Origin of the sequence: Saccharothrix saharensis (assembly GCF_006716745.1) — a bacterium.
Lineage (GTDB): Bacteria > Actinomycetota > Actinomycetes > Mycobacteriales > Pseudonocardiaceae > Actinosynnema > Actinosynnema saharense.
The window spans coordinates 7,541,470-7,599,140 of sequence record NZ_VFPP01000001.1 but is presented as its reverse complement, the minus strand read 5'-3'; the positions used below and the strand labels follow the sequence as shown (position 1 = coordinate 7,599,140).

The 57,671-nt window shown below is 70.2% G+C and carries 40 protein-coding genes, 4 tRNA genes and 1 pseudogene (2 of these 45 only partly in view); 32 read left to right on the top strand and 13 right to left on the bottom strand.

Annotated features, from left to right (window positions below; translation table 11 throughout):
- The 8 genes from FHX81_RS34660 to FHX81_RS34625 form a co-directional block, all read left to right on the top strand.
- Window positions 1-22 carry the end of a non-reducing end alpha-L-arabinofuranosidase family hydrolase gene (locus tag FHX81_RS34660; RefSeq protein WP_425473860.1) on the top strand. 1,403 nt of this gene lie to the left of the window's left edge, so the window shows 22 of its 1,425 coding nt (coding positions 1,404-1,425); the start codon falls outside the window, past its left edge; it ends in the stop codon at window positions 20-22.
- 155 nt (window positions 23-177) lie between these two features.
- Window positions 178-717: a pyridoxamine 5'-phosphate oxidase family protein gene (locus FHX81_RS34655; RefSeq protein ID WP_141982717.1), complete on the top strand. Its 540-nt coding sequence runs from the start codon at window positions 178-180 to the stop codon at window positions 715-717.
- 561 nt (window positions 718-1,278) lie between these two features.
- Window positions 1,279-2,187 carry an ABC transporter ATP-binding protein gene (locus tag FHX81_RS34650; protein WP_141982716.1) on the top strand — a complete coding sequence of 303 codons (909 nt, stop codon included), beginning with the start codon at window positions 1,279-1,281 and terminating at the stop codon, window positions 2,185-2,187.
- Window positions 2,188-2,197: 10 nt separating this feature from the next.
- Window positions 2,198-2,938, top strand: coding sequence for an ABC transporter permease (locus tag FHX81_RS34645; RefSeq protein WP_141982715.1), 741 nt, complete (start codon window positions 2,198-2,200; stop codon window positions 2,936-2,938).
- A 3-nt stretch (window positions 2,939-2,941) separates the two neighbouring features.
- Window positions 2,942-4,222: a sensor histidine kinase gene (locus FHX81_RS34640; RefSeq protein WP_141982714.1), complete on the top strand. Its 1,281-nt coding sequence runs from the start codon at window positions 2,942-2,944 to the stop codon at window positions 4,220-4,222.
- Window positions 4,219-4,848: a response regulator gene (locus tag FHX81_RS34635; protein ID WP_141982713.1), complete on the top strand. Its 630-nt coding sequence runs from the start codon at window positions 4,219-4,221 to the stop codon at window positions 4,846-4,848. The genes FHX81_RS34640 and FHX81_RS34635 overlap by 4 nt, the downstream gene beginning before the upstream one ends.
- 247 nt (window positions 4,849-5,095) lie before the next feature.
- Window positions 5,096-5,302, top strand: a complete 207-nt coding sequence (locus tag FHX81_RS34630; protein ID WP_141982712.1) for a hypothetical protein — start codon at window positions 5,096-5,098, stop codon at window positions 5,300-5,302.
- 411 nt (window positions 5,303-5,713) lie between these two features.
- On the top strand, window positions 5,714-6,103 hold the full coding sequence (locus tag FHX81_RS34625) for a hypothetical protein (RefSeq protein ID WP_141982711.1): 390 nt from the start codon (window positions 5,714-5,716) through the stop codon (window positions 6,101-6,103).
- 184 nt (window positions 6,104-6,287) lie between these two features.
- Here the strand turns inward: FHX81_RS34625 and FHX81_RS34620 are convergent, their stop codons facing one another.
- Window positions 6,288-6,509, bottom strand: a complete 222-nt coding sequence (locus FHX81_RS34620; protein WP_141982710.1) for a hypothetical protein — start codon at window positions 6,507-6,509, stop codon at window positions 6,288-6,290.
- A 204-nt stretch (window positions 6,510-6,713) separates the two neighbouring features.
- Here FHX81_RS34620 and FHX81_RS34615 point away from each other — a divergent pair, with 204 nt between their 5' ends.
- Together FHX81_RS34615 and FHX81_RS34610 are read left to right on the top strand one after the other, a co-directional pair.
- Entirely contained in the window at window positions 6,714-7,844 is a 1,131-nt protein-coding gene (locus FHX81_RS34615) for an epoxide hydrolase family protein (RefSeq protein WP_141982709.1), read from the top strand.
- Window positions 7,845-7,987: 143 nt separating this feature from the next.
- On the top strand, window positions 7,988-11,239 hold the full coding sequence (locus FHX81_RS34610; protein ID WP_141982708.1) for an AfsR/SARP family transcriptional regulator: 3,252 nt from the start codon (window positions 7,988-7,990) through the stop codon (window positions 11,237-11,239).
- Between the two features lie 52 nt (window positions 11,240-11,291).
- On the opposite strand, the gene FHX81_RS34605 is transcribed toward FHX81_RS34610, so the two are convergent.
- From FHX81_RS34605 to FHX81_RS43085, 3 genes and pseudogenes are all read right to left on the bottom strand, one after another.
- Complete coding sequence (locus FHX81_RS34605; protein WP_141982707.1) at window positions 11,292-17,093, bottom strand: RHS repeat-associated core domain-containing protein; 5,802 nt, start codon at window positions 17,091-17,093, stop codon at window positions 11,292-11,294.
- A gap of 51 nt (window positions 17,094-17,144) precedes the next feature.
- Window positions 17,145-21,752 (bottom strand): LamG-like jellyroll fold domain-containing protein, encoded by a 4,608-nt coding sequence (locus tag FHX81_RS34600; protein ID WP_170232281.1) that lies wholly within the window; start codon window positions 21,750-21,752, stop codon window positions 17,145-17,147.
- Window positions 21,753-22,717: 965 nt separating this feature from the next.
- A pseudogene (locus tag FHX81_RS43085) lies at window positions 22,718-24,615 on the bottom strand (CHAT domain-containing protein).
- Between the two features lie 1,505 nt (window positions 24,616-26,120).
- Here FHX81_RS43085 and FHX81_RS34590 point away from each other — a divergent pair.
- From FHX81_RS34590 to FHX81_RS42350, 4 genes are all read left to right on the top strand, one after another.
- Window positions 26,121-29,777: a CHAT domain-containing protein gene (locus tag FHX81_RS34590; protein WP_141982704.1), complete on the top strand. Its 3,657-nt coding sequence runs from the start codon at window positions 26,121-26,123 to the stop codon at window positions 29,775-29,777.
- A 25-nt stretch (window positions 29,778-29,802) separates the two neighbouring features.
- Complete coding sequence (locus FHX81_RS34585) at window positions 29,803-30,207, top strand: hypothetical protein (RefSeq protein WP_141982703.1); 405 nt, start codon at window positions 29,803-29,805, stop codon at window positions 30,205-30,207.
- Window positions 30,204-31,145 (top strand): hypothetical protein, encoded by a 942-nt coding sequence (locus tag FHX81_RS34580; protein WP_141982702.1) that lies wholly within the window; start codon window positions 30,204-30,206, stop codon window positions 31,143-31,145. The genes FHX81_RS34585 and FHX81_RS34580 overlap by 4 nt, the downstream gene beginning before the upstream one ends.
- A gap of 212 nt (window positions 31,146-31,357) precedes the next feature.
- Window positions 31,358-32,128: a hypothetical protein gene (locus FHX81_RS42350; RefSeq protein ID WP_246108120.1), complete on the top strand. Its 771-nt coding sequence runs from the start codon at window positions 31,358-31,360 to the stop codon at window positions 32,126-32,128.
- A gap of 119 nt (window positions 32,129-32,247) precedes the next feature.
- Here FHX81_RS42350 and FHX81_RS34565 read toward each other — a convergent pair whose 3' ends face one another.
- Window positions 32,248-32,763 carry a hypothetical protein gene (locus FHX81_RS34565; protein ID WP_141982701.1) on the bottom strand — a complete coding sequence of 172 codons (516 nt, stop codon included), beginning with the start codon at window positions 32,761-32,763 and terminating at the stop codon, window positions 32,248-32,250.
- 251 nt (window positions 32,764-33,014) lie between these two features.
- On the opposite strand from FHX81_RS34565, the gene FHX81_RS34560 reads away from it, so the two are divergent.
- A complete protein-coding gene (locus FHX81_RS34560) occupies window positions 33,015-33,536 on the top strand; it encodes a hypothetical protein (RefSeq protein ID WP_141982700.1) in 522 nt (173 codons plus the stop codon).
- A 626-nt stretch (window positions 33,537-34,162) separates the two neighbouring features.
- Window positions 34,163-34,690: an integrase core domain-containing protein gene (locus FHX81_RS41485; protein WP_246108119.1), complete on the top strand. Its 528-nt coding sequence runs from the start codon at window positions 34,163-34,165 to the stop codon at window positions 34,688-34,690.
- A gap of 132 nt (window positions 34,691-34,822) precedes the next feature.
- Here FHX81_RS41485 and FHX81_RS34550 read toward each other — a convergent pair whose 3' ends face one another.
- Window positions 34,823-35,272, bottom strand: coding sequence for a hypothetical protein (locus FHX81_RS34550; RefSeq protein WP_141982699.1), 450 nt, complete (start codon window positions 35,270-35,272; stop codon window positions 34,823-34,825).
- Window positions 35,273-35,666: 394 nt separating this feature from the next.
- Between FHX81_RS34550 and FHX81_RS34540 the strand changes: the two genes are divergently transcribed.
- Window positions 35,667-36,842 carry a site-specific integrase gene (locus FHX81_RS34540; RefSeq protein WP_170232280.1) on the top strand — a complete coding sequence of 392 codons (1,176 nt, stop codon included), beginning with the start codon at window positions 35,667-35,669 and terminating at the stop codon, window positions 36,840-36,842.
- 116 nt (window positions 36,843-36,958) lie between these two features.
- Here the strand turns inward: FHX81_RS34540 and FHX81_RS34535 are convergent.
- The 3 genes from FHX81_RS34535 to FHX81_RS40935 all read right to left on the bottom strand — a co-directional run bounded on the left by FHX81_RS34535 (window position 36,959) and on the right by FHX81_RS40935 (window position 38,004).
- Window positions 36,959-37,030, bottom strand: a tRNA-Val gene (locus tag FHX81_RS34535).
- 49 nt (window positions 37,031-37,079) lie between these two features.
- Entirely contained in the window at window positions 37,080-37,508 is a 429-nt protein-coding gene (locus FHX81_RS34530; protein ID WP_246108118.1) for a TIGR02611 family protein, read from the bottom strand.
- A gap of 313 nt (window positions 37,509-37,821) precedes the next feature.
- Window positions 37,822-38,004, bottom strand: a complete 183-nt coding sequence (locus FHX81_RS40935; protein ID WP_170232279.1) for a hypothetical protein — start codon at window positions 38,002-38,004, stop codon at window positions 37,822-37,824.
- 626 nt (window positions 38,005-38,630) lie between these two features.
- Between FHX81_RS40935 and FHX81_RS34520 the strand changes: the two genes are divergently transcribed.
- From FHX81_RS34520 to FHX81_RS34505, 4 genes are all read left to right on the top strand, one after another.
- Window positions 38,631-39,056 carry an SsgA family sporulation/cell division regulator gene (locus tag FHX81_RS34520; protein WP_073893954.1) on the top strand — a complete coding sequence of 142 codons (426 nt, stop codon included), beginning with the start codon at window positions 38,631-38,633 and terminating at the stop codon, window positions 39,054-39,056.
- 144 nt (window positions 39,057-39,200) lie between these two features.
- Window positions 39,201-39,273 (top strand) — tRNA-Gly (locus FHX81_RS34515).
- Between the two features lie 58 nt (window positions 39,274-39,331).
- Window positions 39,332-39,403 (top strand) — tRNA-Cys (locus tag FHX81_RS34510).
- 1 nt (window position 39,404) lies between these two features.
- Window positions 39,405-39,479, top strand: a tRNA-Val gene (locus FHX81_RS34505).
- A gap of 14 nt (window positions 39,480-39,493) precedes the next feature.
- Here the strand turns inward: FHX81_RS34505 and FHX81_RS34500 are convergent.
- From FHX81_RS34500 to FHX81_RS42340, 4 genes are all read right to left on the bottom strand, one after another.
- Window positions 39,494-40,582, bottom strand: coding sequence for a tyrosine-type recombinase/integrase (locus FHX81_RS34500; RefSeq protein WP_425473901.1), 1,089 nt, complete (start codon window positions 40,580-40,582; stop codon window positions 39,494-39,496).
- Window positions 40,579-40,848, bottom strand: coding sequence for an N-terminal phage integrase SAM-like domain-containing protein (locus FHX81_RS42345; RefSeq protein WP_246108116.1), 270 nt, complete (start codon window positions 40,846-40,848; stop codon window positions 40,579-40,581). Before FHX81_RS42345 ends, FHX81_RS34500 begins: the two co-directional genes overlap by 4 nt.
- 75 nt (window positions 40,849-40,923) lie before the next feature.
- On the bottom strand, window positions 40,924-41,244 hold the full coding sequence (locus FHX81_RS34495) for a helix-turn-helix domain-containing protein (RefSeq protein ID WP_141982696.1): 321 nt from the start codon (window positions 41,242-41,244) through the stop codon (window positions 40,924-40,926).
- A gap of 113 nt (window positions 41,245-41,357) precedes the next feature.
- On the bottom strand, window positions 41,358-41,882 hold the full coding sequence (locus tag FHX81_RS42340; protein ID WP_246108115.1) for a hypothetical protein: 525 nt from the start codon (window positions 41,880-41,882) through the stop codon (window positions 41,358-41,360).
- A 329-nt stretch (window positions 41,883-42,211) separates the two neighbouring features.
- Between FHX81_RS42340 and FHX81_RS34485 the strand changes: the two genes are divergently transcribed.
- From FHX81_RS34485 to FHX81_RS34435, 11 genes are all read left to right on the top strand, one after another.
- Entirely contained in the window at window positions 42,212-42,613 is a 402-nt protein-coding gene (locus tag FHX81_RS34485; protein ID WP_141982695.1) for a hypothetical protein, read from the top strand.
- A gap of 115 nt (window positions 42,614-42,728) precedes the next feature.
- Window positions 42,729-42,920: a hypothetical protein gene (locus FHX81_RS34480; RefSeq protein WP_141982694.1), complete on the top strand. Its 192-nt coding sequence runs from the start codon at window positions 42,729-42,731 to the stop codon at window positions 42,918-42,920.
- A gap of 75 nt (window positions 42,921-42,995) precedes the next feature.
- On the top strand, window positions 42,996-43,448 hold the full coding sequence (locus FHX81_RS34475; RefSeq protein WP_141982693.1) for a hypothetical protein: 453 nt from the start codon (window positions 42,996-42,998) through the stop codon (window positions 43,446-43,448).
- Between the two features lie 137 nt (window positions 43,449-43,585).
- On the top strand, window positions 43,586-44,272 hold the full coding sequence (locus FHX81_RS34470; protein WP_141982692.1) for a hypothetical protein: 687 nt from the start codon (window positions 43,586-43,588) through the stop codon (window positions 44,270-44,272).
- Window positions 44,273-44,402: 130 nt separating this feature from the next.
- Window positions 44,403-48,311, top strand: coding sequence for an AfsR/SARP family transcriptional regulator (locus tag FHX81_RS34465; RefSeq protein ID WP_141982691.1), 3,909 nt, complete (start codon window positions 44,403-44,405; stop codon window positions 48,309-48,311).
- Window positions 48,312-48,689: 378 nt separating this feature from the next.
- Window positions 48,690-50,324 (top strand): protein kinase domain-containing protein, encoded by a 1,635-nt coding sequence (locus FHX81_RS34460; RefSeq protein WP_141982690.1) that lies wholly within the window; start codon window positions 48,690-48,692, stop codon window positions 50,322-50,324.
- The gene (locus FHX81_RS34455) at window positions 50,317-52,134 is read left to right on the top strand and encodes an SPFH domain-containing protein (RefSeq protein ID WP_141982689.1); all 1,818 of its coding nucleotides are present in this window, start codon (window positions 50,317-50,319) and stop codon (window positions 52,132-52,134) included. Before FHX81_RS34460 ends, FHX81_RS34455 begins: the two co-directional genes overlap by 8 nt.
- Window positions 52,118-53,644, top strand: coding sequence for an Hsp70 family protein (locus tag FHX81_RS34450; RefSeq protein WP_141982688.1), 1,527 nt, complete (start codon window positions 52,118-52,120; stop codon window positions 53,642-53,644). The genes FHX81_RS34455 and FHX81_RS34450 overlap by 17 nt, the downstream gene beginning before the upstream one ends.
- 1 nt (window position 53,645) lies before the next feature.
- The gene (locus tag FHX81_RS34445) at window positions 53,646-56,195 is read left to right on the top strand and encodes a SaeA-related protein (protein WP_141982687.1); all 2,550 of its coding nucleotides are present in this window, start codon (window positions 53,646-53,648) and stop codon (window positions 56,193-56,195) included.
- Between the two features lie 179 nt (window positions 56,196-56,374).
- A complete protein-coding gene (locus FHX81_RS34440) occupies window positions 56,375-57,208 on the top strand; it encodes a hypothetical protein (RefSeq protein WP_141982686.1) in 834 nt (277 codons plus the stop codon).
- A gap of 92 nt (window positions 57,209-57,300) precedes the next feature.
- Window positions 57,301-57,671 carry the beginning of a TRAFAC clade GTPase domain-containing protein gene (locus FHX81_RS34435; protein ID WP_141982685.1) on the top strand. It continues 1,024 nt past the right edge of the window, so the window shows 371 of its 1,395 coding nt (coding positions 1-371); its start codon is at window positions 57,301-57,303; the stop codon falls past the right edge of the window.

Below are 57,671 nucleotides of genomic sequence, written 5' to 3'. Positions count from 1 at the left end.
CGTGCTGACACTGCGACGCTGACCACCCGACACCTCCTCTCCGACCGGGCCGGCAGCCCCACCCTCACCGGGTGGGGCTGCCGGCCCGCCAGGACCATGGCCCCGCTGCGGCCGCGTCGACCGGCTCCGCGTCGGCGACGAGCCGACACTGTCGGTGGGGGCTGATTAACTGGCCGAATGTTCGAGACTCCCGACGAACTCCACAGCCTCCAAGTCCTGCTCGACACGTCCCTGGCCGACTCCAGCAGCCACCTCAGATCGATCATCCGGCCAGGTGAGAGCACGTTGGACGCCGTGCAGGTCGTCCGAGTCTGCCAAGGCATGTGCACCCTGGCCATCGCCACCGTCACCCGGCGCGGTGAGCCGCGCATCAGCGGCGCCGACGGGCACCTCCTGCACGGCCGCTGGATCTTCGGCACCCACCGCCAGGCCGCCAAAGCCCGTCATCTCGCGGCACGGCCCGGCATCAGCGCGACCTTCATGCGCGGCGAGCAGCTCGGCATCTTCACGCACGGCCACGCCGTTCCGCTGAACCCCGAGGGGACGAGCGGCGACCCGACCTGGCCGGCGATCCGCGACCACCTCGTCAAGCACTACGACGGCGACAGCGACGACCCGTTCTGGGACGAGAACGTCTGGTACCGCATCGACCCAAGCTGGATGGTCGCCTACAGCACCGATCCCGCCGGGCTGCTCAACCAACGACCGTCACCCTGAAGTGAGCTCGCGCGGGTCCACTACAGGCCGTCACTCCGGGCCGGTCGCGGTTGACGTCTTCACGTGTCCGACCTGCTTGAGAGGAACGTCTGCCCGCAGGTCCGCAGGTCCGCAGGGACTGCGGCGCGGTGCCGGCACACGCGGTCCAGGAGGTCTTCGGAGCCGCGGACCTCGGGGGCGAAGCGCTGGGGTGGACAGCACCGGGTCGCACGACCTGCTCCGAGGACAAGTCCGTGTCGCAAGTGGAGGCGCGGCCACGCCGACGGCTGCCGTCCTCGACCCGCGGAGCGCAAAGACGTCCTGCGACGGTGATCGCAGCGCTCCTGCACGACGGCCCACTGGGCGATGTCCAACACAATGAGCCGCGTCCCCGCCGGCCAAGCCACCGAACCCGGCGATCGGGCGCGGGCGGCGGTCGAGCCGCCGCTACCGGTGTCCGGCCGTGCGGGCACGGCTCCCCTCCATCCTCCGATCGGAGGATGGAGGGGGTCTACCGCGTCCGCGGTGATCCCCGCCTCCGTGGTCGATCCGGCGCGCTCCCGCGGACGGCAGGCTTTCCGCATGGCGATCATCGAGGTACACGACCTCGTCAAGCGCTACGGCGACCACACCGCGTTGGACGGGGTCGGTTTCGTCGTCGAGCAAGGCGAGATCTTCGGCATCCTGGGTCCCAACGGGGCCGGCAAGACCACGACCGTCGAGTGCGTCGAGGGGTTGCGCACCCCGGACGGCGGGACCATCCGCGTCTGCGGCCTCGACCCGCGACGCGACACCGCCGAACTGCGGCAGTTGCTCGGCGCACAGCTGCAGGAGAGCGAACTGCCCGACAAGCTCAAGGTCCGCGAGGCGCTGGAGCTCTACAGCTCCTTCTACCGCCGGCCCGCCGACTGGCGCGAGCTGGTGGAGGTCCTGCACCTGGCCGACAAGCTCGACACGCAGTTCCGGCGGCTGTCCGGCGGGCAGAAGCAGCGGCTGTCGATCGCGCTCGCGCTGATCGGCGACCCGCGGGTGGCCGTGCTGGACGAGCTGACCACCGGCCTGGACCCCCAGGCCCGTCGCGACGCCTGGGACCTCATCGCGGGCGTCCGCGACCGCGGTGTGACGATCCTGCTGGTCACGCACTTCATGGAGGAGGCGGAACGGCTCTGCGACCGGCTGGCCGTGATCGACTCCGGTCGGGTCGTCGCGCTCGACTCGCCGGCCGGGCTGGTCTCGCGGATCGGTGACCGGCAGCGCATCCGCTTCCGGCCGTCCGGGCCGCTGGACCACGCCGTGCTGACGGCGCTGCCGGAGGTCGCCTCCGTCCAGCAGGCCGGTGACCGGCTGCTGGTGACCGGCACGGGGGACCTGCTGCTCGCGGTCACCGCCGTGCTGGCCCGCCACCGGATCACCGCGGCCGAGCTGCGGGTCGAGCAGACCTCGCTGGACGACGCGTTCGTCGCGCTGACCGGCCGCCCCGCCCACCCCTGAGGAGACCACCGTGCCCGCCCTGTCCCGACTCACCGCCACCGAGACCAGGCTGTTCTTCCGGGAGCCGGTGCTCGTGTTCTTCACGCTCGCCTTCCCCCCGCTGCTGCTGGTCGTCTTCGGCGCCATCCCCGCGATGCGCGAACCCTCCGACGACGCGGTCGGCCTGAGGGCGATCGACCTGTACGTCCCGATCACCGTCGCGTTGGGCCTGGCCATGTTCGCGCTCAACTCCCTGCCGCAGCTGTTCGCCACCTACCGGGAGAAGGGCGTGCTGCGGCGCATGCGGACCACACCGGTCGAGCCGAGGGCCATGCTCGGCGCGCAACTGCTGATGGCCCTGGCCCTGTCCGCGGCGACCGCGCTGGTCGTGCTCGCCATCGGCCGGATGGCGTTCGGCGTGAGCCTGCCCCGGCACCTGCCCGCCTACCTGGTGGGCTACCTGCCGACGGCGCTGGCGATGTTCACGATCGGCCTGCTCATCGCGTCCCTGGCGTCGACCGGCAAGAGCGCCGGCGCGATCGGGACACTGGTGTTCTTCCCGCTCGTGTTCTTCGCCGGCCTGTGGTTGCCGCGCGAGAGCATGCCCGACGTCCTGCGCTCGATCAGCGACTTCACCCCGCTGGGCGCGGGCGTGCAATCATTGCAGGACGCCACGGTCGGGCACTGGCCGCAGCCGCTGCACCTGGCCGTGGTGCTGGGTTGGGCGGTCCTGGCCGGGATTCCGGCCGCGCGGTACTTCCGCTGGGAGTAGGTCGTGGGCATCGAGGCCGAGTTGCGCGAGGAGTTCGACCGCTGGGAGCGCAAGGAGATCGCGGTCCTGAAGGTGCTCCCGTACCCGCTGTTGGCGGTCAGCGTCCTGTTCACCCTGGTGCAGCCGCTCTGGAACGCGCAGGTGCACCTTCCCGCGACGCTCGGCCTTGCGACCGTGCTCACCGCGTGGGTGCTGTGGTTCCACACGCTGCACCCTGAGTCGCACCGCAACGATCCGCTGATGGGCCTGTACTACACGGGGCTCGTCGCGCTGACCGCTTGCCTGGTGCTGCTCACGCCCTGGTTCGGCTTCTTCGCCTTCATCGGCTACGTGCACGCCTTCCAGTACCTGAAGGGCCGGTGGCGGTACGTCGGTGTGGCCGTCACCTCCGCGGTCGCGGCGGTCTCCTACGTGGGAGGGTCGGCCCGCATCACCGCCGAGGAGTGGTGGAAGTGGCCCGCCGTCAGCGCCATCACCATGGTGCTCGCCACGGCGGCCTTCCACGCCGACGTGATGTCCCACCGGCGCAACGACCGGCAGAAGCGGGCGCTGGTCGAGCTGCACAGGGCCAACACCGAACTGGAGAACGCGCTGGCGGAGAACGCGGGCCTGCACGCCCAGCTGCTGGTGCAGGCCCGCGAGGCCGGCGTGCTCGACGAGCGCCAGCGGATGGCACGGGAGATCCACGACACCCTGGCCCAAGGCCTGGCCGGCATCCTCACCCAGCTCCAAGCCGCTGAGCAGGCGTCGGCCGAACCGGTGACGTCGCGCCGGCACGTGGCGAACGCGATGGAGCTGGCCCGTGAGAGCCTCGCCGAAGCCCGTCGGACCGTGCACGCGGTGGGACCGTCCGCACTCGCGGAGGCCCGCTTGCCGGACGCGATCGGCGACGTGGCCAGGCGCTGGTCGGAGGTGAACCGCGTCGAAGCGGTGCTGACCACGACCGGCGACGCCCGACCGATGCACACCGACGTCGAGGTGGCGCTGCTGCGGACCGCGCAGGAGGCGCTCACCAACGTCGCCAAGCACGCACGAGCCGGTCGGGTCGCCCTCACCCTGTCGTACATGGAGGACCTGGTGACACTCGACGTGCTGGACGACGGAGTGGGTTTCGCACCCGACGCCAAACGCGCCGGCGGTTCCCCGGACGGGGGCTTCGGACTCGCCGGCATGCGCCAGCGGGTGCAGCGCCTCGCGGGGCGGCTGGACGTCGAGTCCGAGCCGGGTGGTGGCACCGCGATCACGGTGACGGTGCCGGCGATCCCCGCCGGGAGCGGGAGTTGATCTCGCTGCTGATCGTCGACGACCACCCGGTGGTGCGGGACGGGCTGCGGGGCATGTTCGGCGCCGATCCGCGCTTCGAGGTGCTCGGCGAAGCCTCTGACGGCGCGGAGGCGGTCACGGCCGGGGAGCGGCTCCGCCCCGACGTGATCCTCATGGACCTGCGCATGCCCGGCACCGACGGGGTCAACGCCATCAGGGAGTTGGCGAAGCGGGGCGTGCCGTCGCGGGTGCTGGTGCTCACCACGTACGACACGGACAGCCACGTGCTGCCGGCCATCGAAGCCGGTGCCACCGGCTACCTGCTCAAGGACGCGCCGAGGGAGGAACTCGTCCGCGCGGTGGAGGCAGCGGCACGGGGGCAGGCGGTGCTCTCCCCCACCGTCGCGACCCGGCTCCTGGGGCAGGTGCGCAGACCGGCCCCGGCGCCGCTGTCGCAGCGCGAGCTGGAGGTCTTGGAGCTGATCGCCCGCGGCTCGACGAACCGCGAGGCGGCGAAGCGGTTGTTCATCAGCGAGACGACGGTCAAGACCCACCTGCTGCACGTGTACGCCAAGCTGGGCGTCAACGACCGGGCAGCCGCCGTGGCCGCCGCGTTCTCCCGGGGCTACCTGACAGCGCAGGACTGACGGCCGACCGAGCCCGGGCAGTCCCGGGCGAACGAGGTGACCGACCGGGCCGCCAGGAAGCTGTGCGGCTCGGTCACCCGGCGCTCCCGCTCCGGGGCGGGGCCGGCGGCATGTGCGGCTGAGTGCACACCATGTCGACCGGCGACCGCGCGGTGAACGGCTGCGGGTTCGGGTACTTCCGGCGTTCGAACGCGGTGGACCGGGGGGTCGGCCGCGGCACGAGGGGTCGACGCAGTGCCGGCTCGCGGTGTCGTCGTGGTTCCGCACCGCGACCAGCACCCCGGACGGCCGCGGCACCCGGGCGATCCCGGTGAGCACCGGTCCGAACCGGGACCAGTGCGGCGCCTACCCGGCGAACACCGCGTCCACCGCCGACTTCCCGGTGCCCGCCGCGAGCGCCGCGCAGCCCTCAGTGGACGGTCTGGACCGGTGGGAGGGGCGCAGGTCCGCGTAGGCGCGTGCGACAGGGCCGAGCGCGAAGGCCCGCTCCGCGGTGCCGTGGTCACGGTGCGCCCTGCGCTCCTGCCCTTCACCCGGGGTCGGGCTCGGGCGCAGTGCGGAAGACCGGGCACCCGCACCGCGAACCGAGCGCCCACCGTGCCCGGAGAGGAACCCGACGGTGCCCGGCCGCGCAGTCCACCGCGGCCGTGACCCCACGGCACCAGGCCCGGTCCACGGGGTCGGGTCGACCAATTCGGATGCCGTTCCACCTGCCCTGATACACGATTCCGGACGGAGGTTCGGCATGCGATCACCAGGGCTACGGTGATCCTGCTCTGATCGAGTGTTCCCGGTTCCGCGCGCCCCGGGCGCGAGTGATCCTTGCTCCGACCGCGGCTCTGCGGATTCGGAAGGATGGGATTCAGTGTCGAGAACCGTTCAGCGGGTGGCAGTGGTGGTGTTCGCGGTCCTGGCGTTGGCCGGGATGGGAGTGGCGGGCGCGCAGGCATCGGTGGCGTTGGTCGAACGGGAGGTGACGACCCTGCCCGTGCCGCCCCTCCAGCCCGCCGAGGGGAAGATCCAGACTTCGTCGATCAACTGCATCTGGACGTACACCCCCGGTCGGAACTCGTCGATCTGGGTCAACTGCTACCAGATCGGTGGTGGCGCGTCCGGCTACTCGGTCTCGGTGTCGTGCAGTGACGGCAGCGTCCACGACAGCCCGGTGGTCCGGTTCGGCGGTTTCGGCTCCGCGACGGCCTACTGCCCCGGGGCGACGAGGATGGTCAGCTTCACCGTCTGGGCCCACTACTGAGCACCGCGCGACAGCGGTCCGCGCGGCCCGGTGGTCGTGCGGACCGCTGTCCGCGTCGGAGGTCGGATCGGTCGAGGGTTGTCGTCGACACACCCCGACCAGTCCTCGGCGGCCCGATCGACGAGTGCGAATCCACCGCTCCATAAGCACTGGTCAAGCCATATGGCACTTCTGGACACCCACATCACCGCTCACCGCTCACCGCGCTGCCGAGCAGCGGAAGTTGCCCCTGCACGTCGAGGATGTCGCTCTTGAGCCGCTCGTCGCGCACCGGTCGCGCCGAAGCCGGGCGTATCTTGGCCGCGTAGTAGGAGGACCGAGCGATCCGTACGCCTGCCTGGCGCAGGACACGACAGATCTGCTCGACCTCGACCTCCTGCTTGTGCCGGTCGATGTAGTCGATCACCGTTGCGCGGGGCGATCGGGCCCCGCCGCGAAGAAACTCGCCGCGGACACCAGGATCTCGTTGGCGTGCCTCACTTCCGCCAACTCGACAGCCCGCAGACCGTCAAGAAGTACGACATCGTGTCCCCCGATGTGTCCGCGGTCATGGCCACGACCTCCGTCTTTAGGAACGAGGCTTTCCTATAGGCACTCTAGCGTCTGTGCCATGACGAACACGGAGATCCGCCCCTTCCGCATCCAGGTCACGCAGGCCGAGCTGGACGACCTCACCGGTCGCCTCGACCGCACCCGCCTGCCACAACCGGCGCCGGGCGACACCTGGGAACACGGCACCCCCAACCACTACCTGCGGGAAGCCGTGACGGCATGGCGCGCGTTCGACTGGCGCGCCGCCGAGCGGCGCATCAACGCCCACCCGCACTTCGTCACCCGGATCCAGGACCAGCCGATCCACTTCATCCACGCCCGGTCACCGCACGAGGACGCGACACCGCTGCTGCTCGCGCACACCTACCCCGGCTCGTCGGTCGACTACCTCGACATGATCGGCACGCTCACCGACCCCGTCGCCCACGGCGGCCGCGCCGAGGACGCCTTCCACGTCGTCGTGCCGGACGCACCCGGCTTCGGCTTCTCCACCCCGGTCACCGAACCGGGCTGGACCACCGCCCGCGTGGCCCGCGCCTACGACACCCTCATGCGCCGCCTCGGCTACCAGCGCTACGGCGTCCACGGCTCCGACCACGGCGCGATGGTCGCCCGCGAACTCGGCGTCCTGGCCCCGCGGGGCTTCCTCGGCCTGCACGTGCTGCAACTGTTCTCCTTCCCCTCCGGCGACCCCGCCGAGTTCGAACGACTCCAACCCCACGACCACGCCGGCCTGGAGCACATGCGGTGGTTCCAGAAGGTCGGCGGCTACACCACCATGAACGCCGGCAGGCCCCAGACGATCGCGGCCGGGCTCAGCGACTCGCCGATCGGGCTGCTGGCCTACAGCGAGCTGTTCAACTCCTTCGGCAACGGCACGTCCCTGGTGCCCCTGGACACCATCCTCACCGAGGTGTCGGTCAACTGGTTCGCGAACGCCGCCGCCGGCATGGCCCGCTCCTACCACGACAACGCCGCCCCCACCGGGCAGCCCGCCCCGATCAACGCCGCCCCGACCGGCGTGGCCGTCTTCGCCGACGACTTCCAGACCATCAAGACCTTCGCGGAACGCGACAACCCGACCATCGTGCACTGGAGCCGCTTCGACAAAGGCGGCCACTTCGCCGCACTCGAAGTCCCCGAAATCCTGGCCGACGACATCCGGGCGTTCTTCACCGCACTGCGATGACCTCCCGGGAACGACCTCCACACCGTGGCAGCGGACCTCGAAGAACCCGACCGCGCGATCCCCGCACCACTCGAAATCGGTAGGCCCGCTCGGCCTGCCCTTGTACTGTCCGGCCGGCGCCGATGTGACTGGAGCTCAACTCGATGACGGCGAAGACGACGCTGCCCGCTGTCCACGTCCGCGTGCTCGGAACCGTCTCCGTCGACGTCGACGGGAAGCCCGTACCGCTCGGTGGCACGAAGCCCAAGACGCTCCTGGCGGGACTGCTGGCCAAGGTGGGCACCGCGGTCGGTACGGCCGAACTCGTCGACTTGATCTGGGGGCCCCGTCCGCCCGCCTCGGCGAGGGCGATGGTCCAGACGTACGTGTCCACGCTGCGGAGCGCGTTGCGCAAGGCCGGTGCGCCTGAGCTCGTCGTCGCGGACGCGGCCGGCTACCGGATCGTCCTCGGGGCGGCCCGCTACGACCTGCGGGAGTTGGAGGACGCCGTCCGGACCGCACGTGGTCTGCTCACCGGGGGCGAGTTCGAGCAGGCCGCCGCACTCCTGCGCGCCGCCGCCGACCTGTGGCGCGGACCTGCGTTCGGCGGGCTCGGGGACGGCTTCCTGCGCGCCGAGGCCGAACGGCTCGACGAACTGCGGCTGGCCGCGCTGGAATTGCGGATCACGGCCGAGATCGAATGCGGCCACCACGAGCAGCTCATCCCGGAGCTGCGCGGGTTGACCGCACAGCACCCGCTGCGGGAGTCGTTCTGGGCCTCGCTGCTGCTCGGGCTCGGCGGCTCGGGGCAGCAGTCCGCGGCGCTCGCGGCCTACGAGCGGATCCGCACCGCTCTGCGGGAGGAGTTCGGCGCGAGCCCCGGACCGCGGTTGCGGGAGGCGTACGAGAAGGTGCTCCGAGAGGAGCTGCGGCCCGCGGCGCGATCCGCCGCCGAAGTGCCGAGGCAACTGCCCGCCGACCTGGCGAGCTTCGCCGGCCGCACGGCGGACCTCGCCGCGCTCGACGGCCTGCTGCCCGCGCCGGGGGCGTCCGCGCCCCGCGTCATCGCACTGGTGGGGCCGGGCGGGATCGGCAAGACCGCACTCGCCGTGCACTGGGCGCACCGGGCGCGTGACCAGTTCCCGGATGGCCAGCTGTTCGTCGACCTGCGCGGTTACGACGCCGTGTCACCGGTTTCCCCGGAACAGGCGGTCACCAGGTTCCTGCGCGCGGTCGGGGTGTCGGCGCAACGCGTCCCCGCGACGCTGGACGAGCAGGTCGGCCTGTACCGCTCCCTGCTGGCAGGCAAGCGGGTGATGCTGGTGCTGGACAACGTGGCGAGCGCCGAGCAGGTTCGGCCGCTGCTGCCGACCGATCCCGGCTGTCTCGCCCTCGTGACCAGCCGCAGCGACCTCCGCGGCATGACCGTGCTGAACGACGTGCACGTCCGCTGCCTCGATGTGCTGACCGCCGGGGATTCCCGGGACCTGCTGGTCGAGCTGTGCGGTCGCGACCTCGTCGGTGCGGAGCCCGTCGCGGCCGACCGGCTCGCCGTGCTGTGCGGGCACCTGCCGCTCGCCCTGCGCATCGCCGCCGCGAACCTGCGGGGCCGCCGGTACACCCGGATCTCCGAGTACGTGGCGGCCCTGCGCGAGGACCGGCTCGCCGAGCTCGCCATCCACGACGACCCGGCGGTCGCCGTACGAGCCACGTTCCACCTGTCGTACGCAGCACTCGACCCGGAGGCGCGGCGGCTGTTCCGCCTGCTCGGCCGGGCACCGGGAGCCGATTTCACCCAGGCCGCCGCAGTGGCGCTCGCCGGCGCGGAGGCCGGTGTCCGGCGGTCACTCGACCGGCTCGTCTCGGCGAGCCTGCTCAACCGGTGCCCTGGCGGCCGGTACCAGTTCCACGACCTGATCCGCGAGTACGCGGCCTACCTCGCACGGACGGAAGACCTCCCGGAGCCGTCGCGTGCCGCCGACACCCGCTTGTTCGACCACTACTTGGCGAACGCCTCCGCCGCGTCCTCGTTCTTCTGCGTCACCGCCCAGCGCGTCCGGCGGAGGGTGAGCGCCGAACCGAACCCGTTCGAGAACGGCGGGGTCGCGATCGACTGGTTGGACGCCGAGCGGATGAACCTGGTGGCCGCGGTGGAGCACGCCGCTTCCGACCCCGCGACACGGCGCTACTGCGGCTGGTTCACCGACTCGCTGCGCGGCTACTTCGCCGCGCGGGGGCACGGAGCCGACGGGCTCGCCGTGGCCGCGGCGACGCTGGCCGCCGCGAGTGGATCCGGCGATCCCCAGGCCGAGGTCTCCGCGCACTCGCTGCGCGGCTTGATCTCCTACAACCTGAGCGACTACCACCAGGCCGCTGCCGAGCACGCGTTGGCGCTCGCGGCGAACGAGCGGCGACCGGACCCGGCCGCCGAGGTCGAGTGCCACCACAACCTCGGTCGGGTGCACGCCCAGCTCGGCAGACCCCGCGAAGCCATGCTGCACCACGAGCGCGCGTTGGCCATCGCGAAGGCCGTGGGCGACGAGGTCATCGCGGCCAGGGAGGTCAACTACATCGGTGTCGCGCACCTGTCGCTCGGCGACATCGACGAGGCGACCCGGTGCCACGCGGAGGCGCTGGACGTCAGCGAGCGCCACGGCGACGTGATCGTGCGGCTGCCCGCGCTGAACGGCCTGGGTCTCGCCCACTGGACCGCCGGACGTCTGACCGAGGCCGCCGAACGCCACCAGGAGTGCGTCGAGCTGTGCGGTCGCTGGGGTCTGTGGCACAACCTCGCCGCCTCGCTCGTGTGCCTGGCGGAGACTTGCTGCGACCTCGGTCGGTACGCCGAGGCGGCGACCCACGCCCGCGAAGCGCTGGAGCGCGGCAGGCGGATCGGCGAGCGCAGGCACGAGGCCAGCGCCCTGGAGATCATCGCCACGGTCCGCCTGCGACAGGGCGAGGTCGAGGAGAGCATCCGCGACTACCTGGACGCGCTCGCCCTCGCGTCGAAGATCGGCTTCCGCTACGCCGAGGTGTCGACCCTCATCGGGCTCGCCGCCGCCCACCGCACCGCCGGCCGCTCGGACGAAGCCGTGCTGCACGTCCGGCGCGCCCTGTCCAGGATGGATGAGACCGGCATGGAGGTGCTCCGGGGAGTGGCGCTGGTCGAACTCGCCGCCGGTGAGCTCGCCCGCGGTGACCTGGAGGAGGCGGCGGCGCGGGTCACCCGGGCGTTGGAGATCACGGTCGGGGCGGGCCAGCGGCTCAACGAGGCTCGGGCGCGCGCGGTGCTGGGCCGGGTCCGGCACGCGGAAGGGGACGTTGCCGCCGCCGCCGAGCAGTGGCGCGTGGCAGTGGAGATCTTCACCGAGATCGGCGCCCCGGAAGCCGACGAGGTCACCGCGTTGCCGGAGTGAGGCGGAAGGGCCTCCCCCGGCGAACCGGAGGAGGCCCCACTCGACCACGTGCCTACTTGAACCAGCCCATCACGCGATCGCTCGCGGCTTGGCAGTAGCGACAGAAGTTCGGCACGTCGACGATGCGGTGTGCGTTCGAGTGGTCGAACCCGCCGGATGGCAACTGCCGGTGGCCGATCCCCGGGATCTGGGCTCGAGCGTGGGCACCGCCGTACACCCCGAGCGAATGGAGCTTGCCGCCGCTCGTGCCCACCTCCACCTCACCACGACCGAAGGGGATCTCGGCGTACTCACCGGGGTGGTTCTTCTGCTTCTCGATACCGCCTCTCATGATCTTGCTACCGAGCCCGGCGCTGACGCCCATGCTGGCGTCGATACCGAGTTTGATGTCGTAGACGACGCCGATCCCCTTGTCGTCCGCGACCACGCATCCCTCCGCGGTGATCCCCACGATGGCCGAAACACCCGCCGCGCCGCATGCTCCCATGGTGGTTCCGGACGGCCGCATGCAAGACCCCAGTGCCCCGGAGATCACGCACAGGGCGACCGGCACGCTGTCGCCGAGCGCGTTCTTGATCTTCTCCCCGAAGGCTTTGTTGCTCGCCGCGGTTCGATCCTTGGCCAGGAGCTCGTCATAAGCCTCGCCGGCCGCCTCGAACCTGCCCCGCGCCACCATGCACTGGAAGGGTGCCTTGATCGGGTCGCTGTTCGGAGCGTTGCAGATGTCCATCATCGCCGCCTCGGCGAGGTTCCGCTGCGTGATCGCGATCTGGTGTGCGGGGCTCGCCCCGACGGGGATGGGCAGGCCCTGGCTCGACCGCGATCGCGCCGGCTGCGTGTCGAGCACCCACTTCGGCAGAGGTGCGCTGGGCCGTCGCGGGGTGGTGGCCGGCACGTCGCCCCTGGGGTTGGCGCACGGACCGTCGATCACGCACGGGGTCGCGAGCAGGCCGGACGGGTCGCTCTTGCTGATCGGGCTGTTGGCCGCGTAGGAGTACCCGTGGAGCTGCTGCGGGTCCGAGAAGTCGCCGATCGGGTCCACGGACAGGAACCGGCCGGTGTCCGGGTCGTACTGCCGGGCGCCCAGGGTCGTGAACCCCGCGGAGGAGTCGACGGTCCCGCCGACGAAACCCCGGTCGCCGACGAAGTTCCCCTGGGGTCCGCGCGGCCCGCCGAACGGCAACTGCCGCCTGCGTTCGGTCTTGAGCGAGCTGACCTCGACGGACGCGTTCACGGTGCCCTGGTGGTCGGTGGCGACGTAGTCGAGCCTGTCGCCGGATCGTGCGGCCACGACCCGGCCACCGTGCGAGTAGTACCGGGTCGCGGTCTTGACCGTGCCCTTCACCTGGAGTTCCTGGCCACCCAGGTACACGGTGGTGCTGCCCGGTTCACGGCGGATGAAGCGTTCTCCGGTGGCGCCGTGGACGAACTCGGTGACCTTCGTGCCCTCGGTGACCTTGGCCAGCCGGCCCTCGGCGTCCCAGTCGAGCTGCTGGGTGGCGCCTGAGGGCGTCCTGCGGCTGACCGTGTTCCCCGCGGCGTCGTAGCCGGGTTCGTCGACCCGCGCCGCGGCGAGGCCGGGTCCGGCCGTGGACACCGACTGCATCCGGTGCCCGCCGGCCTTGCCGTAGGTGCGGACGGTGTCGCCCTGCGCTTCGTGCCGGGTGTCGGTCAACCGGTTGCCCACCTTGTCGTAGGTGAACGACTGCCAGTACTGCGCCGGGCCCGCCAGGTTCCCGGTGGACGGTTCCCCCGCACACGGTTGTGCGGTCTTCGCCGGCGTCCACGCCGAGGTCAACCGCTGCAAGTGGTCGTAGGAGAAGCACTGGACGTCCGCCTGCTGCCCCAGGGTCTGGTCCACGATGGACGTCATCAGCCCTGCGGGGTTGTAGGTGTAGTTGACGTCCGCTTGCATCGGCGCCGAGGTCTGGGTGTCCACGATGGTCCGTTCCGGACGACGGGTGTCCGGCTCGTAGATCATGGTCACCCACGAGTGCTTGCCCTCGTCGCCGAACCGGAACTGCTGCGGCTCACCGTAGCTCGTGTACTGCGTGTCCGTGACGTAGTCGAACGGTCCGACGTTGCCCGGGCCGCCGGAGGTCTTGCGGATGCGGCCGAGGTCGTCGTACTCGTGCAGGACCGTCTCCGAATCGAGGAAGCCGGGCGTGCCCCGCACCCCGACCGCCGGCAACCCGGTGCTCTGCAAGCTGCCGTCCGCGTTGTACCGCGTGGTGGTGACGTACGTCCCCGCGATCTGCCGGTCCTGCTCCGAGTCCGGGATCACCACCTGGGTGGCGGCGGGCCGGCCCGCCCGGTCGTAGGACAGCACGGAGCTGGTGTACGCGGTGGTGCCCGACCAGCGCGTGGCCGTGGCGGGGAGTCCCTTCCCGTTGGCGACCGTGTCGTAGGTGGTCTCCGAGCGCTTCTCCGTCCGATCGGGGAAGACCTGCTCGGTCAGCGTCGGACGGCCGAGGTCGTCGTACGTGGCCCGCAGGACGGTGCCCAGCGCGTCCTCGGTCGTGACCAGCCGGCCGAGGTCGTCGTAGGTCTTGCGCGTGGTGCCCCGGTCCGGGTCGTGCTGGACGGTCAGCCGGCCGAGCAGGTCGTACTCGTTGCGCCAGACGTTGTTCTCCGGGTCCTTCACCTCGCTCAACCGACCGGCGGCGGTGTAGCCGTAGGTCGTGGTGTCGTGCGAGGAGTCCGGCGCGTCGGTCCGGCGTTCGAGGGTCTGCCCACGCGCGTCGAACAAGGTGGTGGTGGGTACTCCACCGGCCGGTGGGGTCACCTTGACCCAGTTGCCGCCGTAGGTCGTCGTGGTCCGCCACTTCTCGGTGGGCGCCTTGAAGATCTCGGCGGTCGGGCGGCCCGCCCCGTCGAACTCGGTGACGGTGTGAGGCGGGATCGCCTCGGAGTTCGACGCCACCCACAGCTTGTCGTCCACGTCGCCGGAGGTGAAGAACGGCGCGGTCTCTAGGAACGCTCGCCCGTGCGTGTCGTACCGGGTCTCCGTCAGCAACCGGCCGCCGTCGGTCTTGCGCTGGGTCTGCCGCGGCCGGAGCTGCCCGTCCAGGATCTGCTTCGTCTCGGGCAGGTCGACGCCCTTCGGGCCGAGCACGCGGGTGGTCACCACGTTCGGTTCGGTCCTGGAGATCTTGTAGGCGAACTTCTTGTTGCCGTTGTCCCCGTTGCGGGCCCGTCCCGGCAGCCACACCTGGGTCAGCCGGCCGAGCGGGTCGTACGCGGACTCCGTGACCCGCCCGTTGACGTCCACCGCCTTGACCGTCGCCCCCGTGGCCGGGTTCGAGGTCGTGGTGATGGCGAACCCCAGCGGGTTCGTGGACTTCTTCCGCGTGACCGGACCGCCGACCGCCGGCGTGAACTCCGCGGTGGTGACCTTCCCCAGCGCGTCCGCGACCTTGAGCGCGCGGCCGTGCTTGTCGATGTCCTCGGCCTTGACCCTCGATGTCGTGACGTGCTCGAACCGGTCGGCGGCCGGGCGTGCCTTGAGCGCCTGCGTCGAGGTCACGTTGCCGCGGTCGTCGTAGGTCGTGCGGTCGTTGGCGATCGCGTGCTGCGGGAAGGTCGCCGGAGCGCCGCAGGCGACCGCGACCACATCCACCTCGGACGGCAACGCCATCAGCCACTTGTCGGTGTTGCGGGCGTACGACGTCGTGGTGCACCGGTCGTCGTCGGCCTTGGCCACGTCACCGAAGTCGTGGACCCGCCAGACCATCGCGGTCGGGTCTTCGTCCTGGTAGTGGGCCTGGCTCTTCGTTTCCTGCTTGCGGCCGTCCGCGAGCATCGTGAACGACCTCGTGGTGCCCTCGCGGACGATCCTGGCCTCGAACACGCCGCGCTTCGCGGTCGGCGCGTTCCGCCAGTACGGCTCGCTGATGGTCTTGCCGACCACCTCGTCCGTGTCCCCGAGGTAGGTGATCGACTCGCGTTCGACGCCGTTGAGCCAGTTGTGGTCGTCCACGGACCCGTTCTCGGAGTCGGTGACCTTCACGGGCGGCTTGCCCTTGTCACCGTTCATGCCCCGGTAGAACGTCGTGGCCACCTTGGTCCGCGTCCGCGGGGCGTCGGAACTCCTGCCGGTGCGGACGATGACCTTGCCGTAGCCGCGGAACTGGTTCCACGTCTTGTCCTCGTCGCGGGTGAACTCGGACTCGTCGTAGTGCCAGGCCGCGCCGCCGACGTACTCGTAACTGGTCTCGCTGCTCAGGTCGCTGCCGATCCAGTCCGTGTTGGACACCGAGGCGACCACGTACTTGTGGAACAGGTCGGTGCGTTCGTCGATCCCCGGTGCCGACCACTTCGCCGGGAAGCACCGCAGCGCGTTCGACTCCGGCGTGATCACGGTGTTCTCGTCGCAGTTGCGCTCGGCGTAGTTCACCGAGGTCACCGCGCCCGACTCCGAGACGATGGCGCCGATGCGGAACCGGATGAGGAACGAGGCCCCGTCACCGTTCTTCACGACCCGGTTGGGTTTGCGGACGCCCTCGAAGGTCACCTCCGGCAACGACAGGGCACCACCGTCGTGGCCGGTGTGCGTGATGCCCGCGAGCCACAGCGCGGGCTTGCCGTTGTCGTTGGGGTAGGGGAACTCGTGGCGCAGCGCCCACGAGTCGACCGTGCGGTAGCCGCCGCCGTCACGGACCTCGGTCCGGATCCTGCCGAGCCGCTTGGTGGTCCAGAACGACGGTGACCACGTCTTGTCGCACGAGGTGCCGTCGCACTTCAGCTCGAGCGGGACGTCCGGGAAGTTGGCCCGGTGCCCCGCGTTGTTCGGGTCGCAGCCCGAGCCGGGCACGCACCGCTCGGCCTCCTCGAACACCACCCGGCCGGTCGCGGCGAGGTCGGGGGTGTCGTCGCGCAGGCCGTACTGGATGTTCTTCAGCCAGCCGCCGCGGACGTACTGGCCCGCGCGGGTGTTCTTGTTCTGGCCGTACTTGTTCCCCTCGGTGCCGTAGTCGTAGGTCATCACGTCGCCGTTGGGGCTGACGACCTTGTCCAGTTGGAAGCGGTACCCCTGGTCGCACCAGGAACCGGCGAAGTCGTTCGCCCGGTGGCACGGCTCGTCCGTGTCGTCGCCGTACACGGGGACGGTCCAGGTCGAGTTCGCACCCGCGCGGTAGCCGAAGAAGTACTGCGTCCCGTCGGTGGTGGTGACCTTCCAGTGCTCACCGTCGTTGTCGGCGTTGCGACCCGGTTCGGTGAGCCGCTCGACGCGCGACCCGTTGTCGTTCTTCGGTTTCCACACGCCCGAGACGTCATCGCGGATCAGCGCCGTCTGACTGCCGTTGAGCGACAGGGTCGCGTTGTCGCTCTTCCAGCAGAGATCGCCGGGGTTCAGCTTGGGGTCGCCGGGCAGGTCGGTCTGGCAGCTGCCGTAGGTCCGCTCGACGAAACCGGGCCACAGGGCCCACCCGTCACCGACCCACGAAGCCTGGTTGTTGGTCGCGCTGGTCAACCCGTCGACCGCGCTGGAGGAGTAGCCCAACCCGAGTGACGGCACCAGCCCGCCCGCGGAGGGCGGCACCCTGAGCGGGTAGGACCAGGTGAAGTCGCCGGTCTGCCCGGCCACGTCCCACTTGCCGGACTGGCTCAGGGACGTGGCCGAGTAGGTGCCCTCACCGGGCAGTGACGTGGGCAGGCCGCTCTGGTCCCCGCGCCGCGCGGACTGCGCGGCCTCGTCCTTCTCCGTGCCGCGGCTGCCCTGCCCGACGGAACCGACCGGGACCGGTGACGCGCTCGGTGGTTGGACCGACGGGCCACCGGCCGCCGCCGCGGTCGGCGCGGTCGATGCGGTCGAGACGGCCAGCGAGATCACCAGCGCCGCGACCGTTCCCATCGTCGTCGATCGTCTGAACCTGTTGGAAAGCACGATGTTCCCCCCGGGGAGTCAGGCGGAGCCGTAGGACTTGTGGAGTTCCCAGACGCGGTCGGTGCTGAGGGCGCCGGTGTACAGGCGCACGTCGTCGATCCGGCCGGCCCAGTACCGGCTGTAGGTGTTGTCGTGCTTGGACCGGCCGAGCTGCAACCCCTCACCACCGGCCCAGGGGGTGAGCAACGTGCCGTCACCGACGCGCAGGCCGTTGACGTAGAGCCAGATCTTCTTGGCCTTGGCGTCGTAGACACCGACCAGGTGGGCCCACTTGTCCTCGCCCACCTCGGTGGGCAGCACCGACAACGCCGCCTGCGTGACCGTTCCGTCCTGCTCGGGCATCTCGAACGTCCAGGCGCCGAGCGAGTTCTCGTAGTCGTCCTTGACGTGGCCCAGCCGGAACTTGCCGGCCTGCCCCGAGTCGAGGCTGACCGCCGTCACCTCGCCGTCCACCGCCTCCCGGAGGTTGACCCACGTGCTGACCGTGAAGCTCTGGTCGGTGCGCACGTCCGTGCCCGTGGTCGAGACCGCGTCGTCGACGCCGTCCAGGGCGACGCCGTTGCCCGGCCCCCGGCCGGGACCGAAGGTGGCGCCACCGTGCACCGTGCCGCCGCGTGAGCCGACCGAGTCCGCCGCCGTGGTGCCGCCGGTCTCGTCGAGCTTCAGGTTGTGCACCAGGGCGAGGTCACGGCCCGCGATGACCCGGATCTCCTCCTCGAACAGGGTCCGCTGGTAGGTCCGCACGTCGTCGACGGCGCCGCGGAAGAACTCCACGGCCTTGCCGGCGGCCTGGCCCCGACCGATCTGGAGCTCCTTGCCGCTGCCCAGCGGTGCGTCGAGTGGTCTCGTGCCGACCACGACACCGTTGACGTACAGGGAGATCTCTTCGCGCTGCGCATCGTGCACGCCCGCGAGATGCGTCCACGCACCTGGCTGCACACCGCCGCCGGTCACCGACACCGGTGCCCCGGTCGCCGTCACCCCGGTGAATGCCCACCTGCCGTCGGCCGTGGTGTGCAGGGCGAACCCGCTGCGTTCTGCCGGCGTACCCGCGGCTGCCCCGTCCTGGGAGACCGCGGTCTGCACCACGTTCGCGGCCCGGGGGTTCAGCCAGGCCGACACCGCGTAGCTCCGCGTGGTGTCGACGGCGTTGGGGGCGTGGATGCGGTCGTCGACGCCGTCCAGGCCCACGGCGAGGTCGTCGGCGTTGGGAGTGGTGCTGTGTCCCGGCACCCAGGTCGGCGTGCCGCTCACCGTGCCGTCGCGGCCCCGGCCCGAATCGTCGACGGCGTTGCCGTCGAGCTTCCACGAACCCGTGGCCACCGCGTCGGCGGCGATGATGCCCCTGATCTCGGCCTCGTCGATGACCCGCGTGTAGGCGCGGACCTCGTCGACCCCTCCCGGCCAGTAGCCGTTCAGGTTGCCGTTCCACCTGACGGTGCCCACCATGAGCGAGCCGCTGGACGCGGTGTGGCTGGTCCACGGGGCGGTGGCCGCGTGCACACCGTCGACGTAGAGCCGGATCTGCTGGGCCGGTCGGTCGAAGACGCCCGCGAGGTGCGTCCAGGTGTTCGGCTTCGACGGCATCGACGAGAGTGCTTGGGCGTTGGGTGAGCCGGGCGTGTCCTGGGACGACGGGGCCAGGAGTTCCCACCTGCCGACACCGTTCACCTGGCGTTGGTTGAGCGCGAAGCCGCTTCTCGGGCCGGCGTCCTGGGACAGGATGCTGTAGGCCCGGCCATCAGGGCCGGTCCTGTCCTGCTTCACCCACGCGGTGACCGCGAAGCTCTGGTCGGTGCGCAGCACGGACTCCCCTGTCTCGGCGGTGTCGTCGACACCGTCGAGCTGCAGACCTTCGCCGACCGCACCGGGCACGTACTTGGCGCCGCCCTTCAGCGTCATCGGCGTACCGCCCGGGACGTTGTTGCCACCGGTCCTGTCGTCGAACTTCCACTGCCCCGCCTGGACGTTGCCCAGGCCGACCAGCGCACGCACCTCACTGCCGACCAGTGCCCGGTCGTACACGCGGACCTCGTCGACCGCGCCCTTCCAGCGCTGCCCGGCCGAACCCGCGTCACCGATGCGGACCTCGCCGGCCGCGCTCCAGTCGTTCGTGCTGCGTTGTGCCGTGCCCACGAGCGTTCCGTTGACGTACAGCCGCAACGTCCGCACCGTTGCGTCGTACACACCGGTGAGGTGCGTCCAGGCGCCTGGCTGCGGCGCGCCGACGGGGGACGAAGCGACGTCGTTGGCGACATCGGTGGCCGAGCGGGCGACCCCGAAGGCCCAGCTGTTCGTGTTCAGCCAGGACAGCTGGAACCCGGGCAGCGCGGAGCCGAGCTGGCTGACCGCGGTGGCGGTGGAGCCGGGGTGCTGCGGGTCGAGCTTGACCCACGCGGACGCGCTGAAGCTCGTGCCGGTGAGCACGCTGTTCGGGGCGGAGAGGTAGCCGTTCACCCCGTCGAGCTGCACAGCGGAACCGACCGCGCCCCCATCGATCCACGTCGCGCCGCCGTGCAGGGTGGCGTCCCGGTCACCGACGTCCGCGTCGTCCCGGGCGTGGCCGTCGAGCGGCCAGAGCGACTTCGGACCGAGGCCTGTGCGCACGTTGAACGTGTACGTGGTGGGCGGGCTGGTGTTGCCCGCTTTGTCCACGCTGCTCACGAACAGCGTCTGGCGACCGGTATCGCGCGGGGTCAGCCAGGTGCTGGAGCTGCCGCCCAGGGTACTGCCCTGGTCCAGCTCGACCCGTTCGCTCGGGGTACCCGACCACGAGTACTTGTAGTGGTCGACGTCGCCGTCGCCGTTCGACCTGAACCAGAACCTGTCGGCGACGCCGGGACCGCCGTGCCAGTCGTTGTCCTCGCGGTACAGGACGCTGTCCACGATCGGCGGCTTGGGCGGTGTCCGATCGATCACGAACGAAGGGCCGTTCTCCCACACCTTGCTGTCGAGGACGCCGTCACTGGCCGCGATGTTCCAGTCGATCCTCTGCCCGTCCGGCCTGCCCGCCAGCCCCACCTCCGTGGCGAAGGTGGTGCCGGAACGTCCGGTGCCCATCGTCTGCCACACGCCGTTGACGTGGACACCACCCCAGATGGTCCCACCGTCCGGATCGGAGAGGTCGCCCTTGAGCAGGATGCGGTCACCACCCACGTAGGACGTCCCACCGCAGTGCTTGCACGGCGTCAACACCGGTTCCGTGCGGGGGTTCCGCGCGTTGTCGGGGTGGTGGTTGTACTCGACGGAGATGTACGGGTAGCTCTCCGTGCCGTCGTCCTCCCGCGCGACGTAGAACCGCTTCCAGCCGTTCTCGCTGGTCTCGTCCCGGTCTTTCAGCCCGAACACCAGGTTCCGCCAGTTGCCGTCGGCCCCTTCCTGCGCCGGCGTCCAGATGACGAAGCTCGCCCAACCGGGGGTGCAGTACCCGACCTTGCCCACCGGCCGCGCGGAGTCGACCCGGTTGGCGTCGCCCCACCACGGTTGGTTGTGCCACGTCGTGTCCCAACCGACGTGGTTGAGGACGTGCAGGTCCACCCATGGCACCTGGGCGGAGTCGCACGTGTGCTGGTACTTCCAGCCCTGCTTGATGAAGAGTCGCGCACTTTGGATCTTCGTCCCCTGCAGGGGGACCGCGTCGAACCGGAAGAGCGAGCGCGCGATGTCGGCCCTATCGCAGTCCGGGCACTTGCCGACCCTCGCGACACCCTTGGCCCGCTCGTCGGCGTCCACCGGCGCCGGGTTGTGGTAGGCCTGGTCGGGCCAGCCGCTGCGGACCACGGACCACTCGGCCTGGCGCGGCGAGTGGTAGCTGTACTGCGGGTCGATGGTGATCGGCAGCTCGGCCGCCGGGTCGGTCAGCAGGGCTCGGTCCGGCGTCAACGCCAGTTCCGTCGCACTGACCGCGACCCCTACCGCCGCGTCGCGCCCCCCGCTGTCCCACATGGTCGCCGCAGGTGCGCTGAAGACGACCTCACCCTTCGGGTTCACCGCCTTGAGCGCACCCTTGTCCTCGCTGAACCGAGCGCCCTCGACCGTCAGGCCGAAGCGGACCTCGGTGAGCGCGGCGGCGGCCCCGCGCGTCTTCACCACGAGCTCGTGCCCGAAGCCCTCACGGCCCGCCCTGGCCCGCAGGTCGACCCCCGGGATGACCTCCGGGTACGTCGCGGTGTCACCCGAGATCACCGGCTCGGGAAGCGGTGTCGGCCAGCTCAGCGCGATCTCGGCCCCGCCGGCCGTCATCCGCGCGAACCGCTGCGCGCCACCCCCGGAGAAGACCACCTCGGCCTCGGTGGCCCGCGTCGCGAAGGAACCGTCCCCCCGCTCGACCAGTGACGGGTCGATGTCCACCCACGTGCCGTCCCGCTTCAGCCGGGTGGCCACCACGGACTGCTCCATGGTCATCGAGCCACCCGGGTTGGCGAAGAACCTGGCGTTCTCGGTTTTCAGGCCCGCCACTTCCACTTTCGAGCCCTGCCGGCGAGCGGCAGCGAGCGCCGCCTGCTCGGTCTCCGCTTCGGCGACCGGCCCCTGCGCAGCCGGCACCACACCGACCGCGCCCTCGCGATCGAACTGCCACAGCGCGGTCGCGGTACCGACCAGGGCCGCAGCCGTGCCTACGAGCACGAGTCTTCGAACTCTCACCATCGCCCCCCACAACACGCGGCCGGCGCCCCACCGGCCACCATCGCTGCGAGTGTGCGGAGATCGGCTTCGGTCCTCCTTCAACCACCTTTGAACCCGTTTTGAAGCGGGCCGTCCACGGTCTTCCCCGCCAGGGCGCGCCCGGGAACCGGAACGTCACCGGATCACCCGGCACCTGCGGGCTGCGGGCCGCGGGCTGCGGGCCGCCACAACGTCGATCCCGGCTGACGGCACGACGGCCGGCTGCGCCGCTCCGGTTGCCCTACCTGTTCCTCGCTGGACCGACCTGCGCAGGCGGACCGATCGATCACCAGGCATCACCCCGCGACGGCACCAGCCCGCGCCATGGGGACGTGGACCAGCACGCGGCAGCAGCCGATTCCACGGTGGTCACCCCTGCGAGCGGGATGTTGATCAAACCATAGACGCGCGACCAGCAGCTTCATCATCGAGAACAGACGAGCCTGACCGTAGATGTGATGCTTTCCTGAAGGAGGTCTGCTCCCGAACTTCCCGCCGAACGATCACTGGCCCGGTGCCGTCGGCCAAGTCCCACACCGTGCTGTCGTCTCTGCCGGTGACGGCGACCGGCCGGCCGTCGATGTACGTCCACGCCACCGCCCGCACCCAGCCGGTGAGGGTGGCACGGTGGGCGGTGCTGGTCCGGTGCCGGTGGCCCATGGGGACTGCCAGGTGACGTCGTGAGCGGATTCGGCGGCCAGGGTGGTGTCCCCAGCGGGTGGCGTCGATGGCGGGAGTGACGCGGCGCTGTCGGAGGGTGCGGTCGTGGTTGTCAGAGTCCTTCGGTCGTCGATGCTGGACGTGGTGCTCGGTGACCTTCTGGACCAGGGCGCGGATTTGGCGCGGTGTGCGGATGACGACGGCGACTGGTTCTGCGTGGACGCCGCGCGACCGGTAGCGACTCGGCACCGGCACGATGAGCGCCGTCACGGCCCGACGTGGATGTGCGCTGCCCAGAGCAGGGGGTTGCGCGGGTGGCTGTCGCGGAGCCGCCGGATCGCGCGGTGCAGGGCGTGCGCCGTGTGGGCGGTGTCGGGTGGGCGGCGCCCGTCGTCGGTGAGCGCCGAGTACACCTCCCGGGTGGTCCTGGTGGCGACCGCGTCGTCGATGGGCCACAGCGTGCGACCACGTGCCGGTACCCGGCGATCCGGAACGCAGCGGTGATGTGCACGGCCTCGTCGACCACGCTGGGGTGCGCCCTGGTGGTGCTGCACGCCGCCAGGTAGGCCAGCTCGGCGTCGGGCAGGCGGAGCCGTGACAGGGCGCCGATGGTGAGCGGGTTGTCGGCGTGGTCGTGCAGCAGCAGCCGGCTGTCCGCGCGGGCATTCCAGTCGCTGTGCCCGTGGCACGCCAGGTGCACGAGACCGTGCCGCGGCAGGGCGGCCAGGACCGCGTCACGGGTGGCGTCCGGCCCGATCAGCAGGCTCGAACCGGGGACGAACTCCGCCACCAGCCCCGCCTCGGCCAGCGCGCCGGGCAGCGGAGCGGCTCGTGGGGTCTCCGGCATGGCCACGACGAGCGCCTTGGCGGGCGTGCCGGTGCCGGCCGTGGCGGTGGCGGGCGTGCCGTCGCGGCTCAGGGCGTTGGCCGTCGGGGTGTAGGAGGAGACGACGCAGTCCATCACCGACAGGGCGTCGGGGCCGGTGTGGCGGCCGGCGGCGTGCAGCGGCAGGTAGGCGACCGGACCGACCGGGCACCACCACACCCGCGGCCAGTCCGCGCCGGGTCCGGGCGGCCGGGCCAGCCCGAGCGCGTCCAGGACCGGCCCGGCGATCGCGTCCCAGGTCCAGGCCAGCACGTCCCGCACGTCCGCCGCGGCGGTCAGCTTGTCGGCCAGTGGCCGGTCGGGGTCCACGAAGGCGTCCGCGGCCAGGAGGAACCGGCCGATCTCGGCGCGGACCCGGCGCGGTTCGGCGTCGGGCAGGGGCACCAGGCGCACCGGAGGGCCGGCGGCAGGGGTGATGACGAGGGCGTCGCACCGCTGTCGGCTCAGGTTGAGCAGCACGACGGGGCCGTCGTCGCGGCGCAGCGCCTCCACCGGGGGCGTGCGCAGGAAGCCGTGGAAGCCGGGCAGCGCGCGAACGCGGTCCAGCAGCGACTCCCACTCGCCGCCCAACCGGTGCCGCTGCGTGGCGTCGGCCGACTCGGGGTCGTCGAGCGCGGCGCGCAGCCGGTCGAACTCGTCGGCCAGCGAAGGTGCCCGGTCGTGCAGCTCGCGGAGGTCGTGGCGAGCGCCGACGGCTTCGGCGAGGAGTGTGCCGCGGGCGCGTTCGAGCAGCGCGACGGCCCGGTCCGGGCGGCCCGCGGCGATGGCGACCGACGCCGCCTCGGCGGGCAGCTGGTGGGTCTCGCTCAGCACGTGCACCCGGTCCTGGTGCGCGAGCGCGCGCGGCGCCACCTGCTGGAGCAGCTCCACGGCCTGCTCGTAGGCACCCAGGGCTTCCTCGGCGGTGGTGCACGTCCGCCCCAACCCCCACCAGGCGGTGATGCGAAGCTGGACGGGCGCGGCGAGCAGTGTCGTCACCTCTTCGAAGGCCGTCCGCGCATCGGAGCGGGCATCGGTGGAACCGTCCTCCTCGGCCAGTCGCTGCGCGGACGACGCCAGGTTGAGCAGGGCGCGGGCGCGGTGCGCGGTGTTGCCCGGGACGGCCGTGGCCGCAGCCTTGCCGACCTGCACCGCTTCGCGCAGGATGTCGGTGTTCCCTGTGTGCTCGAAGGACGTCCGCAGGGCGACGCACAGGCTGTTGAGGTGGATGTCCAGCGGAAGCCCGGCCCGCCGGGCGGCGGCCACCGACTCCCGGAACGCGCCCACCGCCTCCGCCATGACCCCCGCCTCCTTGGTGCGGTCGGCCAAGCTTTCCAGGACCACACCGAGGTTGAGCAGCGTCCTGGCCCTGCCCGGGTGGTCGGGGGGAGCGGAAACCACAGCCTGCCGACCGACCTGCACCGCCTCCGCCAGGAGGTCGACGTCCCGGTTGCGCAGGTACAGGCTGTGCAGTGCGAGGGCGAGGTTGTTCAGGCGCGGGAGTCGGCCGGTGTGCTCCGGTGGCGTGGCGGCCACGGCCTCGCGGCCGAGCCGGACCGCGTCCTCCAGGGCGTTGACGTCACCGCGCAATTCAGACCAGGTCGCCAGGACCCCCGCGAGGTTGCTCTGGTAGGCGGCGCGGTCGGGGCTGTCGGCCGGGGCGGCGGTCACCGCTTCGCGCCCGATCTCCAGTGCCTCCAACAGGGTCTCGATGTCGCCGGTCTGCTCGTGGGACATGCGCAGCGCCGTGCTGAGGTTGCCCAGGAACATGTGCCGGTGGGGGTGGTCCGGCGGCGCGACCGCCAGCGCCTCCCGGCCTGCCCGGAGGGCTTCCGGGACCAACGCCGGATCGTCGCCGCGCTGTTCGTGGGCCGTCTGGAGGTCGACCCCGAGGTGGGACAGGAGATCGGCGGTGTCGGCCCGCCCGTCCGGGGGTGCGGCCGCGGCTCGGCGCGCGACCCGCACGGCTTCCAGCAGCGCCGGAACGTCACCGTGGTGCCGGTAGGTCTTCTGCAACGCCCGGCTCAGGTCGACCAGCAGGGATGCGGCGTGGGGGTGGTCGTCGGACGCCGCGACCGCCTGCCCGAAACACGCCACCGCCTCCCACAGGGCGTCGGCGTCACCGCCGTGGTCGAACACCGCGAGGTGGGCGTGGCCGAGGTTGCTCAAGCGGTCGGCTCGGTACTCGTGGTCCGCCGGCGTGACGGACAGCGCCGCTCGGGCCAGCTCCACCGACTCCGGGAGGACACCAGGGTCACCGCCGTAGCGCAGCGCGGTGCTCAGCATCTGGCAGCACAGGCCCAGATGGGGGTCGTCGGTCGACATGGTCGCCAAGGCCCTGCGGTACAGGCGGACCGACTCGTCCAACGCCGCCACGTCCCCCTCGGCCTCGAACCGCAGGGTCAGTTCGACGGCCCGTCGGGTCAAGCTGCCGGGATCGTCCGGTGCCGGCAGGCGCAGCTCGTGGGGGATCTTCTCCGGCGTCGCCCGGTACAGCCGCGACAACAACGCACCCGCGGCCATCATGGCCGTGTAGCGCTCAGGGCCGTCCGGCAGTTCCCGGTAACGCACCCAGTAGAGCCACCCGACCGCCTCCACCGCCGCGGGATCCGCGTCCGGGTCCGGAACGAGCCGCATCAGCTCGTGCAGCTCCGCCTCGACCTCCGCGCCCAGCACGACCGACGGGTCCCGCGCCGCACGGTCCAGCCGGCGTCGAACGGCCGCGAGCGCACGGTCTCGTGACGACACCCTTCCACAGTAGCGGGAAGCGCTAACGACAGGCGGGCCGCGGACGACAACCGATCATGCGCGAGGAACTCCTGAAGTCGATCAGAGCCCGCATCATGGAGTCCCGCGGCCCCTCTGATGCTGCCGCAGTCCTCGACCCCCGATCGCTGGTCGAGGCCGGGGACCTCATGCGGCTCGCCGTCGCGGAGCAGGACCCGCGCATGCACGACCCGGAAATCCTGATGTGGGTGGGGTTGCTGCACTGGGCCCGCTACCTGGCGTTGCCGAGCGGGCAGGACGGTCCGGACCTCCGCAGGGCGCTCGGGTTGTTCCGTATGGTGCGCGACATCGCGCCGGACCGGGTACCCCCGCAAGTGCGGGGGTACTTGGACAACGCGGCCGAGTTGCTGCTCGATCAGCGCGTGAACGAGTTGATCGCCAATGGGCGGGTGATGGCCGACAAGGGGGTCGCGCTGGGCGACCTGACCCTGGTCGACCGCGCGATCGGGCTGTTCGCCCTGGCGGTCGCGGAGCTGCCGGCCGGTCATCCGCTGCGGGCGGGGTGCCTGCACGACACCGGCCACGTGTGGCTCACCCGGTACCACAGCTCGGGCCTGGTGGCCGACGGTGAACACGCCTTGCCGCTGTTCCGGGAGGCCGTGGCGGCGGCCGACGACGACTCCCGGACGCACCTGCTCGCAGGCCTGGCCAATTGCGCCAGGATGCTCTTCGACCGCACCGGCTTGCCGGAGTACGCCGAGGAAGCCATCCGGGTGGGCCGGGAAGCCGTCAAGTCCGCAGCGCCGGACGACCCGCGCCGCGCGGGACCCCTCGGGGTCCTGGCGGTGGCGTTGCGGAGCCGGTTCGAACAATGGGGTGACCGCGCGGACCTGGACGAGGCGATCACCCTCTTCCGCACGGCGGCACGGGTCGCGGCGTCGCACGGCGACGATCCCGCGACGCACCGGAGCAACCTGTGCATCGCCCTGCGGATCAGGTTCAAGCACGCGGGCGACGCCGAGGACCTCCGGGAGGCCATCGCCGCAGGACGTGCGGCGGCCCGGGAGACCGCGGCCGACGCCACCCCCGACACCCGAGCAGCCAGGCTGTGGGCGTTGGGCGTGGCGCTCTCGGTCGGATATGAGCACTTCGGGGACGAGGACGACCTGCACGAAGCCACCGCGCTGGCCGAGGAGGTCGTCGCCGTGATGCCGGCCGGTCACGCGGAGAAGGTCAGGGGCCTGAACCTGTTGGCGCACCAGCTCGTGACGCGGTTCGAGCGCAGCGGCGAGGTCGACCTGATCGACCAGGCCGTGGAGTGCCACCGACGCGCGTCGCGGATCATGCCCGATGGGTATGCCGGGCGCGACACCGTCCTCACCGGGCTCACCTCCGCCCTGGTGCGGCGCTACGTGCGCTTCGGGCGTGTGGCGGACCTCGACGAAGCGGTGCGGGTGGGGCGTTCCGCCGTCGCGGCGTCGCGTCCGGGTTCCTCCAACCACGCGGCCTGCGCGGACGCGTTCTGCCGGGCGTTGACGTGGCGGTACCGGCACACCGGCGAGCCCGCCGACCTGGACGAGGCGATCGAGGTCGGTCGGCACGCCGTCCGGATGATCCCCCCGGGCCACCTGGACCGAGCCGTCCCGCTGACCACCCTCAGCAGGGCGCTGGTGCACCGCCACGGCATGCGCAACGACCCGGCCGACCGGCGGGAGGCCATCTCGTTGGCGCGGGAGGCGTTCGCCAGGATCGGTGCGACGCACGTCCTGTGGCCCAAGGTGGCGCGCCACCTCGCCAACGTGCTGGCGAGCAGGTCGGAGGGCTCCGCCGGCGATCGGGACGACCTCGCCGAAGCCGAGCGGCTGTGCCACACCGCACTGGCCCGTGCCTCCACGGGCGACGAACGCGTCGACCTGCTGGGTCTGCTCGGCAACATCGCCTTCGCCACGGCCGACGGGCGGCCGGAGGGGTTGGACCGCGCCGTCGACTTCCACCGGCAGGTGCTGGACCTGCTGCCGCCCGACATCCCGGGGCGCGCGGCCCACCACATGGTGATCGGGGCCGCCCTGCACCGCCGGTTCGTCGCGTCCGGCGATCCCGCGGACGCCGAGGCCGCCATCGCGGCGTACCGGGAGGCGGCCTCCGATCCACGCGACCTGCCGGCCGTCCGCGCCCGGGCGGCGCGGCACTGGGCCGTGTTGGCGATGACGCGCGGGGACCACAGATCGGCACTCGACGGGTTCACCGCGGCGATCGCCCTGCTGCCCGCACTGACCGGTCGCAGGCTGGACCGGGTCACCAGGCAGTCCCTCATCGCCGAGTGGTCCGGTGCGGCGGCGGACGCGGCGGCGTGCGCGCTGGTGGAAGGACAGCCGAAGCGGGCCGTCGAACTGCTCGACCACGGGCGTTCGGTGCTGTGGTCCGACGCGCTCCGGTCGCGGCAGGACCTCTCGACCCTCGCCGAACACCACCCCGAGGCGGCCCAACGACTCACCGAGTTGCGCACCGCGCTCGACGCGGCCGAGACCGAGGAGGCCGGACAGGCGGACCTCGGCGCCGGCTCGGCGGGGCGGCGACGCGACGAGCGGATGCGATTGGTGGCCGAGTGGGAGGAGCAACTCGCTCGGGTGCGGCGGTTACCCGGCTTCGAGCACCTCCTCCTGCCCACGCCGTTCGACGAGTTGGCCCGCGCCGCCGCCGGTGGCCCGGTTGTCGTGGTCAACACCAGCAACCTCCGCTGCGATGCGCTGATCGTCACCGCCGAAGGGGTCGACGTCGTGCCGCTGGACCTCGACCTGGACAGCGCGCTCCGCATGTTCAACACGCTGCTCGAGGCGATGGCGCGCTTGCCGGGAGGCGGCCTGGCGGAGGTCGCGGCGGCGCGCACGGTCCTCCGGTCGCTGCTGGCGGAACTGTGGCGGACGATCGCGCGGCCTGTGCTGGCGCGCCTGGGGCACCACGACGAACCCGGTGAGGACGTGTGGCCCCGCGTCTGGTGGTGCCCGGTCGGCCCGCTGTCCTTCCTGCCGATCCACGCCGCGAGCGGCGGCGGGCAGAGCGTGCTCGACCGGGTGATCTCCTCGTACACCCCGACGTTGTCGGTCCTGGCCTCGGCGCGAGCCCGCCCCGTGTCCGACACCACCCCGTCGGTGCTGGCGGTCGGCTTGCCCAAGACGCCGGGGCACGCGCCGCTGCCCGCGGTCGACGAAGAGCTGCGCGTGGTACGTGCACGGTTGGCGCCCTGGACGACACCCACCGTGCTGCGCGGCGCCGAAGCGACCCGCGACGCCGTCGAACGCCACCTCGGCGACCACGACTGGGTCCACTTCGCCTGCCACGGCCACCAGGACGTCACCGACCCCGGCAGTGGACAGATCCGGCTCTGGGACCGCACCCTCGCCGTGCGGGACGTGGACGCGCTGCGGTTGCGGCGGGCAGAGCTGGCCTTCCTGTCGGCGTGCGACACGGCGGTCGGCGGGATCCCGCTGATCGACGAGTCGATCACCCTCGCGACCGGCATGTCCGTGGCGGGGTACCGGCATGTCATCGCCACCCTGTGGTCGGCCGACGACGGCCAGTCCCCGGCGGTCGCCGATGTCGCCTATGCCACGCTTGTCGAACTGGGCGGCGTCGACGCGGCGCCCGTCGCGCTGCACCGGGCTACCCGGGAACTGCGCCGCCGGGTGCCGCGCCGCCCGGACGTGTGGGCCTGTTACGTGCACGTCGGCCCGTGAACCGTCACCACCGAGGAGTATGGGAGTGGACGTTCCCCTGGGATACGACCTGCTGGTCGACCCCGATCTGCCGCCGACCCTGCCGCGCACCACGGTCGACCTGCCCGCAGGCGCTCCGGTCACGACCGCCGCGGGGGCGTTGGAGCAGTTCCTGCGCCAGACCACCGGCCCCGCCGAGGTCGTCATCGCCGTGGAGGGACAACCCGTCGGCGCGACCTCGCGCGCGTTCATCGCGGCCGAGTTCCCCACCGCCACCCGCGCTCTGGGCGACGGCGACCGCGCCGCCCAGCCGGGGCAGTCCACCGCGTACCGCCTGATCCGCTTCGAGTGCGGCTCCTGCGACCGCGCCGTGTACCGCGTCTTCTACGACGAGCGGACCAACCCGGTCTGCGAGGAGGCCGGGCACGGCCGGATGCGGTTGGCACCATGAGCCCGTCCGACGTCGCCAAGTCCTCGCTCGACATCCTGTCGCTGCGGTTCTTCACCGTGAGCTTCCTGCCCACCTTCGCGGGTACGTGGTTCCTCCTGACGCTGGTGTGGGCGGGCGCGCCGGGCGGGCCCCCGGACTTCGGCCGCGCCTGGGCGACGACAGCCAAGCTCGGTCCGGGCCAGGTGCTGCTGATCGTGCTGGGAGTCGTCCTGATCGCACTGCTGCTCGCACCGCTCCAACTGGCCGCGGTCCGGGTTCTGGAGGGCCGCTGGCCCCGAGTCCTGCGGGCACTGGGCAGATCGTGGCAGTTGCGTCGCAAGCGACGGCTCGCGGCCGCCGCGCAACCCGACGAGTTGAACACGGACAAGCCACCCGGTCCGGAGGTCGTCCTCCGGGCAGGAGAGGCCGGAACTCTGCTGTCGCGCCGGTTCCCGGCCGACGACCACCTCGTCCGCGCCACGGCACTGGGCAACGTCATGACGGCCATGGAGGACACGGCGGGCCGCGCGTACGGGCTGGACGCGGTCGTGGCGTGGCCCCGGCTCTACCCCCTGCTGAGTGATCGCGTGCGTGCCCTCGTCGACGACCGCCGTGACGTGTTCGACGCCGGCGCGCGAATGACGGCCACCGCCGCCATGGTCACCATCGCCACCGCGGCTCTGCTCGTGCGATCGGGGTGGTGGCTGCTATTGGCCCTGGCGCCGGTTGCCGTAGGCGTCCTCGCTCATAGCGGAGCGTTGAGAGCGGCCGAGGCGTACGCCGAGACCGTGCACACCGCGTTCGACCTGCACCGCTTCGAGCTGCTCAAGGCACTCCACCTACCTCTGCCGGACACACCGTCGAAGGAAGTCGAACTCAACCGGGCACTGTGCGACCTGTGGCGGCAAGACGTCCCGTTCAACCACGCCTACCGCCACCCCGACGAGAAACCCGACTGAACCCGTCCGACGGACATGGGGGTTCCAGAACCGAGACGCTGAGCTGCGGTGATCGCGCACCGAGCGGTTCGTCGGCACCTGGTGCCGTGGCACGAGGTCGCAGTGCTGCGCCGGGCCATCCCTCGCCCGCGACAGGCCTGGGCCGAATCGCGCGGTGCCCACCGCATCGGTGCGCCGGCTCGCTCCCCCGACTGCCGCGCGAGCACCGAGTGGTGACACCGGGCACCTTTTTGCGCCGGCACCGGCGCCTGGTAGCGAAGAAGTGGACCTACCCGAACCGCACCGGACGCCCACCGATCGACGACACTGTGGCGGCGTTGATCGAGAGAATGGCCCGAGAAAACGCGGGCGGGGGCTACCGCCGCATCCAAGGCGAGCTGCTCGAGCTCGGACATCGGACAGCTGCCTCGACCATCCGCCGCGTGCTCAAGCGCCTGCGAATGCCGCCCGCGCCCCAGCGCGACACCGACACCTCCTGGCGACGATTCCTTCGCGCCCAGGCGGCGAGCATGTTGGCCTGCGACTTCTCCCACGTCGACTGCGCCGTCACCCTCGAGCGCGTGTACGTCTTCTTCGTGATGGACGTCGCCACCCGCTACGTCCACATCCTCGGCACCACCAACCCTGACGGGGCATGGACCACCCAACAAGCCCGCAACCTGCTCATGGACCTCGGTTACCGGGCCGACAGCTTCCGGTTCCTCATCCGCGATCGGGCCGGTCAGTTCACCGCCTCGTCCGACGCGGTCTTCTCCGCCACCGACATCCAGGTCGTGAAGATCCCACCACGGTGTCCGCGAGCCAACGCCCACGCCGAACGATTTGTCGGAACCGTCAGGCGCGAGTCACCGACCGCCTGCTCATCATCAACGAACGCCACCTGCGGACAGCGCTGGACCGCTACGCGACCCACTACAACCACCGCCGGCCCCACCGAGCACTGCAGCTCGCTGGCCACGTCCGGGTGTCGGACGGGACGGTGACCCAGACCCACCCGGCCGACATCGTCGTCACCACCGCGTCCTGGGTCGGCTGCATGCAGGGACGCGGGTACTAGCGGCCGCTCCGGTCTTGGCGGACGAGGTCGTGGAGCCGAACTCCGTCAGGAGCGCTGGATGGTGAGCGTGGTCGGTCCGGCCATGCTCGCCACTCCCGCGGTCAGGCACTGGAGGGCGTTCGGCGTCACCAGGCTGACCACCTGCACCGCCCCGGCCGGGGCGAACCCGCCGGAGGTGACGACCCCGGTGTTCGTGGTGACCACGGCAGCGCCCGCCGCGTTGGAAACGGCGTTGTACTGGAACTCGCTGGGGGCCAGCGTCCCACCCCAGGTGAACGTCCGCTGTGCCGCTCCGGAGTCGAACAGCGTCAGGCAGGACGCGGTCAGGCTGAACGTCTCCGCGTAGGTCCCGGTCACCGCGCCTGCGTTCGCGCACGAGGGGAAGACGCCGCTGACGGCGATCGTGGTCTCGCGCGGGGTGAAGGTCAGCGGCGGGTCGAAGGTGGTGACCTCGGTGCCCACGCAGACCTGCTCCACGGTCGCGGCCTGCGCCGGCGCGGCGGACAAGGCGCCTACCAGCACCACCACCACCGCGCCGCCGGCCAGTCGTGACAGCCTCATCAGAGCCTCCTCCGGGATAGGGCACACCATGACGGCGCAGGGTCCGCCCCGGAATCCTGAACTTCCTCGCGCCGATCGACTCCGCAGTTCTGCGGCACGCACCGAAGGACTCCGCGGACAGCGGTCCACCGCAAGCCTTTCAGCCGATTGAGGACCGAGGAGCGAGCCGCGAGACTCGGTCGCCGTGGACCGAGGTCTCCTCGCATGTCCGAGTGTCGTGCACGTCCGGTAGCCCACCCCGTGGAGGTGCAGTGCGAAGCATCCGAGGTCTGCTCATCCTGTCGGCGCTGATCACGTTGTCCCTGCTGTTCCCGCCGTCCTCCGCCCACGCGACTCCGGGCGATCTCACCTGCACAGAGAACGAGTCGGTGACCTACTCCCCTGGCCTGCTCACCACACCCCGGCCAGTGGACGTGAGCGTGCACAACGTCCTCTCCTGCACGTCCCTCACCGATCCGGCCGTCATAAGTGGGCATGTCCAGGCGACCATCCGCGGCCTCACCCGCTCGTGCAGCGATCTCGCGGCGTCGGGCAAGGGCTCGTACACGATCACCTGGCACACCGGCCACACCAGCACGATCGACTACACCCGGTCCGCCAACTACGTGCTGGGCACGCTGGTCATCGTGGAGAGCGGGACGGTGACCGCGGGCAAGTTCACCGGTGCCTCCACCACGCACATCGTCGAGTTGGCCAACCTCAACCTGCCGGCCTGTCTCACCGAACCCGGCCTCACCACGGCGGCGGGCATTGGCACCTACGTCTTCGCCTGAGGCTGTGCCTGCCGGTAACTTCATCCATGCTGGTAGAGGACGTACGAAGCCCAAGGGGAGTTGAGCGTTCGCGGGCACGGCTGCCATTCGCTGTGACGTCGACCAGCACGGCATGATGAGCGGCTGCTGCTCCGACTGGCTGACCTCGGCATGAACAACGTGTTCGCGCTGCTGCGCCTGTTACCCCATGAGCGATCGGGACAAGGACGTGGAGATCCTGGCGCTACGGCACCAAATCACGATCCTGAAACGCCAACTGGGTAACGCCCGTCTGCGGCTCTCTCCCGGCGACCGAGCGGTGCTCACGACACTGCTACACCGACTTCCGGCCGCCACACTTCGTCGGCTCCGATTGCCGGTGCGTCCGGAGACAGTGCTGCGATGGCACCGCAGCCTCATCGCACGCCGCCACGCGGCCGGCTCCCGCCCCAAGCGGCCCGGCCGACCACGGACCATCCGCTCGATCGGACTCGTGGTGCTGCGCCTGGCGCGGGAGAACCCCGCCTGGGGCTACCGCCGCATCACGGCGAGCTCCTCGCACTCGGCATCAAAATCGCCGCGTCCACCGTCTGGCAGATCCTCAACGACGCCGGAATCGACCCGGCGCCCGAATGCACCACGACGACGTGGTCGGCCTTTTCCACTCCCAAGCCGACGTGCTCCTGGCCTGCGACTTCTTCGAGACCTCCACGTTGAGCGGCACCCGCCTGTACGTACTCGCGGTCATCGAACACGCCAACCGCCGGATCCGCGTCCTCGGCACCAGCGCGCATCCCACCGCGGCCTGGGTCGCCCACGCCGCCCGAAACCTCGTCATGGACCTTCAAAGCGCGGGCAGCCCCGCACGGTTCCTGATCCGTGACCGCGACGGGAAGTACCCCCGCCCTGTTCGACGCTGTCCTCGTCGACGCGGCATCAAGGTCGTCCTCAGCGGAGTCCGCATCCCGCGGATGAACGCGATCATGGAACGCTGGATCCGCAGTTGCCGCCGAGAACTCCTCGACCGCACGCTGATCTGGAACCAACAGCACCTACTCCACACCCTGCGCGAGCACGAGCAGTTCTACAACCCCCACCGACCCCACCAAGGCATCGCCAACGCCCGACCACTACACCCCCACTGCCACCACCAGCCACCGACCAAGCAGCCATAGCCCACCTCGACATCCGCCGACGGCAACGACTGGGCGACATCCTCAACACCATGGTGAGCGCACGGATTGCCGGCCAGTGGTCAACGCCTCCGGCCGGCAAACTCGGCATTACGAACAGAAGTGTCTGATCGACTACCCGCAGGCCATATAGTCCCAGGCATAGGCAGGTCCACTGGTCCCGGAACTATAGGAAACGTGCAGCATTCTCCAAACAGTGACCCCGCAGGGCGACTTGAACAGACGGTCACCGCTGGTATGGATCGTCATCTGCTGCCCGGCGGCGAGCGTCACGGTGCCGCTGTCCTCCCAGTACCATTCTCCGTCATCGATGGAGTAATCGAGTGTCCAGGTGACCGTTCGGGCACTCGTGGCGGTGTTGATCAGGCCGAGGTATCCGCGGTGGAAACAGGAAGTATTGTCGCAGTTATATCGCACGCACGGCTGATAGCGGATCGGCCCGAAGTTTTGGGTGCCGCCGCACTTCGGCGAAGCCATGATCCCGGCATCGACCGTCGTCCTTAGTGAGGAGGTTTCGGTGGCGCTCGCGGTCCCGGTGCCGACTATGGCGATCGCTGTGGCCATGTATATCACAAATAGCATCCCGAGGATTGTCCTCAAATGAACACCTCTTCGTTCCTGTGCACAGTCGTCACCCCTCGGACTGCAAAGGTGAACCGCGCTTCCCAGTCTTGCCGGGCAACTGTAGGGCCGGTACGCGGCATCGGGAAGGGTGCTTTCGGGGCACGGCTTCATCCCTGTGAGTGTCAGAAGCCGGCCGCTGGCTGTGACCTGTCCGTTAGGTGGAGGGCACGTGCTGGTTGATCAAACCGCCGAAGATCGGCCGCAATGCACTCTCATGCCGCTGATCGCGTGCCCTGAGCGTGCTCATGCCGGACGGTGAGGGGTCGAGGTCCTGCCAGGGTCTGATGGTGGCACGTCAACGGCGGGCTCGCCCCATCTCGGTGTCGATGCGCTGTTGCTCGGCATCGCGGAGCTTCCGGTAATGCCAGCCCTGGTTCGGTCGCCGATCTTGTCGGCCGCTTCGGCGGCGGTGTGCAACACCACCAGGGGCAGGTCAGGCAAGTCGCGGGCCTGCCGGTCCGCCTCGACTGAACACCGTCTCGGCGAGCTCGCCCTCCGCCGCGCCTGCCAGCAGGAACAGTTCCTGCACGTACATCCGGCCCAACCCCACCTCCGACCACCCGGACACGCCAGCCAGGGCTCGCCGGCACTCGTGCAGCGCTTCCCGGGCGGCGTGGTGGTGGCTGGCCTGACGTTCCAGCCCAGCGAGGGTGTGCCAACCCGACGCCTACATCCTGCCCCGCTTCACCGGCACGGAGTGGGCGAGTTGTCGCGGCTGGTGATCAAGGCGTGGGCGAAGACGTTGCGGCGGTCGTTGAGCGAGCGCAGCGTCGCCGACGTCGTCGGGCTGTTGTCGATGATCCTGGGTGAGGCGGTCGACGAAGGCCTGTTCGGATCGAACTCGTGCCGCAACCCGCGACTCAACTCCGGTGACCAACCCGAGCGGCCGCACGCCGAGGCCGATGAGGTGACCGCGCTGGCCGAACGGACACCGGCCGGTAACCCCGTCCTGATCGTCACCGCGGCCTACACCGGCATGCGCTGGGGTGAACTGGCCGGACTGCAGTGGTCCCGGGTCGACCTGGACAAGCAGGAGATCCGCATCGACGCCCGCGACGGCGCGCTACACGAACCGCACGGCAAGCTGCACCTCAACCCGCCCAAGACACCGGCCGGCGTCCGCACCGTGCACCTGCCGACGTTCCTCGCCGAACAGCTGGCGGAGCTGGCGGTGCGCGAAGCCGACCGGGCAGTTCGTGTTCACCGGCCAGGACGGCGGCCTGCACCGCCGCTCCACTTCCGCCGACGGGTCTGGCTACCCGCGCTACAGGGCGACACGACGCTGGGGTGGGCACCGATCAAACCGCACATGCACTTCCACGACCTGCGCCACACCCCCAAGACCCGGCTCATCGAGGACGGCGTTACCGAAGTACTCCAGCACAAGAGGATCGGACACAAGTTCCGCGGCGTCATGGGCGTCTACTCCCACGTCACCCGGCCGATGGTCGACGCGATGCTCGCAGGACTCCAAGCCCGCTGCGAGCAGTATGGGAGCAAAACCCTGTGACCTCTTCGAAGCAACAACTGTGGTCAAGATCAGTTGCTCCCATTTTGCTCCCACAAACGATCAACGGCCCGCAGACGAAGATCGTCTACGAGCCGTTGACCACGTAAAACACACTGTGGGCGATACTGGGATCGAACCAGTGACCTCTTCGGTGTGAACGAAGCGCTCTCCCGCTGAGCTAAACGCCCTTATTCAGTTCCCGCTCCCGCTCTCGCGGTGTGGCCATAGCTTACAACATCATCCCCGCGAACCAAAAATCGGGCTCTGCAACCAGCTCCACTCCAGCCCGAACCAGCCGCCGACCAGCGCGAACGCGCCGAGCAGCCAGCACGTGACCGCCACGACCAGCCCGGTGGCGGCCAGCACGAGACCCTTCACCAAGAGGTTCTGCCGCTTCAGCCACGCCACCCACGCGTCGTAGTAGCGCTTGGCGAACCTCAGCACCCGGCCCGCCCACTCGAACTCGGTGGCCAGGATCGCCAGACCTGCGAAGACGACCAGCCAGCCGGGACCCGGGTACGGGATCATCAGCACGCCCGCGACCAGGACCAAGCCGCCGACCACGCCGACACCGATGCGGTAGGTCAGGTTCAGCGCGGGGTTGCGGCGGAACCGGTGGCGGTGCCCCGTCCCCTTGTCGGTGTCTTCGCGCTGTTCTGTGCTCATGCGCACATCATCGCTCATTCGTGGTTCACGCAGGGCTCACCTGGCCCGATGCGAGTACGGACGACGGTTGCGCCGGTGCCGTGCGGCCCTCTTGCAGCGAGATCCCGAAGCCGTGATGCAGTCACGCGTCCGCGGACCACGCCGGCAACCGGACGTTCCGAGTATCCGCCGCGACGTCGAATGTGGTCAATGCCACAAGTTCCACCTCGCTGATCCCCGACACCGAGTGAACCTGCCGCGTCGCGTCGTTGCCGGCAGGTCCGCCGGCATGGCTGCGACGGCGTTCACGCCTGACAGCAATGCGGTCACCGTGTCACCCGACACGCTCCGCAGCACGGCCCGACTCCGGGTCGACCGCGATCTCCAGCGCGCGCTTCAACCGCTCCGCACGCACGTCCCGCTGCGCCACCCGACCGTCCAGCTGGGTAAGCCGCAATCTCCGGCCGACCAACCGCCGCAGCGCGTCACGCACCTCCGCGCCGATCACTCCGGTCAACGGCGCGCTCTGGGACCTCCGTCGGTGTGACGTTGCGCTCGGAGACCTCGCCAGGCAAGGGCACACTTCGTCTACGCTGGGCCTTCTCGCGGCGGACCGCGTCGACCGCGCGGTGGCGCACCACGGTCACCAGCCACGTGCCAAGCCGCTGCGGGAGCCGTCGTAGGTCGCGGCGTGCGCCAGAGGGCCGGAGACGCCTCCTGGACGACGTCCCCGGCCAGGCCGGGATGGACGCAGATCCGCAGGGTCAGCCGGTACGAGGGCGTCGCGTGCCGGTCGTAGAGTTCGCCGAACGCGGGTGCGGTCACCCATCGTGACCCCGGCGGCGAGTTCCACGTCGGTCGTGCGGTGGCCGGTGTCGCGTCGTGAGGGTGGGCCAGCCACCAGAGAGGGCCCTCCGTCCAACATTCGCGCAACAGCCGGTACCGGGGTCAGGCCAAACCCAGCAAGATGGGTGGAGCCGGACCCAGTGGACACGGAACGCATCGAGGTGGTCGCCCAGTGGAGTTGTATGGGCCCGATCGGGTGATAAACCATCTGGAGTCGAGCGTTCCTCGCCACATATACGTCACAAGAAGAGAACTCGGTCGTTCCATTGGCCGGGAAGGGAGAAGAGGGTAACGACGATGCGCAACGACCACGTGACACTCCGCTCAACAGCGGTCTTCGACCTGCTGGCGCCGCGGACCCCGGCCGTCCCGGTGCAGGTGGAGCTTCGTTATGACACGAAAGACCCGTACGCGGTAGTCGCCGCGTTCCGCACCGGCCGCGCCGGCTGGGTGGAGTGGGTCTTCGCCCGCGACCTCCTCGCCGACGGCCTGATCGCCGACGCGGGTGACGGCGACGTCCGCATCCGCCCGGCCGCCGACGACCCCGAAGTCGTCGTGATCGAGCTGAGCTCGCCGTCCGGCCACGCCATGTTCGAGGCCTCGGCGCAGGAACTGGCCGACTTCCTCGACCGGACCTACGACGTCGTGGTGCCCGGCAACGAGCACCTGTGGGTCGACGTGGACGAGGCCCTGACCCACCTGATCTCCAACGACCTGACGTAAAAGCGCAGGTAGCGGGCCTGCCCGGGGATCAAGGGACCCCCGATTTGATCCCGCTGCGGTGCATGTAATAAAGTTCCTCTCGCACCGGGGAAGACCGGAACGACAAGCCCCAAAAGGGAAAGTTCCGCGATATCCACGGAGCATGCGGATGTAGCGCAGTTGGTAGCGCATCACCTTGCCAAGGTGAGGGTCGCGAGTTCGAGTCTCGTCATCCGCTCGGCAGAGGGCCCCTTGGGCTCAGGCCTGACTCCTGGGTGCTAGCCTTCAGGAATCACGGCGGAGTGGCCGAGTGGCTTAGGCAAGGGCCTGCAAAGCCCTGTACACGGGTTCGATTCCCGTCTCCGCCTCGGACGATTAGCTCAGCGGGAGAGCACTACCTTGACACGGTAGGGGTCACTGGTTCAATCCCAGTATCGTCCACCATAGATAAACGCAGGTCAGAAGCCCGGTCCTCGATCTTGAGGCCGGGCTTCTTGCATGTTGTGCAAGATCAAAGGCGATAAAAAGGCGATGGCACGCTCGGACGGTAGTGCTCGCAGGTCCGCGACTGCGGCCCGCAGGTGCGGGAACCATCCGATGATTGTGGCCAGTTCGTCGTCCCGAAGGGCCAGCAGCGATCCGAACCACCGTGCTTCCAGACCGTTGATCAGCTGTGCCTTCATGACGCTCGTCACATGGTCGTAGACCCGTGCGATCCCCTTCATCTTCTGCCCGAGCCGGGCTCGACGTGCGACCTGCGGCACGCCGTCCTCGACCATCCAGGTCGCGTGCGTGTGCCTGCCTTCGTGGAAGGTGATCCACGGCAGGATTGCCGGAGTGTGATCAGGAGCACTGGGTTGGTCGGGCTTGCGTCCGTCCCAGGCCGGCCGCCAGAACCGCTGTCGGAAGTTGCTCCGGCGGAGCAACGTGCCATCCGGCGAGGTGAACACGAACGGGCCGCGCTGGCTGTCGAGAAGTGTTTCGTAGAACACAGCGATGCTGGGCGGCAGCACGATCGGCCTCGTCCCCGCTGGAGTCTTCGTCCTGCCCCGTTTGCCTTTCGTACGTCGTGGAGTGACATGGCCCACGTCCGGCCTGGACGTCGGCCGGTCGTGCGACACCTCCGCACCAGCTTTGAACAGCTTTCCGCTGACCTCCTTCAGCGGATACCGGACGGTGATCGCCCGCCCCGCCTCGTCGTACTCGTGCCGCTCCTGCCCGACCAGCTCGCTCCACCGACCTCCGGTGTAGAAGTCGAGCAGGCACAGCGTGAACCCGGACAGGCCCATCTCCGACTCGTACAACCTCATGGCCGCCCGCAGCACCTGCACGGGTGAGGCGACCAGTCGCTCGTTCTCGAACTCACCACCGGTGACCCTCACGCCGTAGCAAGGGTTGGCGGGGATGATCTTCGCCCGAACACCAGCGTTGAGAATGGTCGAGAACGTGGCAAAGATCGAGGCGATGCTCGACTCGGCGTACTCCTCGTCATGAAGCCACGACAGCCACCGCTCGATCTCGACGTAGCCGTTGAAGATGCCGATCATCGCCACGCCTGCCACTGCGGAAGCAGGTGGTTGTCGAGGTAGGACCGGTACTTGACCTGCGTGTTGAGTTCGAGGCGTGGTGACACCGCCGCGAACCACTCCTCGGCGAACTCGCCGAACGGCGTCTCAGCGTCCCTCGGGTCGATCCACATGTTCCGACGGATCAGCGCCTCTTGCTCGGCGCCCCACTCTTCGGCGGCCTTCTCCGAAGGGAAACCCGCCTTGCTCCCCAGCTGCCGTCGGGCCGTTTGTACCGGGATCGCCACCCGTTCGATCCATCTGGTTGTCCGTATGCCACATCCGTCCCTTCCTTCTCCGGTTCGAGGAAGGCGCCACCGCCGTCAGGCGAAGTTCAGGCGCCTGCGCTGCGGCTTCTCCGACTGCTGGGTGAGCCGCAGGATCGCGCTGATGTCGCTGCGGGAGAACCGGTAGTGCTTGCCGAACCGGTGGTGCGACAGGCCCCCGGCCGCGGCCTGGTCCTTGAGCGTCCGCGGTGAGAGCTGCAGCAACTCCCCCAACTGCTCAGCCGTCAACAACGCAGCGGGATCGGCGGGCACCCGCTCGGCCCACGTTCGCGGGAGCGTCGTCAGCGCGGCGAGGCACTCGACGACCTTGTCCGGCGGCACGACACGCACGCGCTCGCCGGAATCAGCGATCTCCATACTTCACCCCCAAGCGATCAGCGCGCCGCCCACGACACGGCCGCGGGCCGCCGACGAAAAGTAGCGCCCTCTGCCCCGAACGGCCGATACTTCGATCGTGTCCGCCATCGCCATCACGCGGCCTCGTTGGCGTCGACCGACGCACCGGACCGGCAGGACCACGGCGAGCACTCGTCAGGGTCGGCCGCTTCCGCCGAATCGTCCGTGAGCAACGTGAGGTGACGTTTGCGCTTGGCCGGAGCGTCGAGGTCGACTTGGTCCAACGGGATGCAGGAGTGGTGGAGGAAGTAGCGGCCGTGGAGAGGTTGGCCTTGAGCGGTCGCGCGTAAATAGCCATTGCGGATGGCTTTGTCGAACTCGACCGCCTCGGGCCAGCCGGCGTTGCCGTGGAAGGGGCAGCCGACACACACCGACTTCACGGTGTCGGCGAATCCTCGTTCGGAGAGGTAGTCGAGGCAGGCTGCTCGGTCGAGACCGAGGTCGATCAGCGGGAACACGTTGCGCAGGAACCGCAGACCCGAATTTTCGGCGCGGATGAATTCGTCGGCGCTGATGCCGATCGCCTGTTCGGCGTACACGCCGCGCGGGACTCGTCGGGGATGCGGGTATCCCAGAAGTTCGCGGGCAGCTTTCTTCAAAGGCCCGATCTTGTATTCGTGTGTGCATTGCCTTCGTGCCAATCCACGTGATCCGTCAGAGTTGAGTGTGTGCAGGGGCATGGGGACGAATCGGTGTCCGGGATCGAGGGCATCCGTGCGGATGTTGCCTGCCGAAACCCGGTGCACAGGTATGCCCTTGGATTCGGCAAGGGTGCGGAGTCGGTTCAGGTTGGCTTATACGGCACGCGGCTCCCAGCCGGTATCGGCGAAGAGCGTGTGGTCGAACCGCGGGATCACGCCGTCGCAGGCGAGCAGTAGGACTGCGGTGCTTTGCACGGCCGCGCCGAGGGACAGTAGACGGAGGGATGATGTTGGCTCTGGTGGAGGAAGCCGAGCGGGCTGAGAGGCTGCGGGTTCGGGCTGTTGCGCGTGCTGGACGGGTGGAGCGACGGCGGAACCTGCGGGCGTCCGCGAACCCAGCGACCGCTGGCATCCTGGACGACCTCGATGTTCTCGACCTGGACCCGGCGGTTGACGTCGACGCTACGGCCGCGGCGCGGCGTCGGTTGACGACGGTTGCTGGTCGTGCAGCGGACCGGTTCGATGACCGGATCATCGACGAGCTGTTCGATGCGGTGGACGGCGTCGGGCTTGCCGAGCTGCCGGAGCCGCTGCGGCACCTGACGTCGCGGCGGCCGGAGTTCGCAGAGCGCCTGGTGGCGACTCGGCGCTGCGGACGGTCCCGACGCTGGGGGCCGGCCGCTGCGTGACCGACCACCCGGACTTGGTGGACGCGACGGTGGTCGATGATGCGGTCATCAGGGCGGTCGTGGTGTTAACGGGGTTGAAGACACGCGGTGACCATCACCGTCCGACCGGCGCAGCATGGTCGACCCCTACCCCGGCCACCTGCGCCGCCGTCTGGCGCGGCAACCCGATATCCCGATCCCCCACCTGCTCGCCGAGATCCGTGCCCTGGGCTATCTCGGCAGCGCCAACCTGCTAATCCGCTATCTGAAACAAGGCCGCGCCGAACCCGACCTCGTCCCGCCCTCGCCACGGCGCCTGGTCACCTGACTCACGAGCAAGCCCGAAAGCCTGCCTGAGCACCACCGCCGCCATCTCGACGACCTGACCACCAGCTGCCCACCCATGACCGCCCTCACACAACGGGTCCGCGAGTTCGCGAGGATCCTCACCCACCGCCGAGGCCAGGACCTCGACAGCTGGATCGAAGCGGTCCTGGGCGACGACCTGCCCGCCCTGCACCGCTTCGTCCACGGCATGCGCAAGGACAACGACGCCGTGACCGCCGGGCTGACCCCTGCCCCACAACAACGGCCCTACAGAAGGAGTCGTCAACAAGATTCCGCTGCTCAAGCGGCAGACCTACGGGCTGGCTTCGCCCTGCTGCGCAAGCGAATCCCTGCTCAACCAGTAGCAGCGGCGCAGTTCGACGGCCCTTCAGCTCGAACCGTTGATCATGCAATCAGCGACAGAACCGCTCGTTTGCCAGGCTTGAAGGGCCGCCTGCTGATCATGTTCGCCTGGCATCTGCAGGGACACGTATCGACCGTCGACCAATCGGGTGGGCCGAGCGGCTGAACGGGCGACCTGTGCGTCATATGACTCGAGAAGTGCGTGGGCTGATCCGTACAACTGCGTTCACCGGGTCTCACCGTGGGGTGAACGATTGCTGCAGGTGGCTGGATCTGAGTGCGGTTCGGCGGTGAGGAGTCGTGATGCAAGGGCGACCGGTCGGCGATGTGAGCGTGAAGATCGGCGGGAACGCCCACGGTCCGGTGGCGGCCGGTGTCGGCCATGTGATCCGTGTGAATGACGCCGAGCGCGATGCCGCGGTTGGGACCGAATCGGGTCGACGGCCCGATCTGCTGGCGGCGCATCGGGTCGTGGTGACCACGGACGTCCAGAGGTCCAGCTCGCGGAATAACGTCGGGCAGCGACGTATGCGCCGGGCGCTGGAGGAGTGCGTCCACGCTGGGGCTGCGGCGCTCGGAGTGGTTGAGGACAGTTTCGAGGTGGTCGACCGCGGTGACGGCGTGCAGGTCGTGATGCCGGAGGCAGTCACGCCGGTCGACGTCCTCGACACGTTCGTCGAGGCGGTCGCGAAGGCGCTGCGGGAGCACAACGCGGCAGCCAGTGACGGCTACCGGATCGACCTGCGGGCCGCAGTGCACGTGGGCTACGTCGATCGGGTGAGTGGTGAGTGGTCGGGCACCCCGTTGGTGCACGCCGCACGCCTGGCGGACGCGCCCGAAGTGAAGCGCGCGCTCGAAGAGGACGGCGACGCGTGCCTCGCGCTGGTGGTGTCGGACGCGGTGAAACGCGTCGTGGACGAGGGCTACTGCCGGATCGGGCCCGCCGGTTATCGCCATGTGGCGGTGCTCGTCAAGGGAGACCTCGGGTGATGCCTGGTGGCGGTTGCTCTAGCGGAACCTCCGACGCCGGATTTCCCACGTCACGAGGAGGAAGCGGGCAGTGAGCCGTACACCGGACGACCTCGGACGGCCAGGCGAGCACGAAGGCGACAGTCGCCACATGGACGTCGGCGGGAGCACCGACGGGCCGGTGGTCGCGGGCGACTACAACCTGGTGATCAACGCACGCGACGGGTCCTCCGTCACGGTCGGCGTGGTTGAGCGGGAACGACCCGAGCCAGTGCGTCAGAATCGGATCCCGACGCTTCCCCGGCGCACGCGCGAGCCGCCGATCGACCGCCCGTCACCTTCCGCACGGGTCGGGACTTCCAGTAGGGCGCGGGTGGAGATCCGACTGTTGGACGGTGTCGGGATTCGCAGTGACCACGGCGATCACAAGCTGCAAACAAGAACGCAGGAGTGCATGCTGGCTGTGTTGGCCCTGTCCCTGGGCAAACCGGTCAGCGCCGGGATGCTGATCGACTGCCTGTGGTCGCCGGACAACCCGGAACGCAAGCAGGCCAAGAATCCCGAGTCCACCATCCGGACCTATGCCAAGCGCATCCGGAGTGCCCTCATCCGCGCGGGCGGCAGTGGCTCTTGGCTGGACAGCGGCTCACGTCCCGGGTTCTTCACGCTCACCATCGATCCGATGCTGGTGGATTATCACCGGTTCGTCTCCTTGGCCGACGCTGCTCACCAGGCCTGTGACCTCGACAGGTTCGAGGAAGCATTCGACCTGTGGCGGGGTGCCCCGCTGGCCGGGCTTGGCGGCGATTGGGCCGACCGCCGCCGCGAGGACATGGTCATTCGGCACCGAACGGTCAAAGAGCACCACCTGCAAGCCTTGCTGGACAACGGCCACGCCGACCGGGTGCTGCGGGAGTTGCACGTCCTGGTGGAGCGCCACCCGACCGACGAGTTCCTACTACTCGGCGTCCGCGCCCTTGCCGCACTCGGGCGCCACACCGATGTTCCCGCCTGGATCGACCGCCTTACCGGCCTGATGCGGCAGGTCTACGGTGCCGTGCCCTCCGTTGGCACATTTGATCAAATCCGCCACACGACCACCGGAACCCGCCGGCTCTCATCACCCGCGCCCACCCTGCCACCAGCGCCCACCAGCCTGCTGCTCGAGGTCACCGGCCACCAGTCCATGCCCAACCTCGTCCACGGCAATCTCACGGCCGCGGTCCAGGGCCACACCATCACCCCTGGGTCGGCGGGCTCCGCTGCGGTGTCGGTGGAGAACGCCGTCCGGGAGCACCGGCAGGTGACTGACCGGGTCTTGAGCGAGGGGTTCACCGGGCGGGAGTGGGTGCTCGCGGAGATCGATAGACGTCTGGCCGAGATGCCCGGCGGGTACGTCTGGGTCGAAGGAGACGCCGGAGTGGGGAAGACGGCGTTGGCCGCGTTCCTGGTGCTGGAGCGGGGGTGGGTGGGGCACTTCGCCGGGGTGAGCAGGGGCACGACGGTGCGGGTCGGGTTGCAGAACTTGATCGGCCAGCTGGTGCGGCGGTGGTCACTGACGGACATCGCGCCGAGCGCGATGGTGCCGGAGTGGGCGTTCACCGCGGAGGGGTTCGAGGTGGTGCTCCACGCGGCGGCCCAGCGGGCGCGGGTCGCGGGGAGCCCACTGGTCCTGGTCGTTGATGGGGCGGACGAGGCGGAGATCGACGGGCAGCCGTGGGGGCTGCCGTTCGTGCTGCCGGACGGGGTGTTCGTGGTGGGCACCTATCGCACCGGCCACCCGCCGCCGCGCACCGGCGGCAACCAGGCCGTGGTGCGGCTGGCGGCCGATGATCCGCGTAACCGCCTCGACGTCGAGGCGCACCTGCGTGCCGTGCTGCCGCCGGAGCTTGCCGACGAGGAGGTCATCACCGCGCTGTCGAACCGGTGCCAGGGCGTTTGGGTGTACTTGCGCTACGCCGTCGAGGAACTGCGGAACGGGGTTCGCGACGTGCGAGACCTCGCCACTCTGCCCTCGGGCCTGTCCCGCTACTACACCGACACCGTGGACCGCTGGAGCCGGAGCCCGGACTGGGACGTGGGGCTGCTGCGGCTCTTGGGCGTCGTCGCCGTGATCGGAGAGCCGCTCGACGCCGCCGACCTCGCGTTGGCGGCCGACGTCGACGAGGCCGCGGTCCGGCGTTGGTGCCACGGCACCCTTCGGCCGTTCCTCGCCGTGGAGCGCGCGGGGCCGACGGCTCGCAGGTTCGCCGTTCACCACACCAGCCTGCGGGAGTTCCTGAACGGCCGTCCCTTGGGGGACTTCGGGTCCGAGGAGGACTGGTACTGGAGCGAGACCCTGGCCGCGGCGGCGGCGGCGGCACGTCACCGGATCGTCGACCACCACCTCGCCAGGTTCGGCGGACTCGACGCCGGGTTGCCGCGGCTGGCCGCCGACTTCGACCTGCTGACCGCGGGGTCGGGGTACGCGGTGCGACACTTGGCGGGGCACCTGCTCGACGCCGGGCGGATCGAGGACCTCCGCCGGCTCCTCACCACCGAGGGCCGGACGGGCAACCTGTGGTTCGCCGCCCACGAGCACGCCGACGCCGTCGACGACTACCTCGCCGACATCTCCACTCTGTGGGCGCACCTCGCTCACCGAACCGATGGGGCGCTGGCCGCGGGCAGACCCGCGCCGACGCTGGTGGACGAGGCACGGTGCGCGCTCGCGACCTCCTCGATCACCAGCCTCACCGCGAACATCCCGGCCGACCTGGTGGTCGCCTTGGTGAAGGCCGGGATGTGGACGCCGCAGCGGGCGCTCGCGCACGCCCGCAGGCTGCACGCCCCGCCTGCCAGGGCGCTGTTGCTCGCCGCGCTGGTCCCGCTCCTACCGGATCACCTCCGTCCTCCGGCGGTGGCGTGGGCGCTGGCCGCTGCCCGTGATCCCGTCACCCACATCACCGGGGACGTGCTGACGCGGATCGCACCGCACCTGACGGACGTGGCCGACGCGGTGTCGATCGCGTCCCAGGTAAGGCACGGCGGGTGGCGTGCCGCGGCACAGGCGGCGATCGCGCGAAGCCTGGACGGGCAACCCAAGCGGAACCTGCTCCGGGACGCGCTGAACTCGGCGATGTCCGTTGCCGGCGAGCACGATCGCGCGGAGGCCGTCCGGCGGATCCTGCCGGATCTGCCCGATGACCTGGTCGATGAAGCGGTGTCCGCCGCAGCCGGAACCGCCCCGCCGCGCGAGGCGCCGCAGCCGCGGATCGGTGCGCTGCTGAAGAGCACCACCGCGGACAGCGAACTCGCCCGGGTCGACGAGATCGTCGCCCTCATCCCGACAAGTTCCGACGACGATCTCGCCGAGGTGCTGGCCGCCGCGGCGGGGATCTCCGACCTCGACGCCCGGGCCGTCCTGCTGACGGCGGTCGCGGCCCGGCTGCCCGTCGGCGAACGGCCACCGGTGCTCGCCGCCGCGCTGACCGCGGCGCGCACCATCACCACCGCCCCCGCCGACCCCGACGACGCCTTCGCAGCGGCCAACCACCGGACCCGTGCCGGCGTGCTGGCCGGATACGCGGTGCCCGACGAGCGCACCACCGCCGTGGGACACAGGCCTGCCCCGCCGCTCGTCCGCACGCTGCCCGAGATCCTGGCGATGGACGATCCGTTCCGCAGAGCTCGCGCGTTGGCTTCGGCCGCACCGAGCTTGACCGCCGCCGAGGTGGGTGTAGCGCTGTCCGCCGCGGAACTCCTCCCCGAGGAAGCCCGGACGCGGGCGCTTACCGGCCTGGTGCCCGTCCTCAACTCCGCCTCTTACCTCGCACGGGCCGTGGCGGCGGCACCGAGCCGGGACCGCGGGCTGCTGGTCGCGGTGGTCACTCGCGCCGTGACGGTCCTGCAGGGCCCGGACTTGGTCGTCGTGCTTCGCCGTACGACGCGGTCGGTAAGTCGGACGACTTGCCTCGCGCTCCTGGACCTGGCCGCCCCGAGGCTGGCGGAACTCGCCGGTCCCGGGTTTCACGACAGCCTGGCCGCAGCGGTCGACGACGCGCGGCGCTGGTGGCCGTGAGAGAAGCGAGCCGGCCTCAGGAATACCTCGTAGATGTCGTCGCGGATTCCCATCGGACCCGCGGGCGGCGGAATCGGCACTGAAGAAGTCAACCCAGGTGGTCGGCGGCCTTATTCCAAGATCAGTCTTTCCGGATCCGAATTCCGCAAATTTACGGCCAAGGTCGGCCGGTTCCCCCGCCATGACACCGTACTGGACATCCGATCATGAAAGTTTGGCTCCGGGGAACGCAACGAAGCGACTGTCGTAGGGCAAAAGCGTGATAGCCGGACAATTTTGTTGTGAACCGGTCTAGAATCGTCTTTGCGACGCACGGCGGACAAGCGGGGTCCGCGCGTGGCACGCGTCGGGGGACGTTCGTGTGCCGGAAGGTGACGAATGGTCATTGCGCAGGTCGAGGTATTGAGACCCGGTGATCCGAGACGCCTGGGGCCCTACCGGGTTCTGGGCAGGCTGGGATCAGGCGGGATGGGAACGGTGTACCTGGCGGAGTCGTCCGGGGAACAGGTGGCCGTGAAGGTGATCCACTCGTCGCACGCGGCGGATCCCGTGTACCGCAAGCGGTTCACCCAGGAGATCGCGGCGGCGCAGGCGGTGCACTCGGAGTACACCGCCACGGTGGTCGACGCGCAAGCGGTGGGCGACCCGCTCTACGTGGCCACGGAGGTGGTTCAGGGACAGGCGCTGGACCGTTTGGCGGTGCCCGGAAGGGGTCTGCCCGCCGAGCGCGTCGTCTCGCTCGCCCGCGACACCGCGCGGGCGCTGCGTGACATCCACCGGGAAGGGTTGATCCACCGGGATCTCAAGCCCTCCAACGTGATGGTCGGTCCGACCCGCGCCGTGCTGATCGATTTCGGCATCGCGACCACCGTCGCCGACATCGGTCGCCTGACGAGCACCGGGAAGGTGATGGGAACCCTGCCCTACCAGGCTCCGGAACTCGTCAAGGGAGGCAGCACCGCGTCGGTGAAGTCCGACATCTTCGCGTGGGGCTGCGTGGTCTTCTACGCCGCGACCGGACGGGGGCCGTTCGGCGACGGCGCGGCGGGCGAGGTGATCCCGGCCATCCTCGGCGCGGATCCGGACCTGCGCGCGGTGCCGGGAGAGGTGCGCGAGATGGTCGGGCTGGCACTGTCCAAACGGGCACGGGATCGGCCGGACTCCGACGAGGTGGCCGCGGAACTGGAATCGGTGTCAGCGTCCGTGGTGGTCTGCGGCTCACCCCAGGACGCTTACGCGGTCCGGCTTCGGAAACTCCTGGTGGACAACGGCTTCACCGTGCGGATCTCGACCATTCCGGACACTCTCAACGGTGCGGGAGTGCTGCTGATCCTGGACACCGACCGGCCCTCCCCGGAGACCGTCGACATGAGACAGGCCGCGGAACGGCGCAGCATCCCCGTACGGCGGATCATCCTGGCCGGTCCGCGGCAGCCCGACGCCTTCCTCGACGCGCGTGCCAGTGCATTACCCGGTCCGGCCCATCTCGTGCAGCTACGCGCCCTAGTGCGCACGAAGCCGCAGACGCACGACGCCACCACTCCGGTAGACCGTACGGCGGCGCTCATCGCGGCGGTGCGGACCGCGTTGCGAGCAGGTGATCTCGTCACGGCCGACCGGCTGACCACCGACATGCTGCTGGCGGCAGCCGGGCGGTCGGAGGAGGGCTGGATGACCCGATCACACGTCAACCACGTCGGAACGGCTTTCCTGCGCGACCTCGCCCGGGTGTGGCAGGAAGAAACCAGCGGTAGGCACGGTTTCCACGCCCAGCGAGCGCTGCTGCCGGAGAGCTCGCGGAACAGGATGCACACCCTGGCCCTCACCTTCGGGTGGAGCAGTCAGGGCTTCGTACCGGACGACTACGAAACGTGGGCCGCCGACGGCGGGGACGTCCCTGGGTTCTTCCCGACGCTGCGCTCGCCGAACCGACCATCCGGCTGGTACGACAGCTGGGGCATGACGGTGACCGCGGTGCACGACCGGATCAGCGAGGAGCGGCGCAGTGGATGACGTCATCGGGTTCGTGGTGTCGGGGCTCTGGGTGCTGGCCGGGCTGGGTTTCCTCGTGCTGGTCGTGCAACAGGTCAAGAGGTCGGTCGTGAACGTTCCGCTGGGGCAGTTCGTCGTCGTGAACCGGAGGTACAGCTCGTTCCGGCACGCCGATTCGCTCGCCGAGGCGGTGGACCGGCAGAGCAAGTTGCTGCGCGGCGGTCGCATCTACTTCCGGCCACGCTGGCTCTACCGGGTGGTCTTCCATGACATGATCAGCATCCCGAGCGACTCGATCGGAATCGTGCACGCCAAGATGGGCGGCTCCCTCGAGCACGGACAGCCCATCGCACGGCACGTGCCGTGCGACGACTTCCAGGACTTCAAGACCTTCCTCGACAAAGACGGACAGCAGGGACCGCAGATCGAGGTCCTGAACAGCGGTGGCCAGTACGCCATCCACCCGACCGTCTTCGACGTGAAAATCGTGAAACGCACATACGTCCCCCTGCGGACCATCGGCGTCGTGGTGGCCAAGGTGGGCGAGATCATGCCGTACGGCCACACCCTCGCCCGGCACGTCGAGTGCAAGTACTTCCAGGACGGGGTGAAGTTCCTCGACGACGGTGGGCAGCAGGGACCGCAGCAGGCGCTGCTCCCCGGTGGGGGCAACTACGCCATCAACACCGACATGTTCAACGTGCTCACCGAGAACCACCTGGACCTGGAGATGGTCCCGCTGTCGCACCACTACCTGGAGCCGGAGGACCTGCGACTGGTATCGGTGGAGAGCGAGGAGACCGGTGTCGTCATCGTCACCGAAGGGGCGCACCCGGTCGACGCCGCCGAGCCCGCGCCGAAGATCGAGGGCCACGAGAGCTTCCAGTTCCCCTGGATCTTCCTGGACAACGGCGGGCAGTTCGGTCCGCAGTCGGAGGTGCTCCCCGGCGGCTCCACCTACGCCATCAACCCGTTCTTCGCCCGCGTGGTGCGGATCCCCTCACGGGAACTGATCCTCTCCTGGGGACGCAAGGACGTCAGCGCCGACCGCTATGACTCCGAGCTGGACCTGATCGAGGTGACCCTGGACGGGTTCCACGTGTCGGTCGAGCTGACCCAGACCTTCGTCATCCCACCGGAGACCGCGCCGCACCTGGTCAAGCGGTTCGGCGAGGACGACGAGGAGCACGGCACCGCAGGCGTGCGCAAGTCGGCCGCAGTGCAGCGGCTGGTCACCCGCCTGCTCGGTGTGGTGGTCAAGGGCTACTTCAACGAGGTGTCCAACAGCCACCTCATCGAGGAGTTCATCAGCGATCAGAACCAGGTCCGCGCCGAGCTGAAGACACTCGTCGAACAGGCGCTGCGGGAGCAGAACGTCTCCCCCAAGCTGACCACCATCGGTGCGATCAAGTTCCAGTCCGACGAGATGAACGAGGAGTTCCGGCACATCGCGAAGCTGCGGCAGCAGAGCAGGCAGCTCGGCCAGCAGTTGATCAACGCGGCGGTGGAGACGGACCTGCGGAGGGAGAGCATCAAGCAGGAGAAGCTGAAGCGGTCGGCGGAGCTCGAGGAGGACGTCCGCATCCTGGGCCGTGACCAGGTCGCGGCGGAGCGGATGGCCCGGATCGACGCGAGTCGCCAAGTCCCCCAGGTCCTCGTCACGTCGAACGACCCCGGGGTCCTCGACCTCCCCAGGCGGGTCCGTGGCGTCTCGCGGCGTGACGGCCAGCTTCCCGTGTGGGTGCTGGACACCGAGGACGTGCGGCCGCAGCCGGCGCAGATCACCGAGGCCTACGACCGGGAAGAGGACGAGCATGACGACCCGCGCTGACCGTCCCCGCCTGGGAATCGACCTCGGCACGACCGCCACGTGCGTCTGCGTGGTGGACAACACCGGGGAGGCCAGGGTGCTGACCAACCGGGAGGGCCGCACAACCACCCCGTCGGCGGTCTACCTCGACGCGGACGGCACCGCGGCGGTGGGTGAGTTCGCGCTCGACCAGCGCGCTCAAGAGCCGGGACGGGTGATCACCGAGATCAAGCGCGAGATCGGCGGCGACTACACCGTCGCGGTCCCCGGCGGGCACCTGCGGCCCGAACAGATCTCGGCCCTCATCCTGCGGCAGGCCGTCGAGGACGCGCTCGAGACGCTCGGCACCGAAGTTCCCGCCGACGGCCCGCTCGCCAGCGCCGTCGTCACGGTCCCCGCCTACTTCGGGACGGCGGAGCGGGCGCGCACCCGCGAGGCGGCCCGCATCGCCGGGCTGGACGTGATCGACCTGGTCAACGAACCGACCGCGGCGGCGCTGGCCAGCGGCCTGCGCGGCACGCCCGCCGGTCGGGCGGTCCTCGTCTACGACCTCGGCGGCGGTACCTTCGACGTCACCGTCGTGCTCATGTTCCCCGACGAGGTCCGTGTCGTGGCGACCGGCGGGGACGCCCGTCTCGGCGGCGCCGACTGGGACCGGGTACTGGTCGACCTCGTCCTCGACCAGCTGGGTGACGTCTCCGACGAGGAGGATCCCCGGACGTCGCCGCGACTGATGGCGGCTCTGCTCGGACAGGCGCAGTCGGTGAAGGTCGCGCTGTCGACCTCCACCGAGCAGATGCTGACCCTGCGGACCACGCAGGGCCGCGTGCACCGCATGGTGATCTCCCGCAGTGACTACGAGAAGGCCACCTCCGACCTGCTCGACCGCACCATCGACTTCACCGCCGACCTCATCGAGCAGGCCCGCGCCGCCGGGGTGACGACGATCGACGACGTCCTGCTGGTCGGTGGGATGTCCCGGACGCCCGCCGTGGCGAGAAGGCTCGACGAGGCGTTCCCTCGACTGCCCGCGCCCCGGCTCGCGGCCGACGCGGAATTGGTGGTCGCCAAGGGCGCCGCCCAGGTCGCTGCCGGCGAGTCGCGCAAGGTCGTGGACGTGACGTCGAAGGGGTACGGCGTGCTGATCACGCGCGACACCGCACACCCCTCGCTCGGCAGCGCGGTGCACTGGATCATCGCCCCGAACACCCCGCTGCCCACCAACGGACGACACACCTTGTGCACCGTGCGCGACAGGCAGACCACGATGCGGATTGCCGTGTACGAGTCCATGACGGATGTGCTGTCCGACGAAGAAGCCGACCACCTCCGGCTCGACGAGCGCACCATGGAAGGGCTGCCGCGGGACGGCAGGCGCGGCGACCCGGTCGAGCTCGACTTCTCACTCGGCGCCGACGGGGTGCTGCGGATCGACGCCCACGCGGCCAACGGCGCGCGGCTGGAGATCGAGACCCAGGTCCGCGGCCGCGACACCGACACCGTCGCGCCACTGCCCGGCCTGCGGCGGTGACATGACCGAGACCGACCTTCCCGGACTTCGCGAGGCCGAGGTCCGCGCCTACCTCGACGAGGTCATCACGCCGGTCGAGACTGGGTGGTCGCCCCACCGGAACCTGTTCCGGGTGTACCGGCTGCCCGCCGACTGCACCGCCGACGAGGTCGACTCGGCGCTGACCTCCATCCCGGCGCTGTGGGGCACGCCCGAACTGCGCGAGCACACCCGGGCCGTGGAACGGCTGCGGCGCGGGCACCCGATCGCCGCGCGGACGCTGGCAGATCCGCGCGAGCGCTCGGTGCACCGGACCGCCGTAGCAGCGGAACGCACCGCCCTCGCCAAGGTGGTCGACCAATTCCTGCGGTCCGCGCCAGGCATGCCCGCCGCCGCCGTCACGGCCCTCGTCCGGCAGTCCGCGGGCCGCTGGAGCCGCCCGGACGTGCTGGCCGCGCTCGAACAGCACCGGGCGGTCGAGCGCGAGCCCACGAGCCTCGACATCCCACCGGACACGCCCCAGTCTCGCCGGATCACCGACGCACTCGCCGACCTCGGCATCCCCAGCCTGTGGGAGTACCTGACGAGAAACCTGTCTTCCGGCGGCCGGGACGTCCACGCGGACGCACTTCGGCGCAGGCGCGCGCAGCTGCGGACCCGACGAGGAGCGGGTGTGGAGGCTGAGCTGACCGTGCTCAAGTTCGTCGAACAGGCGCTGGGAGAGCCCGAGGGACTGAGCCCGCTGCTGCGCCACGAGTTCCTCAGCGAGCTGTCGGTAGCCGTGCTGCTGGGCTACCAGGAGGTCAGCTTCCTCGCGGCAGCCGAACCGCAGCGCAGTGTCGCGAGCGGTCTCCCCCGCGACCCCGACACGCTCGCCTACGCCGTCTGGTGCCGACGCACGCACCGATCCGATTGGGAGTCCGACTACCGGCAAGCCGTCGCCGACGGCAGGCTGCACGCCGCGCTCGGGGTGTTGTCGAGCCGGCAGCTGACCGGGGACTGGGAGCGTGTCCGGGACGCGCTGGCCGCGACCGTGGACCGGTTGGCCGCCGATCTCACGGCTGCCCGCGAACTGGAGGACACCGCGCCGGAGGACGCGGCTGCCCGCTACCTGGCGGCGGGCCGGGAGCTGACCGACCCGGCGATCACGTCGGGCCTGCGCCGTTGTCCAGGCATGGCTCCCACCGAGGTGTCCGCGCGGGTGCACCACGACACCATCGTCATCGCGTGGCAGGAGTCGACATCGACCGCAGGCCGCCTGACCTATCGGGTCAGCCGAGGCGGAACGGTGATCGCCGACGACACCGACGCCTTGGCGCTGTCGGACGTGCCGCCTTTCGGTGTGCCGACGTCCTACACAGTGCAGACACTGCGGAACGGCGTTCCCGGTGGGCTGGCGCACAGCGGGGAGGTCGTGTTGGCACCCGAGGTGCTGGACCTGGCGGTCGAGTCGACGATGCTGTCGGTGCACGGCCGCTGGCGGTTGCCTCCAGGAGCGGTCGGGGTATCGGTGACCAGGATCGCGCCGTCGGGCGACACCGCGGAGATCACCACGTCCGACGGGACCGGGTTCGACGACACCACTGTGGTGCCCGGTGTGCAGTACCGATACCTCGTGCGCGCCCGCTATCCGGGCCGGGTCGGCGAACCCGCGGACAGCGCGGGCTTGACGGTTCACGGCGAGTGCCCGGGGGACCCGCGTCAGGTCGACGACCTGCGTGCCGACCTCTCGGGCGACACCGTGGTGCTGACCTGGACCAGGCAGAGCGGCACTCCGCTGGTGATCCGCGTCCCGTACGACGGGATCGCGCCCGCGCCACAGGTCCTCCGTGCCGCCGACGCGGTGGTCGCGGGCAGGGTGGTCGCGGTCAGCGACACGGGCCGGGCTTCGGTCCCCCTGGCGGACCTGGCGGGGCAGCGGGTGCTCGTGCCGGTCTCGGTGTCCGGCCCGCTCGCCGCCATCGGTCCGGCGACGCGGGCGACTCCCCCGCTGGAGCCGGTCAGCGGCCTGCACGCCAGGCGGTTCGGCCCGCAGGTGGTGCTGACGTGGCAGTGGCCCATGTGGGCCACCGACGCGCGGGTGGTCTGGCGGCTGGACGGGCCTCCCACCGGGCCGCTGGACCCACAGGCCACCGCGTTCGAGATCAGCAGGTCGGCGTACGCGGGCCGGGGCGCGCGGATCACCGCGACCCTGCCCGGCGAACACTGGTTCGGGGTCTCGGTCGTGGACTCCGGCCGGTTCGGGCCCATGGTCACGGTGTGCTCGACCCGGCTGCGCGAGGTGCGCTACAGCGTCCGGCGCGCGGCCTGGTGGCGACGGGGCGAACTGCTGGTCACCGTGCACGGTCCGGAACCCGCCCCCGACATCGCGGTCGTCGCCAAGTCCGGGTCGCGCCCACTGGCACCCGAGGACGGCGTCGAGGTCCTGCGGCTACCCGCCCTCGGCCCGGCCGAGCCCGTCCGTTTCCGGGTGCCGCGCCACCTGCGGCGGCCGGTGTTCCTGCGCGCGTTCTCCCTGGACGAGACCATCGCGCTCGCCCACCCCGCCCCCCACCTCCTGCTCGTGCCCTGACCCGGGAGGAGACCGCTGTGCATGCCCCGACCCGGCGCGTCCCTGTCTGCCCCTACTGCCACACCCGGACCCCGGCCAAGGCGTACCTGAGGCAGTGCGCCTCGCGCTGCGGCGAGACCGGGGTCGAATTCCCGGTGTCCGCCGCGCGCAAGGGCGAGTGCCCGCACGGGCGTGCTCCGATGGCCCGCCGGGTGTGCCCGGCCTGTGGGCAGGCCGTGCCGCGCGAGTACGTCGAGGGCCACCCGAAGGTGGTCGCCGTGGCCGGGGCGGCGGGATCCGGGAAGAGCACCTGGTTGGCGTCGCTCATCCGGTCGGTCGCGAAAGGACACTTGGACAATCGCTTCCCCGGCATGTCACTCGACGTGCTCGGTGAGAAGAGCAGGCTACGGCACGAGCGAGACCGTGTGCTGGTCTCCGAAACCGTCCTGCACCGCACCACCGGCCCCGAGCCGCTGCTGGTCAGTCTGCGCATCCGGCCGCGGGCACGGGCAGTGTTGATCGCGTTCTACGACAGCGCCGACGGAATCGCGGAGAGCCTGGCGCACGCTGACGGCCTCGTCCTGGCCGTCGAACCCGGGACCGCGCCCGGCGACGCGGGGATCGCCCGGCTCACCGACGCCGTGCACGCAGCGCGCGGTCTGCGCCCTGACCACCGGATCAGCCTGCCCCTGGCCGTGATACTGACCAAACTGGACACTGTGTGGGACATGGTCGACCCTGGGTCGCCGCTGCTGCGTCCCGTGCCCCGGACAGGCGGCTACGTCGTGTCCGACGGTGTGGACGTCCATCACGAGACCACCGCCTGGCTCGGCTGCTGGAACAAGGCGGACCTCATCCGCGGTGCCCATACCGCCTTCCGCCGCCACCGCTGCTTCGCCGTGACAGCGCTCGGCGACCGGGCGGACGGCAGGCGCGAACCGGTGCCCTACCGGGTGGAGGACCCGCTGCTGTGGCTGCTCGCCGAGTTCGGTGCGATACCGACCTTCCGGGGCGCGGAGAGGACCCCGTCGTGATCGCCCAACTCTTCCTCTACCTGATGCTGGCCGTGGTCGTGCTCATGGTCAGCGGGCCGGTCGTGACCGCTGCGGTCGCGCTCAGCCTGACGTTGGCGTTGGTCGCCGTCACCCGGGAAGCGCTCGACTGCCTCGCCGGTCGGGCGAGCACCGAGCACCTGGCGCTGGACACCTTGCCCGATCCCGCCGACCGGCGGTACCTGTCCGGCCCGGCCCTGCGCGATCACCGGCGTCTCGGCGTCGCCTGCTTCGTGGCGCTGCACCAGCGCATGTCGACCCAGCTCGACGAGAGCTTCGCGGGCAACGGGCTACGGCGGGTGCGCCCGATCCGCGAGTCCCAGGTCATCACGCGCTCGCCCGCCGTGCCGTTCCTCGCGACCGCCGCGCGCACCGGTTTCGCCATCGGCTACACCATCGCGCTCGTCCTGCTGGCCACCACCTGGTCGGTGCAGCTGGTGTTCCT

What these genes read in the sequence shown, in the direction of transcription:
- FHX81_RS34655 (WP_141982717.1), top strand. Translation starts at nt 178, where the DNA reads ATGTTCGAGACTCCCGACGAACTCCACAGCCTCCAAGTCCTGCTCGAC.
- FHX81_RS34650 (WP_141982716.1), top strand. Translation starts at nt 1,279, where the DNA reads ATGGCGATCATCGAGGTACACGACCTCGTCAAGCGCTACGGCGACCAC.
- FHX81_RS34615 (WP_141982709.1), top strand. Translation starts at nt 6,714, where the DNA reads ATGACGAACACGGAGATCCGCCCCTTCCGCATCCAGGTCACGCAGGCC.
- FHX81_RS34610 (WP_141982708.1), top strand. Translation starts at nt 7,988, where the DNA reads ATGACGGCGAAGACGACGCTGCCCGCTGTCCACGTCCGCGTGCTCGGA.
- FHX81_RS34605 (WP_141982707.1), bottom strand. Translation starts at nt 17,093, where the DNA reads ATGGGAACGGTCGCGGCGCTGGTGATCTCGCTGGCCGTCTCGACCGCA.
- FHX81_RS34590 (WP_141982704.1), top strand. Translation starts at nt 26,121, where the DNA reads ATGCGCGAGGAACTCCTGAAGTCGATCAGAGCCCGCATCATGGAGTCC.
- FHX81_RS34580 (WP_141982702.1), top strand. Translation starts at nt 30,204, where the DNA reads ATGAGCCCGTCCGACGTCGCCAAGTCCTCGCTCGACATCCTGTCGCTG.
- FHX81_RS34565 (WP_141982701.1), bottom strand. Translation starts at nt 32,763, where the DNA reads ATGAGGCTGTCACGACTGGCCGGCGGCGCGGTGGTGGTGGTGCTGGTA.
- FHX81_RS34550 (WP_141982699.1), bottom strand. Translation starts at nt 35,272, where the DNA reads ATGGCCACAGCGATCGCCATAGTCGGCACCGGGACCGCGAGCGCCACC.
- FHX81_RS34530 (WP_246108118.1), bottom strand. Translation starts at nt 37,508, where the DNA reads ATGAGCACAGAACAGCGCGAAGACACCGACAAGGGGACGGGGCACCGC.
- FHX81_RS34520 (WP_073893954.1), top strand. Translation starts at nt 38,631, where the DNA reads ATGCGCAACGACCACGTGACACTCCGCTCAACAGCGGTCTTCGACCTG.
- FHX81_RS34500 (WP_425473901.1), bottom strand. Translation starts at nt 40,582, where the DNA reads ATGATCGGCATCTTCAACGGCTACGTCGAGATCGAGCGGTGGCTGTCG.
- FHX81_RS34495 (WP_141982696.1), bottom strand. Translation starts at nt 41,244, where the DNA reads ATGGAGATCGCTGATTCCGGCGAGCGCGTGCGTGTCGTGCCGCCGGAC.
- FHX81_RS34485 (WP_141982695.1), top strand. Translation starts at nt 42,212, where the DNA reads ATGTTGGCTCTGGTGGAGGAAGCCGAGCGGGCTGAGAGGCTGCGGGTT.
- FHX81_RS34480 (WP_141982694.1), top strand. Translation starts at nt 42,729, where the DNA reads ATGGTCGACCCCTACCCCGGCCACCTGCGCCGCCGTCTGGCGCGGCAA.
- FHX81_RS34475 (WP_141982693.1), top strand. Translation starts at nt 42,996, where the DNA reads ATGACCGCCCTCACACAACGGGTCCGCGAGTTCGCGAGGATCCTCACC.
- FHX81_RS34470 (WP_141982692.1), top strand. Translation starts at nt 43,586, where the DNA reads ATGCAAGGGCGACCGGTCGGCGATGTGAGCGTGAAGATCGGCGGGAAC.
- FHX81_RS34465 (WP_141982691.1), top strand. Translation starts at nt 44,403, where the DNA reads ATGGACGTCGGCGGGAGCACCGACGGGCCGGTGGTCGCGGGCGACTAC.
- FHX81_RS34460 (WP_141982690.1), top strand. Translation starts at nt 48,690, where the DNA reads ATGGTCATTGCGCAGGTCGAGGTATTGAGACCCGGTGATCCGAGACGC.
- FHX81_RS34450 (WP_141982688.1), top strand. Translation starts at nt 52,118, where the DNA reads ATGACGACCCGCGCTGACCGTCCCCGCCTGGGAATCGACCTCGGCACG.
- FHX81_RS34445 (WP_141982687.1), top strand. Translation starts at nt 53,646, where the DNA reads ATGACCGAGACCGACCTTCCCGGACTTCGCGAGGCCGAGGTCCGCGCC.
- FHX81_RS34440 (WP_141982686.1), top strand. Translation starts at nt 56,375, where the DNA reads ATGGCCCGCCGGGTGTGCCCGGCCTGTGGGCAGGCCGTGCCGCGCGAG.